This is a genomic window from Nocardia veterana NBRC 100344, assembly GCF_000308855.1.
GTDB classification, from domain to species: domain Bacteria; phylum Actinomycetota; class Actinomycetes; order Mycobacteriales; family Mycobacteriaceae; genus Nocardia; species Nocardia veterana.
On record NZ_BAGM01000073.1, the window covers coordinates 115344 to 168621 of the forward strand.

Sequence of the window (53278 nt, forward strand, 5' to 3'; positions counted from 1 at the left end):
CTGGCGGCCGGCAACGCGGTCGTCGTCAAACCCGACAGCCAGACGCCCTACTCGTCGCTGGCCTGTGTGGAGTTGTTGCTGCGCGCGGGAATGCCGCGGGATCTGCTGCAGGTGGTCCCGGGCCCGGGCACCGTGGTCGGCACCGCGATCGTCGACCGGTGCGACTACCTCATGTTCACCGGCTCCTCGGCGACCGGCAGCGCGCTGGCCCAGCAGTGCGGCAAGCGCCTCATCGGTTTCTCCGCCGAACTCGGTGGGAAGAACCCGATGATCGTGACCCGCGGGGCGAATCTGGACAAGGTCGCCAAGGCCGCCGTGCGCGCCTGCTTCTCCAATGCCGGTCAGCTCTGTATTTCGATCGAACGCATCTATGTCGAAGAGGCGGTCGCCGCGGAGTTCACGGAAAAGTTCGTCGCCGCGGTCGGCGCCGCGAAACTCGGTGCGGCCTACGACTTCTCCACCGATATCGGCAGTCTGATCTCACCGGCGCAGCTGGAGACGGTCACCAAACATGTCGCCGACGCGACCTCGAAGGGCGCGGAGATCCTCGCCGGCGGCAACGCCCGCCCCGATCTCGGACCGCTGTTCTTCGAACCGACCGTGCTGAGCAAGGTCACCGACGAGATGGAATGCGGACGAAACGAGACCTTCGGGCCGTTGGTGTCGATCTACCCGGTCGCCGATGTCGAGGAAGCGATCGCCCGCGCCAACGACACAGAGTACGGCCTGAACGCCAGCGTCTGGGCCGCCGGTCCCGCCGAGGGTGAGGCGATCGCCGCCCGGCTGCGGACCGGAACCGTGTGCGTCGACGAGGGTTACGCGCCGGCCTGGGGAACCACCGGTGCCCCGATGGGCGGTATGGGCATCTCCGGTGTCGGTCGCCGGCACGGGCCCGACGGGCTGTTGAAGTTCACCGAGCCGCAGACGGTGGTCGTCACCCGCGGCTTGAATCTCGATGCGCCACTGGGCATTCCGCAGTCGAAGTGGCAGGCCCTGCTGATGACCCTCGCCCGCAGCCTGCGTTACCTGCCGGGACGCTGAGCCGAGCCGACCGGTCACCGGGACTCCCGGTGACCGGTCCCGCTCACTGGTTGAAGAAGATTCCGGTCAGATTCGCGTTCTTGATCGGGGTGTCGGCGTTGCGTTGGTTGGCACACAGAAAATCGACGGCCGCCATGGTGGCGTCGACCTGGGTGCCGGGCGGCTCGTGATCGCTGTTCGTCTGCTGCTTCACGAATTTCGTGATCGTGACCCGCTTGGTGTCGGCGTCCTGCTTGACGTAATCACTGCAGGGCGTGTCACCGCCCTTGTTGATCGCACGCTGCACGTCCGAGCATCCGCTCAGCAGGCCCGCGGTCACCGCGGCCGCCGCGATCGTGCCGAACAGCGCGGCGAAGCTCCGGTGGGCCTTGGCTGTCATCTGGTCTCCTCATCGAGGCCGGGCGCCGGGACCGTCCCGGCAATTCGTCCGCAAGCCTAAGCGTTCACCGCTCGAATACCCCGCCGCACCGGGACGAATCGTGGCAGCCGCTACCCTACGGCGGTGCAGGTGTCTCAGGTGGCCGGCGACGTGTCGTCGGTGACGGATCGATTGACGACGATATCCCCGCAGCCACCGATCTGGGTGGTCCTGGCCACGGCCGCGGCCGCCGCGGTGGTGGTGCTCTACCGCCCGGTGTGGCGGGTGCTGCGCACCTGCGTGACCATCGCCCACGAGGTCGGGCACGCCGTCGTCGCGGTCTGCACCGGGCGCACGTTGAGCGGTATCCGCCTGCACTCGGACACCTCGGGGGTGACCGTATCGCGCGGTAAGCCACGGGGTTTCGGCATGGTGCTGACCACGCTGGCCGGATATCCCGCGCCCTCGGCCGTCGGGCTGGGTTTCGCGCTGCTGCTCGGCACCGGGCGGCAGACCCTGATGCTGTGGATCCTGATCGCGGCGTTGGTGGTGTTGATCCTGTGGATCCGCAACCTCTTCGGATTCCTGGCGGTGATCTGCGCCGGCGGCGCCGCCTTCGCGGTGTCCTGGTACGGAAATGCGATGTGGCAGGGCGTCTTCGGCTATGTCGTGACCTGGTTCCTGCTGTTCGGCGGACTCCGGGCGGTGCTCGAGTTGTGGCGGGTGTCGGTGCGCGGCGACGGCTCCGATGCCGATCAGCTGGCCTGGCTCACTCGGATTCCCGCCCGCTTATGGGTACTGCTGTTCGGTCTGCTTACGCTGGCGGCGCTGGTGGTGGGCGCGACGCAACTGCTGGGGGTGCGTTTCGGCGCGGCCGGCTGAGCCGCTCACCCGCCCTCGCGCGCCTGCCGCCGCCAGCGCTGTGCGGTCTCGGAATCGCCTCGGCGCTCCAGCACTTCGGCCAATCCGGCCATCGCGCGCCGATCGCCCTGCTCCGCGGCACGCTGCCACCAGTGGGCAGCTTCGACCAGGTCGCCGCCGCGGAAACCGAGCACGCCGAGATCGTAGGCCGCCCCGATGTGGCCGAGATCGGCCGCTCGGCGCCACAGGTGCTCGGCCTGCTCGAGTTCGCCGCGGGTATGGGACACCAGCCCGAGTTCGTAGAGCGCGGCCCGGTAACGTTCCTGTTCGCCGGTCTGCTCGTCGGTCGTCGTCACCGACACGACCAACTCCGCGAAATCCGGTGCGCCGACGCCACTGCTGCAGCGCAGCACCATCGCCGTGTCGTTTCCGCGTTCGATGACGACACCGTAATTGCCGGTCCACGATTCGACGACGCCGCTCGCGGTCATCCAGACCGGCGTGAGGGTGTACGCCGCCGCCGGGCCGGTGCGGGTCAGCCGGAGCTGCGTACCGGCGGCGATCGCATCGGTCCAGACGTCCACGCCCGGCAGCCGGCGGCCCTGCAGATCGACGTGGCCGTCGAGCACCGACAAACCGATTCCCAGGCCGAGCAGACCGGGCGGCGGGGCCGTGGACAGCAGTGACAGCCGCACCACGGTGTGGTCCGCACCGAGACGCTGTGAGTACATGGGATGAACGGTCACGCCGTTCCAGCCGACCGGTTCGGTGCCCGGATATCGGTCGGCCAGTGGACGATTCGCCGCACCGGTACCGCCCATCGTGTCGCCTTTCGCCGCCGCTGCAGGAGAGTCAGCTTCGTGGGAATCGATGCACTGCCGCGCACACCGTAGTCCCTGCGGCCGGAAAATGGCGCCGAACCGGCGGGTTCAGTCCTCGCTGCCGCCGCGCTCCCCGACGAACGCCCGCAACGCCGGATCGGCCGAGACGATCCGGTCGACCTCGCTGCCGCCGGTGCATTCGAACAGGCCGATGGTCAGCTGCGTGCCGCGCCGACCCAATACCCGCCAGACTCCGCCACTGTCCTGCCAGCGCATCAGCGTGGCGACCGGGGAGTCGGCGGGGAGGTTTCGTGAATCCGGCACGCCGCCATTATCTGCCGTCGTGGCTCCCTGCCGTTCGTGACTCTTTCGTTCGTGGCTCGTGGCTCGTGGCTCGCGGGTCGGGTCCCGGTCCGCGGGCCGTGCGGATTCGCAAAGGCGAATCGACCGCACGGCCGCGGCGGGCCCGGCGGCTACGGTGTGGAGTAGCCGATGAGGGCACCGATCCCGGCACCGATCGGAATGGTCACCAGGGCGCCGACGCCGCCGAGGAAGAATCCCAGGACCGCGCCGATACCGGCGCCGACCAGCGCGCCTACACCGGCGTTGTACTGCTTGCGTGCGATCGTGTCGGAGGCCTCGTCGATGGCCTGGGCGGTCTGCGCCGTGGCCGACTGCGGGGTGAGGGTGAGCGTGCGGCCCGCGTTCTCGATCCGCGGCGTGAGGCCCACGAGGCCGGATGCCGTCCGCAGACCCAGCGGCACGGCGGCGACGGTCCGGCCCGCGGCATCGGTGAGGGTGACCGTATCGCCGGTGACGGTGAAGGATCCGGCGTCCACCGTGGTGGTCACCCCGGTGTGGTCGGCGGTCGGTGCGGCGACGAAGCCGACACCCTGTTCGGTCCCGCGCACGGCGATCTCGCTCGCCGTGACCGGAGCGGCCTGCACCACACCGGCCGCGGCCGTGGTGGCGCCGACGGCGAGCAGCGCGGTGGCGGCGAATTTCTTGGCTCTCATGATCTTTCCCCACTATTCCGTCGGCCCGACTGCGGCCGACATGTCCCCGTGGCCGGATCTCGGCCGTCCTCATTCTTACCCAGATATCGCCGCGGTGTTCGGTTTCCGATCCGGGGTAGCCGAAAGCCGTTCGGGCGCAGGCTGTTTGCCGACAATTCACCGGACCGTTCCGGCGTCGAGGAGAATGTGATTGCCAAACATTAGCCGCGATGTCGTCACCGGGGTGCTGCCGCCGCGTCGATCTGTGCTGCACACCCGGGACAGGCCGGCGCTGGATCCATCGCAAACCATGCCGTCCGGTTACCCGGCACCCCCATCCAGCTGCGGTGATGTCGCGATTCGACGCGCCTGCCGACCGCGATACCGGCCACCGAATCCGGTCGGCACCGTATCGTCGGGAGGTGTGAGCGACGGCGACGGTTCGACGCGCGCGCGATTGCGGCAATCCGCGATCGGCGATCCGGTCGCGTTCGCCGAGCATGTGTGCGCGCGTTTGCAGCGCGAGATTCCCGCCTATCGGGGAATCGCTTCCACCGCCCTCGTCCCGTCGATCGCGCAGGCGATCGACCGGCTGATCGCGGCCACCGCGGCCGACCGTCCGCTCGACGAACAGGAGCTGGCGCTGTTCCGGGACTACGGGGCGTTGCGGGCGGAACTGGGTGTCCCACTCGAGGCCATGCTGCGCGGGTGGCAGATCGTGGTCGGGGAGGCGATCGAGCGCATCGGTGCCGCCGAGCAGTGGGCGACCCGGCCGGGTGCGGCGTTGATGTCGGTCCTCGCCGCACTGCTGCGTGCCTCGGACGCGGCCACCGTCGCCTACAGTTCCGGTCATCGCGACGCCGAGGCCCAGATCACCCGCCGGCTCGACTCCCGCCGCGACGAATTGGTCCGGGCGCTCGCCAACGCGACGCTGCCGGCCGGTGAGTTGCGCCGACGAGCGCAGTACCTCGGAATTCGGCTCGACGGCTCGTACGCCGCGTTCCGGGCGATCACCGCGGAACCGGAACAGACCGAATGGGAGCTGCGGCAGCTGCGAGGATTCCGGCCGCCGCACGGCGTGGTCGCGATTCTCGACGGCGACGTGGTGGGGATCTGCGACCCACGCGACGGGTCACATCCGCCGGTGGGGACCTATCTGGGAGTCGGCCCGGTATGTCCGTTGGAGCGGGTGCCGTATTCGCTGCGCGTCGCCGGGCGGGTCGCCGAGACCGCACGCCTGTTCGGCCGCCCGGGCCGCCACACGCTGGTCGACCTGGGCGTACTACCGGCAGTGGTCGGCGACAGCGATGTCGGTGAGGCACTGGTCCACCGCTACATCACGCCGATCGACGATGCCGAGGCCGGGACGATCCTGGCGACGGTCGACGCCTATCTGGCGTCGGGACTCAACGCCAGCGAGACCGGCCACCGCCTCTACATGCACCACAACACCGTGCGCTACCGCCTGTCCCGCTTCGAGGAGATCACCGGTGCCTCCCTCAAGGATCCGCACGTCGCCCAGCAGGTGTGGTGGGCACTGCGCTACTGGGAACTCGGCACCGGCACCGGCGATTCGTGACCGTCACTGACGGCGATCGACAACCGAACGCGCGGCGATTTTGTGAACTTTTACGAAACCACGCGGCCGCGCCCGAAGTTGATCGATTGGAGAGCTCGACGCGAACCCTTTCGCTCGATGCCGATCCCCGTGCGACGCTCGAAAGGCAGAACCGGCACCATGACAGTGGCCACCTCGTTCCCCGACGTATTCGCCGACGCCGTGGATCTGGCCGTCCGCGCCCCGTCGGTGCACAATACGCAACCGTGGCGATGGGCGTTGCGCGGTGAACACATCCATCTCTACGCCGATGCCGACCGGCATCTGACGGTCACCGATCCGGCGCAGCGCGCACTGCTGATGAGCTGCGGCGCCGCACTTCATCACATGCGGGTGGCCCTGGGCATGCTCGGCTGGTCCGCGGAGGTGACCTATCTGCCCGACGATGCCGAACCCGATCATCTGGCCGTGGTCGCGGCGCGCCCGCAGTCGGCGTCGGCGCGCGATATCGAACTGGCGGCCGCGATCGGGCACCGGCAGTCGGATCGGCGTCGCTACAGTTCCCGGCCGGTGCCGCAGGCATACGTGCGGGAGGTTTCCGGCGGGGCCCGACGGTTCGGCGCGGCGGCCCGTCAGGTGCCGCGCGAGTTGCGCCCGCAGCTGGCCGACGCCGCCCGAACCGCCTCGCTGCGCCACGGCGCCGACCCGGCCTATCTGCACGAATTGGCGGTGTGGAGTGGCCGGCACGGCACCGACGACGGCGTGCCGGCCGCCAATACGCCCGCGCCGCGGCCCGACGACGAGATCGCGCAGCGCCGCTTCGAATCTCCGGAGCTGGCCGATCTCGCCACCGGGCCGGAGGCCGCCGAATGGCTGGTGCTGTGCACGATCGGCGACGACCGGCTGGCCCGGCTGCGGGCCGGCGAGGCCGCCAGTGCCCTGCTGCTGTCGGCGACCGCGCTCGGCCTGGCCTCGAGCCTGCAGTCCGAGCCGCTGGCGATGCCGGACCTGCGCGCCGAGATCCGGCATCGGGTGTTGTCGGACTGCGCCTATCCGCAGACGATGGTGCGGCTGGGCTGGCGCGCACCCGGCGCCGCGCCGCTGCCGCACACCCCCCGCCGGCCCGCGACCGAGGTGATCGCCACCGCCGAGCCGTCGCGGGCGAGCTAGATACCCGCTGCCGCGGCTGCGAGCTAGATGCCCGCTGTCGCGGCTGTGAGCTAGATACCCGCTGCCGCGGCGAGGTCGCGAGCCATGGCGACGACGGCGTCGATCCGTTCGACCGTCGGCGTTCCGGCGGCCGCCTTGTTGCCCGGGGTATCGGCCGCGCGGCGCATTACACCCTCGGCGATGATGGCCAGCTTCCACAGACCCAGCACATGCCAGAACGTCAGCGCGTCGCGGTCGCGGCCGGTCGCGTCGAGATAGGCGGCCGCCATATCGGCCCGGTTCGGGAAGCCGGGTAACGCCGAGGCCGGGAAATCTCCTCCGATGTCCTCGCCGGGCTCGACCCAGTAGGCGAGCAGACTTCCCATGTCCGCCAACGGATCTCCCAGCGTGGACAGTTCCCAGTCCAGGGCGGCCACCACCGCGCCGGTTTGCCGGTCGGTGATCACGTTGCGCAGATGGAAGTCGCCGTGCACCAGGGTCGTCTCGTGCTGCGGCGGAATCGCTGCGGCGAGGCGGCGGGTGAGGTCGTCGAGTTCCGGCAGCTCCCGGGTTCTGGATTGTTCCCACTGCCGCGACCATCGCTTCAGCTGTCGCTGCGCATAGGGCTTGTGGCTGGCCAGATCCGCCAGGCCCACCGCGTCGAGGTCGACGGCGTGAATGCGGGCGAGGGTGGCGGTGAGCGATTCGGCGATGGCGTAGCGGCGCTGCGGGGTGAGGGAGTGCGCGACTTGCATGGTGTCGACGACCTCGCCGTCGACGAATTCCATCAGCACGACCGGCGCATCGCAGACCTCGGATTCGGTGGCGACCGACGGGATTCGGGGGACCGGCACATCGGTTCCGGCCAGCGCCGACATGATGCGCGCCTCCCGCACGACATCGTGAGCCGAGGCCAGCAACCGGCCCAGCGGCGGCCGGCGCAGCACCCAGCGATGTCCGGCGTCGTCACGCACCAGATAGGTGAGATTGGACTGTCCCAACCCGATCCGGCTGAAAACCAGATCGCCGCTGCGCTCCAGCCCGAGTCCGTCGATCCAGCGAGCCGCCGCGTCGGTGTCGATGCCGGTCACCACCACGTCGCCGACGGGCCCGGTCACCGGCCCGTCCGGAACGCCGCGGGGTGACCGAGCCGCTGCCCGCCGTCGATCACCATCACCTCACCGGTGATCCATCGCGCGGCATCGGAAGCCAGGAAGGCGACGGCCGCGGCGACATCCTCCGGTTCGCCGATCCGGTCCAGTGCGGTGGCGCCGGCCACCGCGCCCTCGTGTTCGCGCCACAGCGCCTCGGCCAATTTGGTGCGCACGACACCGGGCGCGACCGCGTTCACGCGCACGGTCGGCGACAACTCCAGCGCCATCTGTTTGGTCAGATGGATCAGTGCGGCCTTGGACGCATTGTAGAGACCCAGATTCGCCTCGAATCCCATTCCGCCGATCGATGCGGTGTTGACGATCGCGCCGCCGTGCGCGCCCATCCAGGCCTCGGTCGCCAGGGCGGACCACAGGATCGGCGCCCACAGGTTCACGTCGAAGATCTTCGCGAAGCGCGCATGGTCCTGTTTGATCACGGGGCCGAAGGCGGGATTGGTGCCGGCGTTGTTGACCAGGATGTCGACGCTGCCGAACCGCTCGAGCGTGCGGTCGATACACGCGCGGGCGGCCTGCTCGTCGACCGCATGGGCGGCGATACCCAGCGCATTGCCCTGCACCTGGGCCGCCGCCGCATCGGCCGAGCCCTGATCCCGCGAGGTCAGCACCACATTGGCTCCGGCCGCGGCCAGCGCCTGCGCGGTGGCGAGCCCGATGCCCCGCGAGGCGCCGGTCACGACGGCGGTGCGGCCGGTCAGATCGAAATGCGCCATATCAGTTGCCCGCCTTTTCGTCTCGATACCGGCGCAGTTCCTGGCGGGCGATGGTCCGCTTGTGTACCTCGTCGGGCCCGTCGGCCAATCGCAGGGTGCGCAGATGCGCCCACGCCATCGCCAGCGGGAAGTCGTCGGTGACACCGGCGCCGCCGTGCACCTGGATGGCGCGGTCGACGATCTTCAGCGCGATATTGGGCGCCGCCACCTTGATCGCCGCGATCTCGGTGCGCGCTTCCTTGTTGCCGACGGTGTCCATCAGATAGGCGGCCTTGAGCGTGAGCAGCCGGATCATCTCGATATCGATGCGCGCCTCGGCGATCCAATCCTGGATATTGGCGTTGGCGGCGACCGGCTTACCGAAGGTGATGCGCGAACTCGCCCGGCGGCACATCAATTCCAATGCGCGCTCGGCCATTCCGATGGCGCGCATGCAGTGATGGATGCGGCCGGGTCCGAGGCGGGCCTGGCTGATCGCGAATCCCTCACCCTCACCCTTCAGCACGTCCTTCACCGGCACCCGGACGTTGTCGAAGTCGATTTCGGCGTGGCCTTCGCGGTCCTGATAGCCGAATACCGGGAGTCCGCGCAGCACAGTGATGCCGGGAGCGTCGATCGGGACGACCATCATCGACTGTTGCCGGTGCGGCGCGGCCTCCGGATCGGTCTTACCCATCACGATCAGCACCTTGCAGTGCGGGTGCAGGGCGTTGGAGGCGAACCATTTCCGGCCGTTGAGAACGTATTCGTCGCCGTCGCGGACCATCGACAGTTCGATGTTGGTGGCGTCGGAGCTGGCGACCGCGGGTTCGGTCATCGCGAACGCGGACCGGATCGTGCCCGCCAGCAGCGGCTTCAGGTACTTCTCCTTGTGCTCGTCGGTGCCGAAGAGCGTGAGCACCTCCATGTTCCCGGTGTCGGGGGCGTTGCAGTTGCAGGCCTCCGGCGCGAGGTGGCTGCGGCCCATGATCTCGGCCAGCGGCGCGTATTCGAGGTTGGTCAGGCCCGGACCCCATTCCGGATAGGGGTGGAACAGATTCCACAGCCCGCGGCGCTGCGCCTCGGCCTTGAGTTCCTCGAGGATGGGGGGCTGGAAGTGCGGATCGCCGGCGGCGCGCATCTGCTCGTCGTAGACGGCCTCGGCCGGGTAGATATGGGAATCCATGAACTCGAGCAGCTGACCGCGGTATTTCTCGGCCCGCTCGGATAGGTCGAACATCGACATCTGCGATCTCCTGATCGTCGGTGAAATCTGGGGGTCAGTTCTGGTCGAACAGGCTGCGCTGGTACCGCCGCATGCCGGCCAGCCAGCGGTCGTAGTCGGAGCCCTTGCGCCGGTACATGTCGAGCACGTTCGGATGCGGCAGGATCAAGAACCGCTCGGCCTCGATGGCGTCGAGGACGATGTCGGCGACCTCGGCCGGTTCGAGTACCTCCCCGGCATCGGTCACCGCGCGGGTGGATGCTTCGCCCAGCCGGTCGCCGGAGTCGCGCCCGGCGTACAGCAGCGGGGTGTCGACGCCCATCGGGCACAGGCAGCTGACGCGAATTCCGCGGTCCCCGTAGGTGACCGACAGCCATTCGGCGAAGCCGACCGCGGCATGCTTGGTGACCGAATAGGTGGCCGATCCGATCTGGGTGAGCAGACCTGCCGCCGAGGCGGTACTCACGAAATAGCCTTCGCCCCGCTCGAGCCACGTGGGGATCAACTGCGTGGCGGCCCGGATATGGGCGCGCACATTGACGTCGAAGGAGCGGTCCCAGTCCGCCTCGGTCACGTCGAGGCCGACGGCGCCGGCGATTCCGGCATTGGCGAAGTACAGGTCGACCGGGCCGAAGGTGTTCTCGGCCAACGAAATCAGGCCCGCGATCGCGTCGGGATCGCTGACGTCGGCGCCGGCGCTCACGCAGGCGCCGGGATGGTCGGCGGCCACCGCGTCCGCGACGGTCTTCGCGGCGGACTCGTCGATATCGGCGACCACGACCCGTGCGCCGGCGGCGGTGAGCCGGGCGGCGAGCGCCCCGCCGATCCCGCCGCCGCCTCCGGTCACGATGGCCACTTTCTCCGCAACCTGCACTGCGTACCCCTGTCTGCGTCCGAGCTGTCACCTCACCGTAATTGAGGTTGACGTCAACTTCAATTCAGGGTGTGTGTTCGACGCCACCTCGCTGTTGTAGCAGTCCGAGGAGAGCCGCAGGGCGAAAACGGGGGAGGCGGTCAGGCCTTCGGCGGGATCCGCAAGGCGTTCACCCACAGCCGGGTCGCGGTGAAGGTCAGCGCGTCGATGTCGACGCCGTCGTCGTCACCGCCGACGAAATGCCCGAACGCCAGCCGGCTGACCATGCCCGAGAGCGCGCGCGACGCCAGCAGCGGGTCCAGCTCCGGATCGGCCAGCCCACGGCGTTGCAGCGACTCGATGCTGCGGGCATTCCGGTCGATGAAGGCCTCGGCGCGGCGCTGGCGCAGCACCCGGAACTCCGGGTCGATATTGGCGACCTGCTCGAGCAGGGCCATCAACTTGGCGTTGCGCTGATACGCCTCGAAGTAGGCGCGGTTGCTCGCGGCTACGACCGCGGCCGGATCGTCGGCTTCGGGAACATGCGGCATACCAGGATGCAGCATGTCCTCCTGGGCGATCTCGAGTACGGCGGCGAAGATCTCCTCCTTACTGGAGAAGTAGGTGTAGAAGGTGCCCGAGGAGCAGTTCGCGGCCGTGGTGATGTCGACCAGCCGGGTGTCCAGGTAACCGTTGGTTTCGAAGACCCGGCGGGCGGCCGCGATCAGGGCCGCCCGCGTGCGCAGGCCGCGTTCGGTGGTCGGCAGTTCGCGCAGCAGCGAGGTCCGCGCCATCGACGGCGCGCCATCCGTACCGCCGCGGTGCTCCTCGGACTGTGCCATGCAGAAAGTTATAGCTCACCGATTGCGCTGGACGACCACATGCGCCAGCGTGAGCAGATCCTCGCAGCCCAGTTCGTCGGGCAAGCTGTCGAGGGCGGCGCGCAGGGCCCGGTCGGCGCGCTGCTGGGTCTGCTCTCGACCACCGGCGGCCGCGACCAGTTCGGCGGCGTATTCCGCATCGGCCTGCGAGAGCGGCCGCGGATCCCGGTAGCGGCGGGCGAGTTCGGACCCGGCGGGGGTCCCGGAGGTCAGGGCGCAGACGACGGGAAACGACCGTTTCTTGGCGCGCAGGTCGCTCAGGCCCGGCTTGCCGGTGACGGTGGGATCGCCCCAGATGCCGATCGCGTCGTCGACCAGTTGGAAGGCCAGGCCCAGATTGCGGCCGAAGGTGTTGAAGGCGGCCACCGTGCGCGAGTCGGCGCCCGCGCACAGGGCGCCCAACGCGCACGAACAACCCAGTAGGACAGCGGTTTTGCCCGCCGCCATGGCCAGATAATCTTCGACACTCACCGCGGGGCGGGTCTCGAAATCGCAGTCCTGATATTGACCGTGACACAGGGTCGCGGTGGTGCGGGCCAGCCGGATCACCGCCGCGGCGCCCACCGGCTCCGGCACCCCACCGTCGGAGAGGACGGCGAAAGCCAACGCCTGCAACGCATCTCCGAGCAGGGTCGCGTTGGTGACGCCCCAGACCCGCCATACCGTCGGGCGGCCGTGGCGCAGTGGGTCGGCATCCATCACGTCGTCGTGCACCAGTGTGAAGTTGTGCAGCAGTTCGACCGCGGCGCCGGCGTGGACCGCGTCGGCGGGCGGTGCGCCGCAGGCGGCGGCCGCGGCCAAGGTCAGGGCCGGGCGCAATCCCTTTCCGTGAGCGCCGGCGCGCAGGTTGCCCTCGGTATCGCACCAACCGAAGTGGTAGCCCGCCATCCGGTCCAGCGGATGGCCCAGGGTCGCGACGGCCGCCCGCAGTACCGGGGTGATGGCCGTCCGCGCATCCGCGAGCAGGGCAGCTGCGGAGCGGCTGCCGGGTGACGCCTCCCCGGCCGGGCGACTGCGGCGAGCGGCATCGCGGGGGAGCCCGCAATCCTTGCGTTCGACGGCCGGAAGATATTGGGGCCGTTGATAAGTAGTGGGTTTCGAAGATCGCATTGCCGGCCCCGCTCGCTCGGACACCGCCGCCGCGGCCGCTCCGCGTCGCGGTCGACGGTGCGTGAACATTCATCGTCGCATCGGAACCCGCGCCCGGGGATGTCCGCCGGATTGCGTTTGCGCAACGGCCGCGGGTTCGGACCTCAGGTCAGCGGCGCACCGTGTTCGAGCGCCTCGCGCGGCGCACTGGTGTACCGCGCGGCCTGATAGTGATAGTCGAAATTGGCTCGGACGTATCGAGTGTAATTGGTTGCGGTGGTGAGGATATCGCTGCGCTCGCGTCCGGACAGGCCGGCGGCGTCGAGTTCGGCCGGAAGCTGGTCGATCGCCGTCAGCATCCGACGCACGCACCGGGTGAGCATGTCGTCGACCAGTTCGATCGCCTGCGCCCGGGTGCGACCCTGCCGCTCGGCGAGGAGCACCGAGTTGTACAGATAGTCGGAGGCTTCGTCGGAGTCGACGGACAGGATGTCGTTGAACAGACCCATATGCTCGACCGCCGCTTCCCGTAGTCGGCGCAGGGCCGGCAGTCCCCGTGCGGCCGAACCCGGATCGACTCCCTCGGCGATCTCGCTGATATCGAGAAATACATACAGCGCCACCGAATCTCGCCGGTGGGCGCGGTAGTCGTCCAGATCGGGGTAGTGGCCGGTGAGCCGGCCGATGCTCTCGGTGTAGTAGGTCCACAACCACGCCGAGATCTCGGTCCGCACCGCGTGCCGCCACTGGCTCGACCGCCCGGCGCACAGGTCGGTCCACAGATCGGCGAAGGCTACGGCGAGGACACCCGCCGGTGCGGCCTCGGGCTCGAACACCTCCTCCAGTGCGGTGATGGTGGCCAATGTGCGCGCCGGATCGGGTCTTTCGATATCGAACTGATCGTCGACGATGAAGGCCCACGCGGTGAATCGGCTCAGCAACCCCAGCGCGTTCACATCGGCATACGGACACCACAGCGCGTACATCCGAGCCGGCCGTGTGCGGTGCACCCGCCGCCGGGTCGGCCCCGAGGGAACGAGGTCGTAACGCTCGAGCCAGGCCCACATGGCCTGCTCGGCCGCCGATTCGGCGGGATTGACCCCCTCCGAATCGAACGGCATGTAGAACTCAGTGTCATCCATTCGAAACCGCCTATCTCCCAAGCAGTTTAGCGTGAAGGCGGCATTCCGGGCATTCGCTTTGCGATTACCGGGCAGTCCGGGACACCGCTCGGTGTCCTGTCGGCAACCGGCCCGACGGCGTTACTCCAGGCGTCGCCGGACCACCGCGCCGGTCGACGAATTGCCGTGCGGCGAAGCGTCTCACGACGTCGGAGCGGTGCCCGCCGGCCGTCTGCTCGTCGCCGGCACCCCGGAAAGCCGGTCACGAAGGCGGTCGACGAGCGATGCCCACCCGGAAGCGCCGAAGCAGGTGTACAATGCGGACCCGAGGCCCGCCTCTGCCCCGAGCGGTGCGGCGCAACTCGACGGCGAGCATCGGAGGGGTCGGCCCACCGCCCACGATGATCACGCGGGTCGGCATTGCCACGTTACCGCCTCAGGTGTAGTACTCTGCTCGAAGTGATCTGAACCGTAGTACTACAGATGGAGTGGCTCAAGTGGTGCGGACGAATCCGGAACGCCGGCAAGCCCTGCTGGATGCCTCGATCGAGGTCCTGGCCAGAGACGGCGCCCGAGGACTGACCTTCCGGGCAGTCGATCAGGAGGCGGGTGTGCCCGCCGGCACGGCCTCCAACTATTTCCCCAATCGGGACGCCCTGCTGGTGCAGGTCGGGAACCGCTATTACGAGCGACTGATCCCCAGCGAGGAGGCCATGGCCAAGTCACGGGGACCGCAAACCCGCGAGAGCATGACCGAGCTCATGACCGAGGTGGTCGACCGCGTCTTCCACTTCCGCACCGGCTATCTCGCGCTCCTCGAACTACGACTGGAAGCCACCCGCCGCCCGGAACTCCAGGCGCTGCTCACCGAGCGGGTGCGCGCGGACCTGGATTTCAATATCGCCAACTATCGCGAATCGCAGCTACCCGGCGACGCCGACGCCGTCGTCCTGCTCTACCTCGCCCTGAACTGGCTCATCCTCGAACGCCTCACGCTCCCAGGCATTTTCGACGAACAACGCGCCGCCGAGCTGGTGCGCACGATCGTCGAGCGAGCGATACCCGCGACCGACTGAGGCGACGGTCCAGGGGAGCTCATCCGCAGAGTTGGAAGCCTCGGCGCGACCTCCCCACCATCCAGCGTCACGTGATCGACCAAGTCTCAGCGACACCGGGCCGGCCCCCACCGGCGTACGTATGGACCTGGAGAGCCTTCTGGCGCAAGCCGGCTCCCTCGTTTCGGGTTCGACGAATGTGTCGTAGCGGTGCCATAGCATTCGCCGAGCCAAGCCGACAGAGTACGACGAACGAGACGGAACGATGCCAGAACATGAGCAAGACCGAGACCGACCCGATGTGGACCGGAGAATGAGCGAGGACCAGCCCGCCACTTCGGCCGATCTCACACGAGTGCTGTCTTGTTTCGGGCCCACGTGCGGGGACTTCATCGACTGGGGTGCAGCCGAGCAGGTCTACGGGACCTCTTTCCCCGCCGATTACCGGGCCTTCATCGCGGCCTTCGGCGGCGGCGGGATCGAAGATGTAGTCGGTGTCCTCACCCCCGCTGTCTCGCCGGCCGAGTCTCAGCTCTCGAAAGTCTCGAGGCTGTCGGGGAGCGCGCTCGGCGACGATGTGGTGAACCGGTTGGCCCTCGCCGACCGCGGCCGATATCGGTTGGAGGACCTGCTCATCTGGGGTGGAACAGCTGCATACGACGCGGGCCGCGACCCCTGGGAGTAGTGATCCGAGCGGCCTCCTCGCTCGCGGTCGCAGAACCTCCGGCCGCGAGCGCCGATCGCACGTCGGCAGGGTGCAGAGGAGAAGCGCCCGAGGCGCCGCGATGCGTCCCTGCCCCCGTCTAGGCGGCCCGGGCCTTCTGCAGACCCCACTGCGCAGCCAGCAGTTCGTGCGAGCGCAACCGGTCCTCGTGGCGGTGCGTGACGCTGGTGACGACCAATTCGTCCGCGCCGGTCAGTTGTTGCAGGGCGGACAACCGTTCGGCCACCGTGGCCGGGGAACCCACGAACTGGGTGGTGACCCGGTCGTGCACCAGCCGCTGCTGGGTTTCCGTCAGCGGGGGCGCGGTGTCGGGATCCAGATATTCGGCCGCGCCGGCGCCGCTGCGGATGCTGTAGACCCAGTGGCCGTAGGTGGAGGCCAGGTGAGCGGCGGTTGCGTCGTCGGCGGCGACCACCACATCGGCCGACACCACCAGATACGGCCGTGGATACCGAGCCGAGGGCCGGAACGCGGCGCGGTAGGCCTCGACGGTCTCCACGATGGTGCCGGGGGAGACGTGATAGTTGGCGGCGAACGGCAGGCCCAGCCGCCCGGCGAGCTGGGCGCTCTCACCGCCCGAACTACCGAAAAGCCACAGCTGCACATCGGCGCCCTCACCCGGAACCGCATGCAGCGCAATACCTTCCGAGCTGCGATAGGTGCCGGCCAGCAGATCACGGATCTCACCCACCTGCCGGGCGTAGTCCAGGGGCTGGGTACCCGGCAGTTGCAGCGCCTCGAAACTCGCCGCCAGCCGCGCGGTGTCGAGCAGACGCCCCGGAGTGAACGGCGGGGGAATGACCACCCCGTCGCGCACGCGGGTCGGCCGATCCGGCGCCGGCACCGGACGCACTCCGGCCGACCGCACCTCGGCGACGCGATGTGCCGATCGCCCCAGCCCGAGATCGAGCCGGCCCGGGTAGAGCGCGTCGATGGTGCCGAACGCCTCGACCACGGCCGCCGAGGTGTGGTGACCGACCTGCACGGCCGCCGAACCCACCCGGATGGTGTCGGTGGCGGCGGCGATCAGCGCGATCAGGGTCGTCGGCGCGGACGAGGCCACGGCGACGAAATGGTGTTCGGCCACCCAGAATCGGCGATATCCCCACGCTTCCGCGTGCCGGGCCAGATCGACCGTGTTGCGCAACGCCTGCTGCGCGGTGGAACCGGTGCTGATCGGTGACAGGTCCAGAACGGACAACGGCACGGTCATGCTGCGGTCCTCCCGCCCCGCGGATCCTGCTCGCCCGCCTCGACGGCGACCGGAAGGCGGTTCTCGGCCGGCGCCAGCGGGCAGGTCGCGTAATCGGTGAACGCGCAGGGCAGATTCTGCGCGCGGTTGAAGTCCAGCACGACGCTGCCGTCGGTGGCCGGGGTGCCCACCGGCAGCAGTCGCGCTCCCGGATAGGTCGTCACGCCGGCCGTGGCATCGGAGAAGAGCACGCGCAGACCGGATTCCGGATCGCCGAAGGCGATCAGCCGGTGCTCGGTGCCGCCGAGTCGGAAGGCGATCGTGCCCGGCGCACGATGGTGATGTTCGAGTCCGTCGACCACCGCGCCGGTGACGACGGTGCGGTCGGTGTCGAACGGTGTGAAGCGCCCGATGATCACCCATCGCGGCTGGGCGGGATAGGCTGGGATCCCGGCGAATGTGGCGAGGCCCGGTGCGGCCGGATCGTGGACCCGCACGGCGTAGCGGCCGCTGCGACGGATGACCTCCAGCAGCCGTTCGCCGTGCCGCACTTCGATACCCGCGGCGCCTTCGCCCGGCGTGAGGACCGTTCGGTCGCCCAGGGGGCGACCGTCGAGGGTCAACTCGGCGCCGTCGGACACCACGACCGTCTCGCCGGCGACGCGCCAGCGGCCCGGCACCGCCTCGAGTACGACGTCGTGGTCGGTGAGCCACTGCAGTCCCGTAAGGCTCAGCCACCCGAGCGGCGCCCGCGCCCACCGGTCCCGTTCGGCCCGCCAGGCCCGCCATTCGGTGTCGAATTCGGCGCCGGGGCCGGCTCCTTCGGTGCTGATCACGGTCATGACGCTCGCACTCCTTCGCTGCCGCGATGTGGGTGGCGCAGCCCCAGATGTTCACGCAGGGTCACACCGGTGTACTCGGTCCGGAAACTGCCCAGGTCCTGCAGTTCCGGAACGACCTTGTCGACGAATTCGTCGAGGCCGTGCGGGGTGAGATGCGGTACGAGGACGAAGCCGTCGGCGGCATCGGACTGCACGTACCGGTCGATCTCGGCGGCGACCTGCGCCGGAGTTCCCACGAACTGTTGGCGCGCGGTCACCTCGATGATCAGTTCGCGGATGCTCAGGTTCTCCGCGGCGGCCTTCTCCCGCCAGGCCTCGGCCACCGCCCTGGGGTCCTTGGCGTGGCGGACCCGGCCGCGGGTGATGTTCGCGTTGTCGACCGGATCGATCTCGGGCAGCGGGCCGTCGGGGTCGTAGCCGGAAAGGTCGCGGCCCCAGACCTGTTCGAGGAAGGCGATGGCCGTCTGCGGACCAACCTGCTGCAGCCGGATCTCGCGCGCTCGCTCCTCGGCGTCGGCGGCGCTGTCACCGAGGACGAAGGTCGCGGCGGGCAGGATCTTCAGATCGTCGCGGCTGCGGCCGTACTTCGCGAGCCGGGTTTTGATGTCGGTATAGAACCGGCGTCCGTCCTCGAGCTCGCCGTGGCGGCTGAAGATCGCATCGGCCTTGGCGGCGGCGAATTCCCGGCCCTCCTCGGAGTCACCGGCCTGGATCTGTACCGGATATCCCTGCGGGCTCGCCGGTAACCCGTAGCCGCCGTCGATATCGAATTGCGTTCCGCGATAACGGAATCGGGGCGCCGGGCCGCCGAACACCCCGCGTTCGCGGTCGACGACCGGCGCCCCGCCGGCGCGACTGTCCCAGATCGCGCGGGTCGCGTCGACCACTTCCGCCGCGCGCACATAGCGTTGCGAGTGGTCCAGGTAGCCGCCGCGCCGGAAATTCTCACCGGTGAACGCGTCGGACGAGGTGACCGCGTTCCAGGCGGCCCGCCCACCCGAGAGGTGGTCCAAACTCGCGAATTGCCGTGCGAGTTCGAAGGGCTCGTTGAACGTGGTGTTGATCGTGCCCGCCAGGCCCAGATGCGTCGTCACCCCGGCGAGCGCGTTGAGCACGGTGAAGGTGTCGGGGCGGCCGACCACGTCGAGGTCGAAGATCCGGCCGCGGTGTTCGCGCAGCCGCAGCCCCTCGGCGAGGAAGAAGAAGTCGAACAGCCCGCGCTCGGCGGTGCGGGCCAGGTGGACGAAGGAGTCGAACTCGATCTGGCTGCCCGATTCCGGCACGCTCCACACCGTGGTGTTGTTCACCCCCGGAAAATGCGCGGCCAGGTGAATCTGCTTGCGTACCTGTTGTTTCGGCATCCTCATCCTCGGGCGAGTGCGTAGCGGTTGGCGGGACGGGTCAGACCGATCCGAGCGCGCAGGCTGCGCGCCGGCCGGACCAGCGCGGCGCCGAACGCGGGCACCGCCAGCGGCCGCAACACCAGACCGTCGGCGGCGCACGCCCGCTGGGTCCGGTCGAGCAGCGCGCGCAGCCCGTCGGCGGTGCCGAGGTGGCGCACGGACGCGGGCGGGACCGCCGGGCCCCAGGCGTCCAACTGCTCGAGTTCGGCGTGGGCCCGGTCCTCGGTCGCGGCCAGATGCACCTCCACGTCGAGCAGGATCCGGACCTCGTCGGGCCTTCGCCCGGCCGCGGCGACCGCGGAGCGCAGCCGAGACCGCAGCGCGGCGGCCTCGTCGAGGTCGGCGGCACCGATCCGGATCAGATCGGCCCGGTGGACCGCGAGGCGGGTGCTCGCCGCCGACGCCGCGCGCACCGCGATCGGCGGCTGCCCCTGCGGCGGGCGGGGCGTGATCGAGGGGCCCTTGACGGAGAAGTTCTCGCCCTCGAAATCGATGTAGTGCAATCGGTCGCGGTCGATGAAGCGGCCGGTCGCGATGTCCCGGATCTCGGCGTCGTCCTCCCAGCTGTCCCACAGCCGGGTCACCACCTCGATCGCCTCGTCGGCCTCGTGCCACAACGAGGTGTCGTCCTGCGGTTGTTTGCGGCCGAACAGTTTCGTCTGGTCGGGGTCGGCCGAGACCGCGACCTCCCAGCCCGCCCGGCCGTCGGTGGCGTAATCGAGGGCGGCGATCGCCTTGGACACGTGGAACGGTTCGGTATGCGTGACCGTCGCCTGCGGGATCAGGCCGATGGCCCGCGTCGCGGCGGCCGCCCGGGCGGCGACCGCGACCGCGTCGAGCGGTCCGTACCCGCTCGCGTCCACGCCGAAGGTGTCCGGGAGGAAGACGAAGTCGAGGCCGGCCCGGTCGGCGGCGGTGATGGCGTCGAGCCAGTAGCCGGCGGTGAACAACTCTTCGGCGCGGGAGTCGGCCCGCCGCCACGACGCCGGGTGGATACCCGTGCCGGACAATTCCACCCCGAGCAGAGGCGGGAACGACGACATGCGAGGGCGTCCTTTCGATCGACAGGAAGACACCGCCGAATCGCGGTTCACGGGAAGCGGAGATCTCCCGCGATCGCCGGATGGGCGCAAGCTCAAACTATGAGAAATCGCCTGCGGCGTCAGCACTCTCGATCGCGGTGAATTCTATTCTTGCGGCCGCCGCGATCGCCGCGGAGCCGAAGCCTCCGGGACAGTCCCGATGCGCGGGACCGCCCGTACCCGGCCGCTTCCGGATTTCCTGGCCTGCGGGCTTCTAAGGTGGCGGCATGTCCGACAACGAGCGGAACACCCCGGCGGCGGCGCCGGTGGCCCCGACCGGATGGCGCGGCCGCTGGCATCGGTTCCGGCACTCGCCGTATCTGCCGGCAACGGTGCTGGTGTTCATTCTGGCTATCGCGGCCGGACTGTTCGCCGGCTCCTACACCTACATCCTCGCCAATCCGACACCGCACCGGATCCCCGTCGCGGTCGTCGACGCGGGTGCCGCGGTACCGGCAGCCGACCAGCGCTTCCTCGACACGATGAATCAGGCGCTGAACGGCTCGTTACATCCGCTGCACTACGACACCCCGGCGGCGGCGCGCGAAGCCGTCGAATCGCAGCGGGTGTTCGCGATCCTGGACCTGCGCACCGACGCGCGGATCCCGGTCGATGTGTCGGGTGCCTCCGGTTCGTCGGTGGCCCAGGTGGTCACCACCGCGGCCGGTGAGGCGAGCCGCCGGACCCGGATACCGATCGCGGTGACCGATATCAACCCGCTCCAGCCGGGTGATCCGCGCGGCTTGGCGATCTTCTACATCACCCTGGCGGCGGTGATCATCGGCTTCGTCGGCGCCATCCAGCTCGGCGTGCACGCCGGGGCGTTGAACGCGGCGCAGCGGATCGGGTTCACCGTCGCCTACGCGACCCTGGGCGGGTTCGCGATCTCCGCCGTGGTGGACTGGTGGCTGGGCGCGCTGACGCTGCCGTTCCCGCAGTCGTGGGGAATTCTGGCGTTCACGATGTTCACTTCGGGCATGATCTTCTCGATGTTCAACGCGCTGTTCGGGCGCTGGGCGATGATCCCGACCTGGGGTGTGATGGTGCTGCTGGGCAACCCGTCCTCCGGCGGCGCGGTATCGTGGCCGCTGCTGCCGTCCGTACTCGGCACGATCGGCCGCTGGCTACCTCCGGGCGCTTCGGTGAACGCCCAGCACACCGCGGTGTATTTCGCCGGCCACCAGCACATCTTCCCGTATCTGGTGCTCGCCGGGTGGGCGCTGGTCGCGTCCGCGGTGTTCTGGGTGTGGCGGGACCGGCGCGGCGATGCGGGCGACCCCGAGGACGCGCCCGACTCGGATCGATAGTTCAGGCGGACTGTTCGATCACCGGCCGCGCGAACCCGCCCGGCACCGCGGCCAGCAACTCCCGCGTGTATTCGTGCTGAGGATCATCGAACAGCGTTGCTGTGGGCGCCGTTTCGACGATCCGGCCCTGCCGCATCACCGCGACCCGGTCACTGATGCGACGCACCACGGCCAGATCGTGGGAGATGAACAGATAGCTCAGCTCGAGCTCGTCGCGCAGTCGCTCCAGCAGCGCCAGGATCTGCGCCTGCACCCCGACATCGAGCGCCGACACCGGTTCGTCCAGGACCAGCACCTCCGGCCGCAGCGCCAGCGCCCGCGCGATCGCGACACGCTGGCGCTGGCCGCCCGACAGCCGCTCCGGCCGCCGGTCCGCCACCTCGGCCGGCAGGGCGACCTGATCGAGCAGTTCGGCGACCCGGGCACGGCGTTCGCGGCGATCACCGATCCCGAAGGCTTGCAACGGTTCTCCCACGATCGTCGCGACACTCAATGTCGGATTCAGCGACGTGTACGGATTCTGGTACACCACCTGGACGCGTCGGCGGAATTCCCGCAGCCCGGCACCACGTAGACCCGCGACATCGCGGCCGTCGAAGCGAATGCTGCCCGCATCGGGCGCCGACAGCCGCGCCAGGATGCGAGCGGTGGTGGTCTTGCCGGACCCGGATTCGCCGACCAGGGCAAGCGTTTCGCCGCGATCGAGATCCAGCGACACGTCGTCGACCGCATCCGCGCGCACGCCCCGCGCGATCCGGAAACTCTTGCGCAGACCGGTCGCCACCAGCAGCGGGCGTTCGGCACGCGGGCGCGTTCGGCGCGCCGGTGTCTCGGCGCTGGGCGCGGCGGCGAGCAGCTCGGCGGTGTATTCGTGCTGCGGATCGGTGAGAACTGCTGTGGTGGTTCCGGTTTCGACGACCCGGCCGTGGCGCATCACCACGATCCGATCGGCCCGGTCCGCGGCCACCGCCAGATCGTGGGTGATCAGCAGGACCGCGGTGCCGAGTTGCGCGGTGCGCTCGGCGAGGTGATCGAGGATGCGACGCTGCACGGTGACGTCCAGGGCGCTGGTCGGTTCGTCGGCGATCACCAGTTCGGGTTCGCAAGCCAGCGCGATCGCGATCAGCACCCGCTGGCGCTGCCCGCCGGACAGATCCTGCGGATACTGCCGCGCCCGCACCTCCGGCCGGTCCAGGCCCGCCTCGGTGAGCAACCGCACCGCCTCCAGCCGAGCTGTCCGACGATCCGCGCGGCGGTGGATGCGCAACACCTCCGCCACCTGATCGCCGATGCGCTGCACCGGATTCAGCGACGTCCCGGGATCCTGCGGGACGAGCCCGATGCGCGCACCCCGAAGCCCACGCAGGGTGCGCTCGGATGCGGTGTCGAGCCGGCGGCCGTCGAAAACGATCCCGCCGCCGGATATCTCCGCTGTATCGGGCAGCAGGCCGATGACGGCATGGGCGAGGGTGGACTTTCCCGACCCCGACTCGCCGACCAGCGCCACGGTCTCCCCACGCCGGATCTCGAGCGTCGCACCGGAGACGGCGTCCACCGCCGTGCGGCCGTAGCGAACGTGCAGATCATCGACCCGCAACAAGGTCTCGTCGCTCATCGGTCCTCCTGTGTCCTGCGGGGCACCCGCACCCGGTCGGACCGACGAGAAGCTGCGCCAGTGTGTCTCATCGGTCCTCCTGTGTCTTGCGGGACACCCGCACCCGGTCGGACCGACGAGAAGCTGCGCGAGTGTGTCTCATCGGTCCTCCTGGTTCCCGATCGCGCGGCCGATGCGCTGGGCGGCGAGCACCACCGCGACGATCACCAGGCCGGGCAGGGTGGTCATCCACCAGGCGAGCACGAGATAGTTGCGGCCCTCCGAGATCAGCGAACCCCATTCCGGGGTGGGTGGCGCGGCCCCGTAGCCGAGGAAGCTCAGCGAGGAGATCGCCAGGACCGCGACACCGAATTCCACCGCGGCCAGCGCGGCGACCGGCGCGTAAGCGGTGCGCAGGATGTGGCGCAGCAGCACGGTGTGCCAGCGCACCCCGGACGCGAACGCCGCCTCCACATAGGGCGCGCGGCGGACCCGCAGCACCTCCGCGCGCATCACCCGGGCGAACCGGGCGATCAGCGCCACCCCGACCGCGATGGCCACATTCCGGGTACCCAGCCCGAGCACGGTGATGAGCACCAGTGCCGACAGTAGTTCCGGGATCGCCAGCAGCACATCGATTCCGCGCATGACGACGGCATCGACGGCGCCGCCGAGCGTGCCGGAGACGAGACCGATCGCCGAACCGACCACCAGCCCCAGCAGCACGGCACACACGGTCGCGGTCAATGTCAAAGCCGCCCCGTGCGCGACCCTGGTGTACAGGTCGCGACCGAGATTGTCGGTGCCGAACCAGTGGTGCAGGCCGGGCCCGCGGAATTTCTCCGCCGGCACTCCCGCTCGCGGATCGTCCCCGGCGAGCAGCGACGGTGCGACCGCCCAGCCGAGGACCACGATCAACACGAGGACCGACACCACCAGTCCGGCGGTGGCACGCAGGCGTTTCGGCGGCAGCGCCCGCCGCACTCCGGTAATCCGGACGGACGCGGGTGGCGCGATGAGCAGGGTGTCAGACATGAGCGCCCACTTTCTCGCGAGCGACGGCGACCCGCGGATCGAGCAGCGGGTAGACCAGATCCACCGCCAGATTCACCACCACGAAGGCCAGCGCGGCGATCAACACGATCCCCTGCACCACCGGAATGTCTTGATGCAACACCGCGTTCTGGGTGAGCCGGCCCAGTCCACCGCGCGAGAATACGGTTTCGACGACCACCGAACCGGCCAGCACCGTGCCGACCCACAGTCCCGCGACGGTCAGCGCGGGTCCGGCCGCCGCGCGCAGCACGTGCCGCCACTGCACCCACAGCCGCGAGGCACCCTTGGCGAAGGCCACATCCACGAACGGCTGCCGCCAGGTGGCAGCCAGACCGCTGTAGAACACCTGCGCGATGACCGCGCCGACCGGCACGGCCAGCGTGATCGCGGGCAGGATCGTGCCGCTGAATCCGGTGCCGCCGAAGGCCGGCACCAATCGCAACCGGAACGAGAACAGTTGCAGCAGAAGCAGTCCCACCCAGAACGTGGGCATCGCCGCGCCGATCGGCGGCAGCGCCGTCAGCAGATTCCGCAACCACGGCCGCCGGGTGTAGGACGCGGCCACGGCCAGTGCGGCGCCGACGACGATCGCCAGCAGCAGCGCCAGACCGGCCAGTGCCAGGGTCGAGGGAATCGACTGCGCCAGCGCGCCGGTGACGGTTTGCCCGGTGTTCAGGGAGCGGCCGAGATCACCGCGGACCGCGTGGGTGAGTGCGGTCCAATACTGTTCCGGCACCGAGCGGTCCAGCCCGTATCTGGCCTTCAGTTCCGCGATCGCGGCCGGATCGGGAGGCACGCCCGGATCCGCGTCGACGGCCAGCTGCACCGGATCCGACGGCAGCAGGAACAGCACGGCGAAGGAGATGGTGAACGCCGCCCACAGCACCCCGACGGCCTGCAGCACGCGCACGATCACATACCGGGTCATCGAATTCATCGCTTGCTCAACCAGGTGTCGTAGAACTGCAGGCGCGCCGAGGCCTCGAACTTCAGATCGTGCACCGCGCCGGACACCCCGATCGCCTGCGACAATTCGATGGTCGGCACCCACAGCCCGTTCTCGATCACCGATCGCTGCGCCTGCCCGATGATCCCCGCCCTGGCCGCCGGGTCGGTGGTCGACAGCTCGTCGGCGAGCGCCTGGTCCAGCGCCGGAATCGGTCCGCGCTGGTTGAGGTTTCGCTGACCGCGGCCGAACGTGGTGCGCAGGATGTCGCCGTCGGCGCGGGTGGTGTTGAAGTAGGTGGCGTCGAAGTCACCCGAGTTCTGCCGCGCGGTGTACTCGGCGACGGGCGTCAGTTCCAGCCGGATATCCACCCCGATCTTGCGCAATTGCTGCTGCACCAGCTCCAAGGTCGCCTGATTCGCGGCGAACTGCGCACCGAACAGCACACCGAACGACAGCCGCCGCCCGTCCTTGACCCGGATCCCGTCGCCACCGGGCACCCATCCGGCCTGGTCCAGTATGCGGCGCGCCTGGTCGGGGTCGTAGGCTATCGATTTCGAAAGGTCCACGTAGCCTGGGGTTTTCGAGGCCAGCGGCCCGGTGGCGGGCCGGAACTGCGGCCCCAGTACGGTGTCCACCAGCTGCCGGCGGTCGATTCCGTGCAGCAGGGCCTGGCGCACGGCGGAATCCGACAGCGGTGCGCGGCTCACATTCGGCTGCAGCCCGAACGGAACGCCGGGGTTCGAATCGAACTGCACCGTGGCGCCCGCGGCCTCGAGTTGCGGAACATCCTGGGGCAGCGCGTCACTGACGGCGTCGAGCTGATTCGACGACAGGCTGCCGGTCCGTACGCCGGCCTCGGGGACGACCGTGAATTCGATCCGATCCAGGTACGCCTCACCGGAATGCCCGAACACCGCCGAACCCCACCGATATCCGGGACGCTTGACCAGTGTGGCGGAGGCATCCTGGCGATATCCGGCGTAGACGAACGGTCCGCTGCCGATATTGTCGCCGAGGCAACGCTGCTCGGCCGGTTTCGCGGTGGTCGCGTCGGCGAGGATGCCCAGCTGCGGGGTCGAGGAAGCCTGCAGGAACTGGGCGTTCGGCGCGTCGAATCGAACCTCGGCGGTGAGTGGATCGACCACCGTGGTGCCCGCGTATCCGGACAGATAGCTCGCGCCCAGTGGGGCTTTCGCCGCGGTGAGGGTGTGCACGACGGCGTCGAAGTTCTTCTGCACCGAGGTGGCGGTCAGCGGCGTGCCGTCGCTGAACGTGACGTCGGGCCGCAGATGGAAGGTGAAGGTCTTCGCGTCCGGGCTCACCTGCCAGGACGTCGCCAGCCACGGCTTGATCTCCCCGCTCGCGGGGTCCTGGTCGGTGAGCGAATCCACGATCTGGCGTGTCACGTACAGGGTTTGGTTGGTGCCGGCCTGGGCCGGGTCCGAGCAGGTCGGCGCCTGCGACAGACCGTAGCGCAGGGTGCCGCCCGGCTGCGGAGGCCCGGCGTCGCCGCCACCACCGGAGGTGTTCGAGCAGGCGGCGATCGCCAGCGTCACGGTGACCGCGAGCGCCGGCGAGAGGATTCGTTTCATTCGGTGGCTCCGGGTGGATCGATACGGTAGCGGTCGGCGCCGATCGGACGGCTGGGAACGGTTCGGCGCAGCTCCGGCGCCACCTCGGCCTGGAACAACTCGAGGCTTTCCCGGTGCTGCTTATCGGTGAGCCCGTCGCCGTCGGCGCCGAGGTGGATGACCTCGTGGCCCAGCCGCGCGTGATAGCGCCCGAGCTTGTCGAGCACCTGCTGCGGGCTCCCGACGACCGCCGAACTGCGTTCGACGAAGTCCTCCACCGACGTGAAGACCTCCGGCACACCGAATTTCCGGGCGGCGGCACGGCGGGCCTCGAAGATCGGGCGATAGGTGTCGAGCGCGATGCGGGAATCACGGGCGACGTAGAACCCCGCCGTCCCGGCGCCGACCAGCGCGTCGGCGGGGTCGTGGCCGTGCGCCGCCCAGCGCTCGCGGTAGTGATCGACCAATTCGGCGTACGGGTCGATCGGATAGGTCACATTCGCCGAGAACAGTGGATCACCGTGGCGCGCGGCCAATTCCACGGACTCGCGGCTGGTGGCGCTGCCGTGCCAGATCCGCAGTTCCGGCTGCAGTGGCCGGGGCAGCGTCTTGGCGCCGGACAGCGACGGCCGGAACCGGCCGTTCCAGGTGACGTCGTCGCTGCGCCACAGCTGCCGGAACAGTTCGTAACCCTCGCGATTGCGGTCCCACTGGTCCTCGGTGGTGACGTGGAACAGCTTCGCCTGCGCCGCGCCGTTGCCCTTGCCGACGATGAGTTCGAGACGGCCGCCCGACAGATTGTCCAGCGTCGCATAGTCTTCCGCGGCCCGCACGGGATCGAGCAGGCTCAACGTGGTGACCCCCGTGAACAACGCGATCCGTGAGGTCAGCGCCGCGATATGGCTGAGCACGACCGGCGGCGCGGCCGACAGGAACGGGTCTTCGTGGCGTTCTCCGACCGCGAACCCGTCGTAGCCGAGCGTCTCGGCCAGCCGGGCACTGTCGACGACGCGCCCCAGACGTTGCGCGGGTGATTCGAGGACGCCGGTCACCGGGTCGGGCTGGTGGGTGATCAGCGTCAGCAGCAGGAATTTCATGCGGGCACAGCACCGATCTCGGGGCGCGCGCTGTAGCCGGACCGTAACGGGGTGTATCCGGCGGTGCGGCCGAACCGGTTACGGCGCCGCGTGACCTCGGCCGGGTAGGTCGGATACTTCTCGAACGGATGCGCGAGCAACCCGGACGGGTGCGCGATCGTCCGCTCCAGCGGGGTGTATCCCGCCGACAGGTAGAGCGCGACCGCCTCGGGCTGTCGCGGACCGGTGGTCAGGAAGATGCGCCGGTAGCCGCGCCGCAGCGCCTCGGCCTCGAGTTCACCGAGCACCACCGTCGCCAGGCCGCGGCGACGATGCTCGCGCGCGGTCCAGATGCGTTTCAGCTCCGCGGTGTGTTCGTCGTAGCGGCGGAAAGCGCCGCCGGCCACCGGTTCGCCGTCCTCGACGACCACCAGCAGATCACCGTGCGGCGGCGCGAATTCGTCGGCCGGGTGGTTCACCAGCTCCGCGTGCACCTCGCCGACGCTGCCGCCGTAGCGGCCGGCGTATTCGATGGCCAATTCGGCCAGCAGCGGCGCGGCCATCGGATCGGTCTGGCGAACGTGAAAGACGTTGCGCACCATGTATTCCTCCATCGGTCCCGGCGGTAGCACCCACATCCACGCGGGGGGTTGCTGCGATGTCGTCGAGCCGGGTCTCTCGATCGCTCTGGATGGGCGAAACGTCACGGTATGGGAATTCCGGTGCGCGGTCAGCACTCTCGATCGCGCTGAATCGAACCCTTGCCGGGGTGGCTGTCGAAGACTGTGATTACCGGTGTCGCACCGACCCGGCGATGCCACGTACCACCGGTTCCGGATCCCACACTCCCGGCCGCCCGAGGGTCAGCGGGTAACAGGCCAGCCCGAGCAGTACCGCACTGAAATGCCCTATGTCGGTGAAGGTTCGGCTCGTGAATACCGGAATCGCGTAGAAGACGAGCACCCCGAGCAGATACCCGTACCGCCACGGCGTCGCGATCCGGTACACCAGCACCGCGACAACCCCGGCCAACGCGTAGCTGACACCGTAGTCCAGGGTGTTCACCGCGGATTCGGGTGCGTGCCCGTGTCGAATGGCCCAATACAGCACGCCCTCGCTGAGGTAGGTCGCGCCGACGTGCGCGATCACCACCACCGCCAGCCAGCGCAGCGTTCCGAGCCAGCGTTCGGCCTGGGCGTGGAAGACGGTGTAGCTGACCGCGTACCCGAACCAGCCGCCGCCGGCGAGCCAGAAGGCGCTGGCGATCAGCACGTGCACCGGATCCTCGCGCAGATGATGCAGATTGGTCGAGCGGTTGCCCAGCAGGGTCTCGGCCTGATCGGGGGACAGGTGCCGGATGACGAGCGTCGACGCCAGCAGCACGGCCAGCCAGATGTAGGTGCCGGGCGCGCGCCGGATGTAGTCGGCGACCGCGGCCGCAGCGGTCCGCCACCGGGTGCGCTCTCGGCTGGGCATGGTCACCTTCCTCGACGGGTCGCGACGATCGCTTCACTATGAGCCCCCGCTGCCGCACCGCAATCACCCGTCGCGGGTGAGTCCTCCGCACTCGAACGCCGAATGCCGCGAATGCGGCAAAACACCTGGTCCGGCGGTGGGTGGGCGCGCGCCGGGCGGCCACGGCACGTACTCTGCTGCTGCGGTGCGACGTCGGTAGTCGGGGTGGGCACCGGAGGGTGCTGTGTCCCGGGTGGGCGCCGTGCATGCGAGTTCGAGACAGAGGCGGTGAGGACGTGCGCAGGCGTCGATCTCTCCTGGCAGTGGCGGTACTGACGGCGATCGTCGTCCTCGTCGGCGGATGCGGCGGCTCGGGTGGCGACACCTCCTCGGCCCCCGTGTCGAAGGGTCCCGACATCACCGCACCCGCGGCGATCGAGGTGCCCGCGGCCGAGCACGGACCGCTCAATCCGGCGACGCCCATCGTGGTGAATTCCGCCGACGGCATGCTCACCACGGTCACGGTCACCGATGGGGACGGTAGAACCGTCGCCGGCGATTTCGCTGCCGACCATCGCAGCTGGACCTCGAAGGATCCGCTGAACTACGGGATCACCTACCGGGTCGACGCTCGAGCGGTGAACCTCGCCCAGGTCGCGACCGGCAAGACCGTCACCGTCACGACGATCGACGCCGGCCACAAGGCGTACGCGAATGTGGTGCCGGCGCCGGATCTGGTCGCGCAGACCGGGATCGGCGTGGGGCAGCCGATGGTGTTCCAGTTCACCCAGCCCGTGGCGAACAAGGCGGAGGTGCAGAAGCATCTGAAGGTCACCGTCACCCCGCCGCAGCCGGGCGCCTGGTATTGGGTCGACGACAAGGACGTGCACTATCGCGCCGAGCAGTACTGGCAGCCGGGCACCAGGATCCATATCGAAGCCGACGTTTTCGGTCTCGACCTCGGCGACGGGGTGTTCGGCGCCGAGAACAACAGCGCCGACTACACCGTCCACGACGCCTGGGTCGCCAAGGCCGACGGCAGTACCGAACAGCTGACGATCTTCCACAACGGCGCGCAGGTGAACCGGATGCCGATGAGTCTCGGCTCGCCCGGATTCCCGTCCCACGAAGGGCCACACGTCATTTCGGAGAAGTCGCCGTCGATCATCATGGACTCCTGCAGTTACGGGGTCTGCGCCGGCCAGCCCGGGTACTACCGCGAGAAGGTGGACCTGGACGAACGCATCTCCAACGACGGCGAATTCGTGCACTCGGCGCCCTGGTCGGTGGGACAGCAGGGGGCCAGCAATGTGTCGCACGGCTGCGTGAACCTCTCACCCGACAACGCGCAGTGGTTCTTCGACCACTTCGGCGTCGGCGACGTCGTGGAGATCACCAATTCGGGTGGTCCGCCGTTGCCGGTGTGGGACACCTACGGCGACTGGGAGGTGCCGTGGAACGTGTGGCAGGCCGGTAACGCGAGCAGCTGATCCGGCGGGCGCGGCAGCTACCATCGGACCATGTGGGCAACCGATCTGCGAATCGTCCCGGTCCTGGCCGTATTGGCGACCGCCGTCGCCTGCGCATCCGGAAATTATTCCACCCCAACGGATTCCGCATCAGCCGCCCCCGTCGGCCACACCTACCTCTCCACCGATGTGCACGGCCCGCGAATCCCCGGCGACGGGCCGCTCCGCCTCACCTTCACCGAGGGCCGGCTCAGCGCCACGGCCGGCTGCAACACCCTCATGGGCTCCGCCGACCTGTCCGGCCACACCCTCCGCACCGGCCCCCTCGCCAGCACCCGCATGGCCTGTGTGGGTGACCGCGCCGGCGCCGACGAATGGGCCACCGCACTCCTGCAGGCAAGCCCGACCTGGAGTCTCGACGGAACGACACTGACGTTGAAGACCACCGACCGGACCGTGAGGTTGCAGGAGTCGCAGCCCGCGGGATGAGGGCCGCGGTCACGGCATGCTCGTAGCGAGCGTACGACCGTGAGCGGCTCGGCGGACCGGCCGCTGGTGAGCGTCCGATCCCGCCGTCCCGCACGTGCGCGAGCGCTCGCCGGACCAAGTTTCACCTGGCCCCACAAGTTCTCCGTGGTGGCCATCGGTAGGGCTGTGGCGGGCCGAGACGGCAGCGGGGCGAACGTTCGCCGGAACCTGCGGATAGCGGAAAGGGAACGGCGTGCGAGCATGCTCGACATGGCGATTGCTGTGGGATCTATTGCTCACCTCCGGCTCACCGTGTGTGATATCGGCCGGTCGCGGGCCTTCTACGAGAAGGTTTTCGGCTGGCCCGTCGCGCTGGAGGTTCCGGCCGATGCGGATCAGGAGACGCGCGAGCGGCTCGGCTTTCTCTACGGCGGAGTGATCTACCGGATGGAACAGGGCATGATCGGGCTGCGGCCTGTCGGTGCCGACCGGTTCGACGAGAATCGGGTCGGTCTGGACCATCTCGCGTTTCCTGTCGCATCCCTCACCGAATTGCAGGCCGCAGCGGAGCATTTGGACGCCTGCGGCGTCGAGCATGGGGACATCAAGGATATCGGTGTCAGCTACATCCTGGAGTTCCGAGATCCGGACAATATCGCGCTGGAACTCGTCGCACCCAAGTAGTAGCGAGTGGGTCGGACGGCCACGGCGCTGCCTGGCGGAGGTGAGTGAGGTGGTCATGACCAACCGCGCTGCGGATTCGATCGTCCCAGGGAGCTTCGCGACCGCTCCGGAGCCCTACGCGGCGCACTCGATCGGCGACATCGTTCGCATCTGGGCGCAGCGGATTCCGCACCGGGCCGCGTTCATCACCACCGACCGCTCGACCAGCTGGAGCGAATACGACCGGTCGGCGGACGTGATCGGTGAGATGCTGCGCTCGACTCCCGGCGGCCCGCGGTCGCGGGTGGCGCTGCTGCTGCCGGACACCGCGGCAGTCCACGCGGCGCTGTGCGGGTGCTACCGGGCGGGACGTATCGCCGCGGCCGTCGGGGTGCGGTCGGGCGTGCGTGAGATCGCGCACGTGATGCGCCGGACCGACGCGTCGACGCTGGTCACTGTTCCGGAGATTCGCGGCCGAACGTGGCAGGCACTGGTCCGGGAACTCGAGGCCGAAGATGTGATGCCGAGCGAGGTGGTCGTGGTCGACGAGCAGACCGGCGCCGTCACGCGGCACCGGACCGACGCGGCGCCGAAGGCCGAGAACTCTTCCGGCGGTGCGTTGTTCACCCCGTCGCAGGTGACCATCCTCAACTCGACCTCAGGGACCACCGGTACACCCAAGATCGTCGCGCACACCGAGCGACGATGGACGGCCTTCGCGCGGGAGGCGATGGTGGGCGCCCGGATCGGGCCGCAGGATGTCATCTGCTCGGTGGTCCCGGCGCCGTACGGATTCGGCCTGTGGTCGGCGCATTTCCTGCCGGCCCTGCTGGGCGTACCGGCCGTCGTCACCGCACGTTTCGATGCCGAAGAGACCGCGATGCTGATCGAACGTGAGCGCGTCAGCGTCTTGTGCTGTGTCAGTACGCAATTCAAGATGCTGTTGCGGTCCGGGGCGGTGGATCGGCACGACATGTCGAGCCTGCGGGTGCTCTACACCGGCGGCGAAGCGGTGCCCTATCGTGACGCCCGCGCGTTCGAGGACGCCACCGGCGCCAAGGTGCTGCAGTTCTACGGCTCCAACGAGAGCGGTGCGGTCAGCCGCACCACCGTCGACGACGACGCCGACACCAGGCTGCGCACCTGCGGCCGCACCCTCGCCTCGATGAACGTCCGGGTACTCGACGACACCGGCGCCGAGGTGACCGGGCCGGTCCGGCGCGGCCGGCCCGCGGTGCGTGGGCCGCTCGTCTCGGCCGGCTATTGGAACGATCCGGTGGCCGACGCCGAATTGCGCACGCCGGACGGGTGGACCTTGCTGGGCGATATCGTCGAGATCGACGAATCCGACCGGGTCCGGGTGGTCGGGCGCACCTCGGATTTCATCATCCGGGGCGGTAAGAACATCTCGGTTACCGAGATCGAGGATGTGGTTCGGGAGCACGACGCGGTGTCGGACGTCGCCGTCGTCGGTATTGCCGACGAGCTGTTCGGCGAACGGGTCTGCGCGGTGGTGGTTCTCGTCGACGGCGCGACCCTGGACACGGCCGCGCTGTCGGATCGGCTCGCCTCGCGCGGGGTGACCAAGGAGTACATCCCCGAATACGTCGTGGTGGTCGACCGCCTCACACTCGGTCCCGGCGGGAAAACCGACCGGGCGGCGGCGCGGGATACGGCGATGCGCAGGATCGGGTCGCGGTGATCGGGATCGAACTTCCCGATCTGCCGGTTCGGGCCGCACTCGATCGCGTCGTCGGCACCGTGGCCGCACACGGCACGGCGGTTCTGGTCGCGCCGCCGGGGACCGGGAAGACCACCCTGGTGCCCCTGGCGCTCGCGACCGAGACCACCGGGCGGGTCCTGGTGGCCGAGCCGCGGCGCTTGGCGGCGCGTGCCGCTGCCGCGCGGATGGCGGCACTGCTGGGCGAACAGGTGGGGGAGAGCGTCGGCTACTCGGTCCGGGGCGATCGCCGGGTGGGCAGGCGAACCCGGATCGAGGTGGTGACGTCCGGGTTGCTGGTGCGCCGCCTGCAGGACGATCCCGAACTGTCGGGGACGGATGTGGTGATGCTCGACGAATGCCATGAGCGGCACCTGGACGCGGATCTGCTGCTGACCCTGCTGCTGGATGCCCGGGCCGGCCTGCGCCCGGATCTGCGGATCCTCGCCACCTCGGCAACCGTTGCGGCCGAACGGCTGTCGGCGCTTCTCGGCGGCGACGAGCCGGCGCCGGTGCTGCGAGTCGAAGGACGCGCCTATCCCGTGGACACCACCTACGTCGCGCCGCTGCCCGGGGAACGGATCGAGGCGCAGGTCGCCCGCGCCACCCGGATCGCGCTCGCCGAATCCGACGGCGACATCCTGGTATTCCTCCCCGGCGCGGCCGAAATCCGAAGAACCACAGCACTTCTGGACGACCGGGACGGAGTCGACATCGTCGCGCTGCACGGGCGGTTGTCCGCGGCGAGACAGGACACCGCATTACAGCCCGGGCCGCGGCGCCGGGTGGTGCTGGCCACGGCGGTGGCGGAATCGAGTCTGACGGTGCCGGGTGTGCGCGCGGTGGTGGATTCCGGACTGGCGCGGATACCGCGCATCGACCGCGCTCGGGGGATGTCCGGGCTCGCCACGGTCCGCGTCTCGGCCGCGGTCGCCGACCAGCGGGCCGGGCGGGCCGGGCGGGAAGCTCCGGGCCGGGTGTGGCGATGCTGGCCGGAATACGAACACGCCACCCTGCCCGCCTATCCGGAACCGGAAATCCGCACGGCCGACCTGACTCGATTGACCTTGGAGCTCGCCTGCTGGGGGACTCCGGACGGCCACGGCCTCACCTGGTGGGATCCGCCGCCGCCCGGCGGATTGACCGTGGGCCGGCAGGTCTTGCACGCGCTTGGTGCCGTGACCAGCGACGGCACGGTAACCGACCGCGGCCGGCGGATTGCCCGCATCGGGCTGCACCCGCGCCTGGCGCGCGCACTACTCGACGGTGCGGCCGAGGCCGGGGCGCGAACCGCGGCGGAAGTGGTCGCCGTCCTCGACGACGACACCCTGATCTCGGGTGTCGACCTCACCACCGGTTTGCGGCAGCTTCGCCGCGAACAGCCGGTGCGCTGGCGACGTGAGGTCGAGCGTTTGGCTCGATCCGTGGCGGGGGCGGAAGGGGCCGGCGATCCCGCTTACGTTGTCGCGCTGGCCCACCCGGAACGGCTGGCGCGCCGGCGCGGCCCGGGCTCGGCGAGTTATCTGATGGCCGGTGGCACCGCCGTGACGCTGCCGCCGGGCTCCGGAACGGGTGATCCGGAGTGGCTGGCGGTGGGTGTGGCGACCCGCGAACCCGGCCGCTCCGAAGGTCGTATCCGGTTGGCCGCGGCCGCCGACGAAGCTCTGGCCCGCAGCGCGGCGTCCCACCTGCTGACCACCGTCGAGGAGGTCGATTGGATCGACGGCGACGTCGTCGCGCGCCGGATCGAACGCTTGGGCGCGATCACCTTGTCGGAGAAGACCATTCACGACCCCGACCCGGAACTGCTCGCCGCCGCGGTGCGGCGTGGGCTGGCCTCGGCCGGGCCGGGCCTGCTGACCTGGGACACCGAGGCGACCACGCTGCGGCACCGCCTCGCATTCCTGCACCGCGCCCTCGGCGCCCCGTGGCCGGCGATGGACGACGAATCCCTGCTCGCCACCAGCGACACCTGGCTGGGACCCGAACTCGCCGGCGCCCGCCGCCGCGCCGACCTCGAACGCATCGATACCGCACGGGCAGTGCGCCGGCTCCTTCCGTGGCCGGAGGCCGCCCGCATGGACGAACTGGCACCGGAGCGGGTGGAGGTCCCGTCCGGCAGCCGGGTACGCCTGGACTATTCCGCCGATCCGCCGGTGCTGGCGGTGAAGGTCCAGGAAGTCTTCGGCTGGACCGACACACCCCGCCTGGCCGACGGCCGGGTGCCGGTCCTGCTGCACCTGCTCTCACCGGCGCAGCGCCCGGTCGCGGTCACCGCGGATCTGGCGTCGTTCTGGCGCACCGGCTGGGCGGGCGTGCGCGCCGATCTGCGCGGCCGCTACCCCAAACACGCCTGGCCGGAAGACCCCACCACGGTCCCCGCCCACCGCGGCACCGCCCGCAACGCCGGCCGCGGCCGCTGACGCCGGCGGCGCGACCCGTCGGACGCGCGACCCGTCAGACGAGTGGTCGAAAACCGCGCTCGGGGCCCTCGTAGATCCATCGGGCACCGTCGCCGTCGAGGGATTCGTAGATCGCGCCGGGCGGTAGCTCGGTCACCTCACCGGCGGCCGCGGCCGTCCGTAGCAGGTCCCGCGCCAGCCAATACGCGTCGGCGTCGGCAGGGGAGCGCCACCGCACCGGTTCCGCCGCGGCAGCGTGATGAGCCGGACGGGGATCGGGCTCTCCCAATGCCGGCGGCCGCCCGATCATGCTGCCTTCCGGGGCGGTGCAGTGCCAGGTGAGGATTCGGCGGGTGGTGTCGTGGTGTCCGCAGGCGAACAACGCTCGCGGGGCGCCGCAGACCGGGCACGGTCCCGGATCTGCCGGCGCGTGCACATGCAGCATCCAGTGCAAATCGATCACGCTATGGGCGCGTCCGGCAATCCGGTAGCCGATACCTGGACCGCCGCAATCCGGGCAGATCCCACCCCAGGCCGGGGCCGGTGCGTCGGTCTGCGTTCCGGGCCACCCCTGCGGCCATTCGGCCCGGCAGCGCTGACAGTAGATCTGGCTGGTGGCGCGGCCGACCCGGTCGTCCTCACCTCCGACCGTCCGGAATTGCGGGGTATCGCGCAACGGCCCGAGGTAGCCCGGATACATGCCGAAGCTCTCGCGATCCCATGCCTTGTATCCCGAGTGCGGCCAGAGCCGCCGGATGAAGTCGGTGACCGCCGGGAAACTCCATTCACCGCCACCCGGGGTGCGCAATCCCTCTCGGTTGAGTTGCTCCGCGATTTTCGCCGGATCGGATCCGGGGTCGTCGGCGTTCAACTCCACCAGTCTGCGCACACCGGGCGAATTCGCGCCGGGCACCGAGAAGTCCGCGGCCGCCAACCGCGCCGCACGCGCTCGCTCGAACTGTTCCCGCTGGGCCTGTTGCGCGGCGTGCGCCCGTTGCTGATCCGCACTGCCTTGCCACGGCGGGACGGAGCGATCCCCCATTACTCGTCGCGTCACTTCTCCGATCCTAAAGGCCTGCAGCACAGCCAATTCCGTCGGGTGTCACGCGCGACGCGGCTGCGGATCCGGTCGGGACATGCCGCGTATTCAGCGGATCGGCAAGATTTTCACCGCCCTTGACGGCAGGATGGCAGGTATGCGCGCACTGGTTCAGCTTCGACCCTCCGCCGATGTGATTGCCGCAGTTGCCGATCCGGGCATACCGGTAACTGCCGCCGAGGTGGCCGGCGACCTTCCCGGCTTCGTTCTCGACCATGCCTATACGCCGCTGTCCATTCCCGAGCGAGGGACCGCCGCGCAGGCGGCGCCGGCGGGTTCGGTGGTGGTGCGGGGTGAGATCGCCGACGACGACCGCGAGACGGCGGTGACGCGGCTGTCGGAAACGCGGGAAGTGGCAGGTGTTTTCGCCGATCCACGTATCGAGAACACCCTCACCTGTGGTGGCGATCCGGCGGTCGGCACCTGGCACGATGTGCAGACTCTGCTGCGCGTCACCGATTTCGCGGCGGCGGGTATGGACGGCGCCTCCGTCGCCCTGGCCGTCGTCGACACCGGAATCAACGCCGCGAAGGTACGCGACGCGCTCGGCGCACCGGTCACGATCGACACCGCGCGCAGCTGGAATCCGCCCGGTGTGAACGGGACGGCCGGACAGTTCCCGGTGGCGCACGGGTCGATGTGCGCCTTCGACGCGCTGCTGTCCGCGCCGCGGGCGAGCGTGCTCGATATTCCGGTGTTGCAGAGCAAGGCCCACGGCGGCACGGTCATGGACGGACTGCTGTCGGACGCGCTGGCCGCCTACGCCCATCTGCGCACCGTGCTCACCGATCAGCCCGAGGCCACCCGCGCTCTGGTGGTCAGCAACAGCTGGGGGGCGTTCTCGCCGGAGTGGGATTTTCCGGTGGGGCAGCCGGGGAACTATTCCGACAACCCGTCGCATCCGTTCAATGTCATCGTCGGCTCGCTGGAGGCCGCGGGAGCCGACATCCTGTTCGCCGCCGGCAACTGTGGGCGGGACTGCCCGGATTCGCGCTGCGCCTACCGGGAACGGCCGATCACCGGCGCCAATTCGCATCCGGGTGTGCTGAGTATCGCGGGGGCCGACACCAAGGGGCAGCGGGTCGGCTATTCCTCCCAGGGCCCCGGCCGGCTGACCGATCGTAAACCGGATATCACCGCCTACACCCATTTCCTCGGCTCGACGGTCTTCGGCGCGAACGACCCCGATACCGGCACCTCGGCCGCCTGCCCGGTCGCGGCCGGCCTGGTGGCGGCGATCCGCACGGTGTATCCGGCGAGCAAGCTGCCGCCGGCGCGGTTGCGCGAGCTGTTGCAGCGCACCGCGACCGCACAGCCGGGTGGTTACAGCTACGACTACGGCTACGGGGTGATCGATGCGGCCGCTGTCCTCGCGGAGCTGAAGAAATCCGACGTGCGCGCGTAGCGTGTAATCATGCCGCTGCTCACCATCCGGCTGCCCGAGAACGCCACGCTGGCCGCGGCGCAGCGCGCACTGCAGTTGAGTGACGACGAGGTCGATCTCGGATACGGCCTCATCGCCGTCGATCCGGCCCAGCACCTGTATGCCCTGCGAGTGACCGATACGGCCGCCACCCGAGTGGCGGCCGTATCCGGTGGGGCCGCCGATGTGTTCGCCGATCCGCGGATCGGCACCGCCGATTTTCCCCAGCACGATCCGGGAGACCAACCCGAGCTGCCGTGACCGGGCTCGATCGCCGCCGTGCGGGCGCGGCTCGCCGGAGGCGGGACACACGGGCCTGGATCACAGCATTCCGAGCGACAGCGGGTAGCGTGTCGCCGCGCAACACTGCTTCCGATCGACCCTGTGTGTCTCGAGTACCGATGGTTGGATATTTCGAAAGGAATTGTATGCCAAGGGATTTGACGCAGTTGCAGTTGCTCACGGAACTCGAACCGGTCGTGGCGGACAATCTGGACCGGCATCTGGCCACGGCGAAGGACTGGAATCCGCACGACTACGTACCCTGGGACGAAGGCCGCAATTTCGCCGCTCTGGGCGGTGAGGACTGGGAACCCGGACAATCTCGGTTGTCCCAGGTCGCCAAGATCGCGATGATCACCAATCTGCTCACCGAGGACAATCTGCCCTCCTACCACCGGACGATTTCCGAGCATTTCTCCAGCGACGGCGCATGGGGTACCTGGGTGGGGCGGTGGACGGCCGAGGAGAACCGGCACGCCATCGCCATGCGCGACTACCTCATCGTCACCCGCGGAGTCGATCCGGTCGCGCTGGAAAACGACCGGATGGTGCATATGACCCGCGGCGTGCACGCACCGGACGATTTCCACGGAGTCCTCGATCAGGTGGCGTACGTGACCATCCAGGAGCTGGCGACCCGGATCAGCCATCGCGCCACGGGCCGGGTGTGCGGTGATCCGATCGCCGACAACATGCTCGCGCGGATCGCGACCGACGAGAACCTGCACATGATCTTCTATCGCAACGTCGCGGGCGCCGCGTTCGACCTGGCGCCGGACCAGATGATGGAATCGGTGACCAAGATCATCAAGAGTTTCGCCATGCCGGGCGCCGGTATGCCGAATTGGCGGCGCAACGGGGTGCTGATGGTCAAGCACGGCATCTACGATCTGCGCCAGCACCTCGACGAGGTCCTCAATCCGGTGCTGCGGAAGTGGAATGTGTTCGGCCGCAACGATTTCACCGCTCGCGGCGAACGCAGCCGCGAGGAGCTCGGCGTCTACATGGAAAAGCTGGGGCGGGATGTGGTCCGCTTCGAGGAACAGCGCGCGCGCATTCTGGCCCGGGAAGCGGCCAAGGCCGAGGGCCGGGACCCGGTCCAGGTCTGAAGGAATATCCGAAGCGACGGTCCGCCCCCGGTGCGCGGCCGGGGGTGCCGCGCGCGGGCGGGGGTCGGCCTCAATAGCGCCAGCGCGAGGCAGCGGTGATCTGTTCCGGCCCGGCGTCGGCGAACAGCGCGATCTCCCCGCGCCGCACACCCGCGATAGTGTCGACGAGCTCCGCGCCGAAGGCGGCCCGCAGCTCGTCGTCGGATTCGAAGGCCGTCACCGCCGCCGCCAGCGTCGTCGGCAGCGGGTCGATACCGCGCGCCGACCGGGTCGGCTCGTCCATGCGCCCGGGATCCTCGGCGACGGGTTCGGGCAGCACGGCGCCGGTCCGCAGTCCCGATCTCCCGGCCGCGAGCAGCCCCGCCAGCGCGAGGTAGGGATTGGCGGCGGCGTCGAAGGCCTTCACCTCCACATTGGCGGCTCGCTCCCGTTCCCCCTCACTTCCGGTGACGTAGCGCAGCGCCGCTTCCCGGTTCTCCAGGCCCCAGCAGCGGAAGGCGCCGGCCCAGCTGCGCGGTCGCAGGCGCAGATAGCTCGCCACCGTGGGGCAGCCGAGGGCGAGCAGGGCGGGTAGATGGTCCAGGATGCCGGCCGCGAACCCTTCGCCGGCAGCGGTGAGTCCGAACGGGCCTGTGCCGCCGTACATCTGATTGACTCCGTGCCGCCACAGGCTCAGGTGCACGTGTCCGCCGTTGCCGACGGCGTCGGCGGCCGGCATCGACCCGAAGGCGGCGCGCACACCGTGTGCGGGGCCGACGGCGCGGATCACCTCACGCACCAGCACCGCGGTATCGGCGGCGTACACCGGATCGCCGGCGGCGACCGACAGTTCGAACTGGCCGCGTTCGTACTCGGGATGGATCTGCTCCACCGTGACCTCGCTGTCCCGCAGTGCCGTCACCAGATCGCCCAGATATCCGGCCAGCTCACTCACCCGGGCCATACCGTATGCGGGGCCGGTGGTGGCCGGTTCGAAGCGATCGGGGTTGTGCGGGTCGGCGCGGGAGACGCTCCATTCGAATTCGATCGCGGTGCGCACCTGCCACCCCTCGGCCCGCACCTCGTCGACGAGCCGGCGGAGCAGCAACCGTGGATCGCGCGGATGCGGAGTGCCGTTCTGGGTGTAGCGGTCACCGGGCGCCCAGGCCCAGCCGGGCAGTGCGGCCAGGACGGTGACGCGGTCGAGGTCGGGGTACAGCCGCAGATCGCCTACCGGACCACCGGCGAAATGGTCGGTCAGGATCGAGTCGTCGACCAGGAAGGCGTCGAAGACCGGCGAGGCGCCGACTCCCCAGGCGGCCGCGTGGGAGAACCGCTGTATCGGTACTGCTTTCACGCGGGCGATGCCGCTGGTGTCGATCCAGGTGATCGCCACCGCGACGATGTCGCGGGCGCTGAGTTCCGCGGCGACGACGCTCGCCCGATCCGCTCGGTGGTGGCGTTCGTCCAGGGTCAGAGCTTCCATGCCGGCTCCCAGCGGTGGTGGATCGGCGGCCGCCGCGGCGACGGTCACCGATCAGGCAGGGCGGTCGAGTTCGCTCCAGTCGAAGGTACCGCTCGTGACCTCTCGGGAAATAGCCGCCACCGACAGATCACGAGCATCGGCATGCGCGCGCAGCAGCGTCGCCGCCCGGCCGGCGTCGATTCCGAGACGGCCGGCCACCATGCCGACCGCATGCTCGTAGCGCACTCGGTCATCGAAGGTCGACAGCGCCCGGAGCGCCAGCAATTCTGCTCGCGCCCTGTCGCTTTCCTGACACAGCGACAGCGTGACCAAGTCCGCGAGGGTCTGGACGACGGTGCGCTGCGCCGGGTCGAGCGCGAGGTCTTGCTCGGAGAACAGCACCAGGCTGCCTACCGCCTCGGTGCCGAGGACCATCGGAGCGGCACACACCCAGCGACAGCCGGTGGCGGCGAGATCGCGACCCAACTCCGGCCACCGCTCGTCGTCGATCCGGTCGACTTCGACGACATCCAGCGAGGCGGTGCTCGCGGTCCACGGCCCGTTGCCGGCGTACGTTTCGAGGAGGCGGATCAGATCCGGGCGGTCGTCGGTCATCGGCAGGACACGCTCGATTCCGTGCGGATCGCGAACCACGATCGCGGCCGCGTCGCCGGACAGCAGCCGAGTGCACAGTTCGTTGATCCGCGGCAGCGTGTTCACCGGAGCGGCATCACGCACGAGGTCGGCGGTGATCTGCGACAGCGGACGCACCAACTGCTCGAGCACGATGTACTCCTTCGACACGCCATCGATTTTACGATCGGGCTGAGGTGGAGTGGTATGTTCTTTCATTCGGCCGCTCCATCGAGGTCGACTCGGCGTTCGAGGACGGCTCGCGCCACCTCCGGTAGGGGACGTTCCGCGGCGAATGCGTAGGCCCGCAGGCGCACGAATGCCTCGTCGAGCGAGATTCCGAGCCGGCCCGCGATCATCCCGGTGGCGATGTTGACGTCGCGGTGCGTGGTCGCCAACGGATCCTCGCCCGGCTCACGCAGTGCGAAATCCTCTACCAACGTGTAGCCGATCAGATCGGCCAGCAGCGTCGCGTCGGCTTCCACCTGACCGGACACATTTCCCGGCTCCCGCCGATACAGATCCAGCGAACCGATCCGCAGACCCCCGACCCGCAGCGGAAGGGCGATCGCCGCACCGACACCCAGGCGAGAGGCCTCCTGAGCCAACATCGGCCACCGCTCGAACGCATAGGCTCCGGTCGTCGCTCTGACCACGTGCCCCGTGGCATAGGCCGTGGGTCCTGGGCCTTCCCCGACCACGATCTGCGCATCCGCGATTCCTTAGGCGAAGGCATCGCTGCAGCCCACCAGATCGATCAGGGACGCGCCGTGCAACACCAGGGCGACGGAATCGACTCCCGTCAGGCAGTCCCGGCACGCCGCACACACCGTCCGGCCCCAGTCGTCGGCATGCCGCGGCCGACCGATCGCGGCTACCGCCGCCTGCAGTCGGCCCCCGGATTGCTCGTTCACTGGCCCTTCTCTGCTCTCCGGCGGCGCGCCCGCTGCCGATTCGAGAGTCCCGGGCTTCGCGTCTTCGCCCGGGAAGCCCTTCGAGACAACCACACCATCGCATCGAGTCGGGCGATCGACCCGCAGGTTCGCCGATTCGCCGCATCCGCGGACAGCGCTCGCGACACCCGATATCTCCTACCGCGCCCGGCGACCACTTCGATCCTCCCGCGCCGCGCTCTCCGTCGCTGGGGGACAAGGTCACTCATCCGGCCCAGATTGCTCGGGTTACAGTTAACCCCCCGGCCGAAGCCGGGGGGTTAACTGTAACTCCGAGTTACACACAGTGTCCGGAGGGGGACTTGAACCCCCACGCCCTTAGTCGGGCACTAGCACCTCAAGCTAGCGCGTCTGCCATTCCGCCACCCGGACCGGTGGTGCTCAGCAAGGTTATCGGATCAATCCGCAAGGTCCAAATCACGGATGTCCGTGCAGGTCCCGGGCTCGGGCGTCCTGCTGAGCAACCGCCTTCACCGAGGATCAGTTCGGCAGCGCCTCCAGCAGTGCGGCGCGCTGACGCGAACCCAGGCCGCCGATGCGACGGTCGACCGGAATATCGGCCTCGTCCATCAGCTTTGCGGCCTTGACCGGTCCGATGCCCGGCAGGGCCTTGATGACCGCGGCGACCTTCGTCTTCTTGACCAGATCCTCTTTGTCGGCACGCTCGAGCACCTGGGCCAACGAGACCGAGCCCTTGCGGATCTGCTCGATCAGTTCCGACCGCGCCTTACGGACCGCGGCCGCCTTGGCCAGCGCTTCGGAGCGTTGCTCGGCGGTCATGGTGGGAAGTGCCATGTCTCTAACCTTTCACTCGTTCGCTGGAACCTCAACGGCACCGATTGAACATCACCGGCAGCCCGGTGATGGGTCGACACACCGCGAGGATAATCCCCGTTCGGCGGCGGTGGCGGGGGTTCGGGCGCCCGAGATGCGGGATATTTGCCAACGTCGGGGCCGGTGCTGGTGCACCGATCCGGACCGGTCGGTGCGCCGAGGTTTGCCCCGGTCGCGGAATCGGTCGCCGGGAACATCCCGGACGACGGCCTCGACGCGGCCGCGACGGTATCGCCGCCGGCGGCAGCGGGCGGGCCGGGCGTCGATCTACCGACGGGGATCCGGACGCACCAGGCCGTGCCGGTAGGCGTAGACGACGGCCTGAATCCGGTCGCGCACTTGCAATTTCGCGAGCACACGGGATACGTGGGTTTTCACCGTCTCTTCGCCGACACCGAGTTCGGCGGCGATCTCGCTGTTGCTGCGGGCATCGGCCAGCAGGACGAGGACCTGGTACTCCCGCGCGGTGAGCGAATGCGCCGGCGGTTCGGCCGGGACGAGGGAGTCGGCGAGGCGGGCAGCCAGACGGCGAGTCATCGACGGATCGATCACCGCGTCCCCGCGCACCGCCACGCGGATCGCGGCGATCAACTCCTCCGGCGGCAGCGTCTTCAGCAGGAATCCGCTCGCCCCGGCCTGCAGGGCCCGCGCGAGACTCTCCTCGCTGTCGTAGGTGGTCAGCACCAGTACCCGGGTGCCGCCGCCGGCGGCGACGATCGCGGCGGTGGCGGCCAGGCCGTCCAGCTTCGGCATCCGGACGTCGAGGATCGCCACGTCGGGGCGCAGGCGGGCGACCGCGTCGATCGCACTGCGGCCGTCGCCGACCTCGGCCACACAGTCGAGGTCCGCAACCGCGTCGAGAACCGCGCGCAGGCCGGACCGGAACACGGCGTGATCGTCGGCGATCAGGACCCGGACCGGGCCGGTCACGACCGCCCGCCCGGCAACCGGACCAGGACCCGCCACTGGTTGTCCGAGGTCGAGCCGTACTCCACGGAGCCGCCGAACAGCTCCGCGCGCCGGCGGATGCCGTCGAGCCCACGATGCAGTCCGGTGGCACTTGCGCCGCCGATACCCGATCGCGAGACCGCGGCGGGAGTCTGCCGGACCGCGGCGGACCGCCTCACAGGACCGGGCGCCGGCCCGCTCGGTGCGAGCAGGCGCTCGGCCGGCGGGCGTACCGCTGCCCGCGGCCCACCCCCGCACGGCGCGGGTTCCGCATCGCAGGCACCGGCATCCGGTAGTCGCACGCGGTCGGCGCCGGACGGATGCCGAGACGGCGTGGACCGGCCGCCGGATGCCGAAACATGCTGCGTCGCAACCGGATTGGACTGTTCGATCACCACCCCTGAGCGCTCGTCGCGCACCGCGAGCCGCGCGCTCCCGGCGCCGTGCCGTAACGCGTTGGTGAGCAATTCCTGCACGATCCGATAGACGGTGATGTCCAGCGACCGGGGCAGTTCGACACCGGAGGTGGTGACCGTCAGCTCGAGCCCGGCACCGCGGGCGCGCTCGACCAGGTCGTCGATATCGGCCATGCCGGGCTGGCGGGCGGCATCGTCGCGCCCGTGCAGCAGATCGAGCTGGCGGCGCAGGTCCACCATCGCGGCGCGGCTCTCGGATTCCACCGCCGCCAGTGAGCGGGTGGCGGCCGCCTCGTCGATACCGTGCAGGGCGAGCCGGGCCGCGCCCGCGTGGATGCCGATCGCACTGACGTGATGGGAGATGACGTCGTGCAGATCGCGGGCGATAGCCTCCCGTTCGTCGGCCAGGGCGCGTTCGAGCGCGGCCCGCTGCTGCTGGTGGGCGAGCCGTTCGCGCTGCTCCAGTTCGGCGATGTAGGCGCCGCGGCCGGCCGTGTAGCGGCCGACCAGCCACGGCACGATCCCACCGGAGACCGAGGCGGTGAGCAGCAGCCGCCAGTCGGCGGCCGTCGATCCGCCCGCGATCAACGGAGCTCCGCACGCACCGAGCACCAGCACCGGCACCGTGTACGACGAGGCGCGACCGGACAGCCAGGCACCGGCGCGGTATCCGGCGACGAGGAATCCGACATCGGCCGCGCGGACCGGCAGGCCGTGCCGATGCAACAGCGCCGCCACACCCAGCCGCAGCGCCACCTGCACAACCGCCACCACCGCCGCTGTCGCCGGTGGTGCGGCGAAGGCCAGATCCGCGGCGATCACGACCGACAAGACCAGGGCCGCGGGAGCGGGCGCGGCGGTGCAGATGCCCGACAGCGCGAACGTCACCCCGTCCACCGCCGCGGCAACCACCGCCACTGCGACCGACTGGCGAGCCAGCGATCGCCGCACGGCCGCCAGTTCCCGGCCCGTGGCCGGTCGCGGCGCGATATCCCGCCCGCGTTCCCAGGCCCGCCGCAGCAGCGTCGCCGGCCTCGATCGCACCGCTCGCTCCCACCACACCACCGCGACGATACCGGCGCCGAGCGGGACCGCGAGTCCCTCGGCCGGGGGATCGCCGATCCCTCGCAGGCCCGATGTTTCGACTGGTCGGCGCGATTATCGTCGGCGGTCATCCGCGCCGCCGCGGCACCCGTGGGCGGGCCGGAGGGACAGGATCGGGACAGGAGCTCGAATGAACAATGCGGATCTGGCGCTGTACGCGGTGCCGGCCTTCCTGGTGTTGATGGCGGTGGAGTGGTGGGACGGCCGCCGTGATCCGGACCCTGCCCCCAGCGGCCGGTACGGCCGCGAAGCCGCGACCAACTGGGCCACCTATGCGCTGGGCCAGTTGAGCAAACCGCTGCTGCAGTACGTGCTGCCGTTCTCCACCATCGTGGTGGCCGCCTCGCTGACACCGCTGCGGCTCTCGCCACGCGAGTGGTGGGTGTGGGTGCTGGGGCTGATCGTCACCGATTTCTGCTACTACTGGGCGCATCGGGCCGATCACCGCATCCGGCTGCTGTGGACCGCGCATTCGGTCCACCACTCCAGTACGCATTTCAACCTGTCGACCGCGATCCGGTTACCGTGGCTGAACCCGATCGCGTCGATGCTGCGCAGCCTGGCGTGGGTGCCCGCGGCGCTGCTCGGGTTCCCGGCGTGGATGATCTTCCTGCTCAACACGCTCGGCCTGCTGTACCAGTTCCCGATCCACACCCAGCGCATCCGAACGCTCTGGCGGCCGGTCGAATTCGTGTTCAACACCCCGGCCCACCACCGGGTGCACCACGGCGCCAACCAGCCCTACATCGACACCAACTACGGCGGGGTCTTCATCGTGTGGGACCGGATGTTCGGTAGCTTCGCCGCCGAATCCGAGCCGATCCGCTACGGGTTGACCCACGACATCGGCACCGGCAATCCCCTGAAGGTGAACTATCACGAATTCGCCGCCCTGCTGCGCGATGTGCGCCACGCCCGGAGCTGGCGGGGACGGCTGGGCTATGTCTTCGGCCCACCGGGCTGGCGCGAGCAGACCGGCGACGCGCCCGCGCCGGCCGAGAAATCGGCCGCGCCGGCCTGAACATCGCTGCTGCCCGGCCGGTTCCGCACTCCCACGGCCGGCATCGACCGGACCCTCCGGTGTGGCCTGCCCTCGAGTGTGCGGCGCGACCACACGGGCCGGAATGGCCGGTGTCGTCAAAGGGCCTTCGCTCGCGCGCCCCGGGCCGAGAAATCGATCAGGCTGATCCGAAGGCGAGCCGCGCCGGAGAGCAACGGATGCGGCGACCGCTCGCTACCCGACCTCGCCGGACGTGCCGGCCGGCGTGCGGTGTCGCCGGGCTCGGTGGGTCCGGCCGCGATCGCCGGCGCGGCGCGCGTGGTAGGAAAGGGGCGTGACAGGTGTACAGCGCGAGTCCCGCTCCCGGGCGGAAGCCGAAGTGGTCGAACTGGTCAGCACGCTGATCCGCTTCGACACCTCCAACACCGGGGTGTTGGAGACCACCAAGGGCGAACGCGAATGTGCGCAGTGGGTGGCCGATCAACTGCAGCAGGCCGGGTACACCACCGAGTACGTGGAGTCGGGGGCGCCGGGGCGCGGAAATGTGTTCGCGCGCTTGCCCGGAACGGATCCGAACCGCGGCGCGTTGATGATCCACGGTCATCTGGACGTGGTGCCGGCCGAGGCCGCGGACTGGAGTGTGCACCCGTTCTCGGGCGCGGTCCGCGACGGCTATGTGTGGGGTCGCGGCGCGATCGATATGAAGGATATGGTCGGCATGATGCTGGCGGTGGCCCGCCAGTTCAAGATCGAGGGCACCGTTCCGCCGCGCGATCTGGTGTTCGCCTTCCTCGCCGACGAGGAGAACGGCGGCAAGTGGGGGTCACAGTGGCTGGCCGACAATCGCCCGGATCTGTTCGAGGGCGTGACCGAGGCGGTCGGCGAGGTCGGCGGCTTCTCCCTGACCGTGCCGCGCCGCGACGGCACCGAGCGGCGGCTGTATCTGGTGGAGACCGCCGAAAAAGGCCTGGGCTGGATGCGGTTGCGCGCCAAGGCCCGTGCCGGTCACGGTTCGTTCCTGCACGACGACAACGCGGTGACGATCCTCGCCGAGGCGGTGGCGCGACTGGGCAAGCACACATTCCCGCTGGTGCTGTCGGATTCGGTGGCGGAATTCCTGGCCGCGGTGAGCGAGGAGACCGGCATCGAGTTCGATCCGAACAGCCCGGATATCGAGGGGCAGCTCGCCAAACTGGGCACTATCTCGCGCATCATCGGCGCGACCCTGCGCGATACCGCCAATCCGACCATGCTGCGGGCCGGGTACAAGGCGAACGTCATCCCGCAGACCGCCGAGGCCACCGTCGACTGCCGGGTGGTGCCCGGCCGGCAGGCCGCCTTCGAACGCGAGGTGGACGAGCTCATCGGGCCCGATGTGGAACGGGAGTGGATCACCAAACTCGACTCCTACGAGACCACTTTCGACGGGCATCTGGTCGACGCGATGAACGACGCGATCCTGGCCCACGATCCGAACGGCCGCACCGTGCCCTACATGTTGTCCGGTGGGACGGATGCGAAAGCGTTCGCGCGCTTGGGGATTCGCTGCTTCGGCTTCGCGCCGCTGCAGCTGCCGCCGGAGCTGGACTTCTCCGCCCTGTTCCACGGCGTGGACGAGCGGGTGCCGGTATCGGCGCTCGAGTTCGGCGCCCGCGTCATGGAGCATTTCCTGTTGCACAGCTGACGATCCGCCGACAAGCAGAAAGGACGGTCCTCGTGCCCGACTATTCCTACAATCCCTATGCGGCGTTGCCGCAGCTGCCGGAGTTCACCCTCACCTCCACCGACGTCACCGACGGGCAGCCGCTGGCCAACGAACAGGTCAGCGGGGTGTTCGGAGCGGGCGGCAAGGATATTTCGCCGCAGCTGTCCTGGAGCGGCTTCCCGGCCGAGACCAAGAGTTTCGCCGTCACCGTCTACGACCCGGACGCGCCGACCGGCTCCGGCTTCTGGCACTGGGCCGTCGCCGACATCCCGGCGTCGGTGACCTCCCTGGAATCCGGGGCGGGCAGCGCCGGTGAGGGCAGTGAGGGCGGCGCGCTGCCCAGCGGCGCGGTGCAATTGCGCAACGACGGCGGCTTCCCCGGATTCGTCGGCGCCGGCCCGCCGCCCGGGCACGGCTACCACCGCTACTTCATCGTCGTGCATGCCGTGGACGTCGAATCCCTGGGCATCGGCCCCGACGCCACCCCGGCCTACCTGGGTTTCAACCTGTTCTCCCATGCGATCGCCCGCGCCACCCTGGTCGGCACCTACGAACAGAAGTAGCGACCGCCGCATCGATCGGCACGGGTGGCCTCCGTCCGGGAGGCCACCCGTGCTGTATCGGATGGGCTTGCGCCACAGCGGGTTTCGCTACAGGTTGTGCACGCCCTCGGGTGCCGGGTCGGTGTAGAGTTCGGCGATCTCGGCGGCGTATTCGGCCGCGATGGGGGAGCGCTTGAGTTTCAGGGTCGGAGTGAGTTCCACGCCGCCCGGCTCCCAGGCGCGCGCGAGAACACGGAATCGCTTGATCTGTTCGACCCGGGCGAGTTTCGCGTTGCCGGCGACGATCGCCGTGCGCACCTCGTCGACAACGGCCGGGTGGGCGGCCAGGGTGGCCAGGTCGGCGTCGGGAATGCCGAGCGCCTTCGCGCGCACCGCCGCGGTGTCGGGGTCGAGGACCACCAGCGCCGCGATGTAGGGTCGGCCCTCACCGATGGCGACGACCTGACCGATCAGCGACGAGGCGGCCTTCACCGAATTCTCGATATTGGTGGGGGAGATGTTCTTTCCCGCCTCGGTGATGATCAGTTCCTTCTTGCGGTCGACGATGGTGACGACGCCGGTCGTTTCCGACATGCCCCACACCTCACTCACCGTGAAGCCCAGGCCCAACAGGAATTCCAGCGTTTCGGGCGGGATCGCGGCCGCGCCGGAGGAGGCCACCTTCAATTCGTCGAGGCCGAGGGTGACGCGCAGTTTCGACAACACCAGCGCATCGGCGATTTTGTGCTGCACGGCCAGCAGCGGGCCGCCGTTGCCGCCGGCGAGCCGCGCCCGAGCGGCGGCGAGCCCGACGCCGATCGCCCACTGCGCCAGCGCCTTCTTCACCGGGCTGGGCTCGGTGGCGACGGCCGCGTCGACGCCGGCCTTGATCTTCTGCCACACCCGCGGCACTCCGAAGAACAGGGTCGGCCGGGCATCGGGCAGGGCGGCGGCGATCTCGCGGGGGTCGGGCACACAGGTCAAGGTGACGCCGGTGAACAGATTGAGGCAGTGCGCGGAGATGCGGTCGGCGACATGGGCGGCGGGCAGATACGACACCGCGCGGGCGTCGATGTCGGCGACCAGGGCGCCGCTGGTGAGCGCGACGATCTGCGCGACGATGTTGGCGTGGGTGATCTCGACGCCCTTGGACGGCCCGGTGGTGCCGGAGGTGTAGATGAGGGTGGCCAGATCGTCGGGCCGCACGGCTCGCCAGGCGGCGTCGAAATCGAAGTCCTCGGCCGGATCGTTCTCGACCTGGTCCAGGGTCCGCCCGCCCTCGGGGGCGGCGCCGTCCACGACGATCACGTGCTCGAGCTCGGTCCCGGATGCGGCGATCGGCGCCAGGAACGCCTGTTCGGTGATGACCACTCCGTTCTCGGCATTGCCGAACACGTGCGCGATCTGCTCGGGAGAGCTGGTGTTGTACACCGAGAACGGGGTGGCCCCCAGATGCAGGATCGCGGTGTCGACCAGATTGAATTCCGGACGGTTGGTGAGCATTATCCCGACCGCATCACCGTGGGCGACACCGAGTTTGGCGAGACCGGCGGCGATCGCGCGCACCCGGCGCGCATAGTCGGCCCAGGTGATCTGCTGGGTGCCGCCGACGGTCCGCAGCGCGACCTGATTCGGGCGCAGCGTCGCCGTCTGCTGGAACGCCTCGGGCACGGTGCGGACCGTGGCGCCGGTGTGGTGGGTGAAGCCGATCTCTGCTGTGGTCATATCCCTTGTTCCCGGTCGGTGCACGAACATCACGTCCGCAGACGTGATGCGGATCACCCATCCTAAACGTCGAATCGGACATTCGGGGGGTGCTTCCGGCCGGGAGCGACCGGCTTCGTGCACCGCGACGGCGCGGCGGCGGGGAACCTTTTGCGGGAACAGCGGCAGCGGCGGTTCGGCTCAGGCGCGGGCGGCGTGGGCGGCGCCGACCGCCTCGGCCAAGCTGGTGTATCCGTCCGCACGCAGGCGCGCGGCGAGGCCGCGGTGCAGCCGCCGCGTCCAGAACGGGCCACCGTAGATGAACCCGGTGTAGCCCTGCAGCAGCGACGCACCGGCGAGGATCCGCTCGTAGGCCTGGTCGGCGGTCTCGATTCCGCCGACCGAAATCAGCACCAGCCGATCACCGACGCGGGCATACAGCCGGCGCAGCACCTCGAGCGAGCGTTCGGCCACCGGCGGCCCGGACAGCCCGCCGGCACCCATCGCCTCGACCTCGGCGGCCGGGGTGGCCAGCCCGTCGCGGCGAATCGTGGTGTTGGTGGCCACGATTCCGGCCAACCCGAGTTCGACGGCCAGATCGGCGACGGCGTCGATATCGTCGTCGGACAGATCGGGCGCGATCTTGACCAGCACCGGTTTGGGCTCGGCGGCGGCCGCGACACTGTCGAGGACGGCCTGCAGCAGCGGGCGCAGCGACTGCACCGCCTGCAGATCCCGCAGCCCGGGCGTATTCGGCGAACTGACGTTGACGACGACGAAATCGGCGAGCGGACCCAGCAGCCGCGCGCTGACCGCGTAGTCCTCGGCGGCGTGTTCGGGTTCGACGACCTTGGTCTTTCCGATGTTCGCGCCGATCGGCACCCCGCCCGCGCGGCGGGTGGCCAGCCGCTGCGCGGCCGCGGCCGCACCGTGGTTGTTGAACCCCATCCGGTTGATCAGCGCATGGTCGGCGGGCAGCCGGAACAGCCGCGGCGACGGGTTACCCGGCTGCGCTTGCGCGGTGACGGTACCGATCTCGGCGAAGCCGAAACCCAATGCGCCCCAAGCGTTCACACCAGCGGCATCCTTGTCGAATCCGGCGGCCAGGCCGAGCGGCGCGGGAAAGTCGACACCGAAGACGGTGGTGGCCAGGATCGGATCGGACGCCGCGGTGAGCTTGCGGGCCAGCCATCGGGTCGGGGGGAAGGCGGTCGCGAACCGGATGACCGTGAACACCAGATGATGAATGCGCTCGGGCGGCACCAGGAACAGCAACCGCAGGAATAAGGAATACATCCCTCACATCCCCGTTTCGGTCACGGGGAAGCTGGTCTTGCGCCGCCGCAACAACACTCGCCGGCTGCCGTCGGTGTAGGCCCGCACGCGGGACAGTTCCCAACCGCCGAATTCGGCTTGAATCGCCAGGCGCATGGACGCGGTGACCCGATTCACGTCCGGGGGTAGTCGTAGCGGCACGTACTCGTATTCTCCTTCTTCGCTGGTCTCCTCCCATCCGGCGGGAATCGACCTTCTGCCCCGGTCGCGGTGAGCGGCACCGGTCGCGGACTCGTATCGAGGCGCTCGAGCCATCACTGACCTCTCTTCCTCTGGTCCGCACCGATGCGTTGCAGACCGTCTCCGGTGGCCGATCCGACGAACATGTCGCCGGTCCGGCTGTCGATCGTCAGCGAATTGGGCTGGCGCACCGTCGCGAAGCGACCCACTTCTTCCGGTATACCGGTCGACAGATCGAATCCGACGACCTCGTTGCTCCCGCTCAGGGTCAGCCACACGGTCTCGGACCGTTCATCGTAGGCCAGCGCGTACGGCGCGGGCCCCACCGGGAAGCGCTGGCGCAGCAGCAGCGGATCGGCGGTGTAGACCAGCAGCGCTCCGCCGGAGGTGTCGGTGGCGAGCAGGCGGCCGAAATGATCGCTGATCAGATGCGTCGCCCCCAGGCCCGCTCGCAGGGCGAGTCCGGGGCGGTCGCGACCGAGGTCGAGTTCGGTGAGCGTGGTCTGCGCCAGATCCAGGGTGGCGACCGCGTCGGAGGTCGCGGCCACCACATCCACGGTGCCGAGGCCGCCGACGGTGCGCTGCACCCGGCCGTCGACATCGAGGATCTGCACCCGGCCACCGTCGAGGCCGACGGCCAGCGTGCCGTCCGCGCGCCGGGCGACCGTCCGCACCACACCGTCGACCGGCACGGGACGCAGGCCGGCGGTGGCGAGATCGACG

At 69.4% G+C, this 53278-nt stretch carries 52 protein-coding genes, 1 tRNA gene and 1 riboswitch (1 of these 54 running past the window's edge); of the genes, 18 read left to right on the forward strand and 35 right to left on the reverse strand.

The window, feature by feature from the left end; genetic code table 11:
- Positions 1–1041, forward strand: the 3' portion of a protein-coding gene (locus tag ON37_RS12865; RefSeq protein ID WP_040719322.1) for a succinic semialdehyde dehydrogenase. 507 nt of this gene lie to the left of the window's left edge; the window shows 1041 of its 1548 coding nt (coding positions 508–1548); its start codon lies off the left edge, out of view; its stop codon occupies positions 1039–1041.
- Between the two features lie 43 nt (positions 1042–1084).
- Here the strand turns inward: ON37_RS12865 and ON37_RS12870 are convergent, their stop codons facing one another.
- Complete coding sequence (locus tag ON37_RS12870; RefSeq protein ID WP_051031527.1) at positions 1085–1420, reverse strand: hypothetical protein; 336 nt, start codon at positions 1418–1420, stop codon at positions 1085–1087.
- A gap of 123 nt (positions 1421–1543) precedes the next feature.
- On the opposite strand from ON37_RS12870, the gene ON37_RS12875 reads away from it, so the two are divergent.
- Positions 1544–2281 (forward strand): M50 family metallopeptidase, encoded by a 738-nt coding sequence (locus ON37_RS12875; protein WP_085997280.1) that lies wholly within the window; start codon positions 1544–1546, stop codon positions 2279–2281.
- Between the two features lie 5 nt (positions 2282–2286).
- Here the strand turns inward: ON37_RS12875 and ON37_RS12880 are convergent, their stop codons facing one another.
- The 3 genes from ON37_RS12880 to ON37_RS12890 form a co-directional block, all read right to left on the reverse strand.
- The gene (locus ON37_RS12880; RefSeq protein WP_040719324.1) at positions 2287–3081 is read right to left on the reverse strand and encodes a tetratricopeptide repeat protein; all 795 of its coding nucleotides are present in this window, start codon (positions 3079–3081) and stop codon (positions 2287–2289) included.
- A 108-nt stretch (positions 3082–3189) separates the two neighbouring features.
- Positions 3190–3405: a hypothetical protein gene (locus ON37_RS12885; protein ID WP_040719326.1), complete on the reverse strand. Its 216-nt coding sequence runs from the start codon at positions 3403–3405 to the stop codon at positions 3190–3192.
- Between the two features lie 149 nt (positions 3406–3554).
- Complete coding sequence (locus ON37_RS12890; protein ID WP_040719327.1) at positions 3555–4097, reverse strand: DUF8020 domain-containing protein; 543 nt, start codon at positions 4095–4097, stop codon at positions 3555–3557.
- Positions 4098–4500: 403 nt separating this feature from the next.
- On the opposite strand from ON37_RS12890, the gene ON37_RS12895 reads away from it, so the two are divergent.
- On the forward strand, positions 4501–5655 hold the full coding sequence (locus ON37_RS12895; protein WP_040719328.1) for a PucR family transcriptional regulator: 1155 nt from the start codon (positions 4501–4503) through the stop codon (positions 5653–5655).
- Between the two features lie 159 nt (positions 5656–5814).
- On the forward strand, positions 5815–6804 hold the full coding sequence (locus ON37_RS12900; protein WP_040719436.1) for an Acg family FMN-binding oxidoreductase: 990 nt from the start codon (positions 5815–5817) through the stop codon (positions 6802–6804).
- A 50-nt stretch (positions 6805–6854) separates the two neighbouring features.
- Here ON37_RS12900 and ON37_RS12905 read toward each other — a convergent pair whose 3' ends face one another.
- The 7 genes from ON37_RS12905 to ON37_RS12935 all read right to left on the reverse strand — a co-directional run bounded on the left by ON37_RS12905 (position 6855) and on the right by ON37_RS12935 (position 13837).
- The gene (locus ON37_RS12905) at positions 6855–7880 is read right to left on the reverse strand and encodes a phosphotransferase family protein (protein ID WP_174362100.1); all 1026 of its coding nucleotides are present in this window, start codon (positions 7878–7880) and stop codon (positions 6855–6857) included.
- Between the two features lie 17 nt (positions 7881–7897).
- Positions 7898–8668, reverse strand: a complete 771-nt coding sequence (locus tag ON37_RS12910) for an SDR family oxidoreductase (RefSeq protein WP_040719330.1) — start codon at positions 8666–8668, stop codon at positions 7898–7900.
- 1 nt (position 8669) lies between these two features.
- Positions 8670–9893: an acyl-CoA dehydrogenase family protein gene (locus ON37_RS12915; RefSeq protein ID WP_040719331.1), complete on the reverse strand. Its 1224-nt coding sequence runs from the start codon at positions 9891–9893 to the stop codon at positions 8670–8672.
- Positions 9894–9927: 34 nt separating this feature from the next.
- Positions 9928–10746 carry an SDR family oxidoreductase gene (locus ON37_RS12920; protein ID WP_040719333.1) on the reverse strand — a complete coding sequence of 273 codons (819 nt, stop codon included), beginning with the start codon at positions 10744–10746 and terminating at the stop codon, positions 9928–9930.
- 140 nt (positions 10747–10886) lie between these two features.
- A complete protein-coding gene (locus tag ON37_RS12925; RefSeq protein ID WP_040719334.1) occupies positions 10887–11567 on the reverse strand; it encodes a TetR/AcrR family transcriptional regulator in 681 nt (226 codons plus the stop codon).
- A 15-nt stretch (positions 11568–11582) separates the two neighbouring features.
- The gene (locus ON37_RS12930) at positions 11583–12716 is read right to left on the reverse strand and encodes a polyprenyl synthetase family protein (RefSeq protein ID WP_083892946.1); all 1134 of its coding nucleotides are present in this window, start codon (positions 12714–12716) and stop codon (positions 11583–11585) included.
- 143 nt (positions 12717–12859) lie between these two features.
- Complete coding sequence (locus ON37_RS12935; protein WP_157171447.1) at positions 12860–13837, reverse strand: terpene synthase family protein; 978 nt, start codon at positions 13835–13837, stop codon at positions 12860–12862.
- Positions 13838–14313: 476 nt separating this feature from the next.
- Between ON37_RS12935 and ON37_RS12940 the strand changes: the two genes are divergently transcribed.
- Both ON37_RS12940 and ON37_RS12945 read left to right on the forward strand, forming a co-directional pair.
- Positions 14314–14892 (forward strand): TetR/AcrR family transcriptional regulator, encoded by a 579-nt coding sequence (locus tag ON37_RS12940; RefSeq protein WP_040719335.1) that lies wholly within the window; start codon positions 14314–14316, stop codon positions 14890–14892.
- A 292-nt stretch (positions 14893–15184) separates the two neighbouring features.
- Positions 15185–15556, forward strand: coding sequence for an SMI1/KNR4 family protein (locus ON37_RS12945; RefSeq protein ID WP_051031529.1), 372 nt, complete (start codon positions 15185–15187; stop codon positions 15554–15556).
- A 118-nt stretch (positions 15557–15674) separates the two neighbouring features.
- Here the strand turns inward: ON37_RS12945 and ON37_RS12950 are convergent, their stop codons facing one another.
- Genes ON37_RS12950 through ON37_RS12965 form a run of 4 tightly spaced genes read right to left on the reverse strand, consistent with a single transcriptional unit; the run spans position 15675 to position 20075 of the window.
- The gene (locus ON37_RS12950) at positions 15675–16808 is read right to left on the reverse strand and encodes an LLM class flavin-dependent oxidoreductase (protein ID WP_040719336.1); all 1134 of its coding nucleotides are present in this window, start codon (positions 16806–16808) and stop codon (positions 15675–15677) included.
- Positions 16805–17629: a DUF1684 domain-containing protein gene (locus ON37_RS12955; protein WP_040719338.1), complete on the reverse strand. Its 825-nt coding sequence runs from the start codon at positions 17627–17629 to the stop codon at positions 16805–16807. The genes ON37_RS12950 and ON37_RS12955 overlap by 4 nt, the downstream gene beginning before the upstream one ends.
- Complete coding sequence (locus tag ON37_RS12960) at positions 17626–18990, reverse strand: NtaA/DmoA family FMN-dependent monooxygenase (protein WP_040719339.1); 1365 nt, start codon at positions 18988–18990, stop codon at positions 17626–17628. The genes ON37_RS12955 and ON37_RS12960 overlap by 4 nt, the downstream gene beginning before the upstream one ends.
- A gap of 2 nt (positions 18991–18992) precedes the next feature.
- Entirely contained in the window at positions 18993–20075 is a 1083-nt protein-coding gene (locus ON37_RS12965) for an LLM class flavin-dependent oxidoreductase (protein WP_040719340.1), read from the reverse strand.
- Positions 20076–20341: 266 nt separating this feature from the next.
- Here ON37_RS12965 and ON37_RS12970 point away from each other — a divergent pair, with 266 nt between their 5' ends.
- Entirely contained in the window at positions 20342–21421 is a 1080-nt protein-coding gene (locus ON37_RS12970) for an ABC-2 transporter permease (RefSeq protein ID WP_051031530.1), read from the forward strand.
- A 1-nt stretch (position 21422) separates the two neighbouring features.
- Here the strand turns inward: ON37_RS12970 and ON37_RS12975 are convergent, their stop codons facing one another.
- The 7 genes from ON37_RS12975 to ON37_RS13005 all read right to left on the reverse strand — a co-directional run bounded on the left by ON37_RS12975 (position 21423) and on the right by ON37_RS13005 (position 29143).
- Positions 21423–23036: a dipeptide ABC transporter ATP-binding protein gene (locus tag ON37_RS12975; RefSeq protein ID WP_040719342.1), complete on the reverse strand. Its 1614-nt coding sequence runs from the start codon at positions 23034–23036 to the stop codon at positions 21423–21425.
- A 138-nt stretch (positions 23037–23174) separates the two neighbouring features.
- Positions 23175–24050: an ABC transporter permease gene (locus ON37_RS12980; RefSeq protein ID WP_083892947.1), complete on the reverse strand. Its 876-nt coding sequence runs from the start codon at positions 24048–24050 to the stop codon at positions 23175–23177.
- Positions 24043–24999: an ABC transporter permease gene (locus ON37_RS12985; RefSeq protein WP_040719444.1), complete on the reverse strand. Its 957-nt coding sequence runs from the start codon at positions 24997–24999 to the stop codon at positions 24043–24045. Before ON37_RS12985 ends, ON37_RS12980 begins: the two co-directional genes overlap by 8 nt.
- A 5-nt stretch (positions 25000–25004) precedes the next feature.
- Positions 25005–26612, reverse strand: coding sequence for an ABC transporter substrate-binding protein (locus tag ON37_RS12990; RefSeq protein WP_040719344.1), 1608 nt, complete (start codon positions 26610–26612; stop codon positions 25005–25007).
- Positions 26609–27688, reverse strand: a complete 1080-nt coding sequence (locus ON37_RS12995; RefSeq protein ID WP_040719345.1) for an LLM class flavin-dependent oxidoreductase — start codon at positions 27686–27688, stop codon at positions 26609–26611. The genes ON37_RS12990 and ON37_RS12995 overlap by 4 nt, the downstream gene beginning before the upstream one ends.
- Positions 27685–28281, reverse strand: coding sequence for a GNAT family N-acetyltransferase (locus tag ON37_RS13000; protein ID WP_083892956.1), 597 nt, complete (start codon positions 28279–28281; stop codon positions 27685–27687). Before ON37_RS13000 ends, ON37_RS12995 begins: the two co-directional genes overlap by 4 nt.
- Positions 28275–28365, reverse strand: a riboswitch (SAM riboswitch). Its footprint overlaps the gene before it by 7 nt.
- 91 nt (positions 28366–28456) lie before the next feature.
- Positions 28457–29143, reverse strand: coding sequence for a rhomboid-like protein (locus ON37_RS13005; protein WP_040719347.1), 687 nt, complete (start codon positions 29141–29143; stop codon positions 28457–28459).
- Between the two features lie 245 nt (positions 29144–29388).
- Here ON37_RS13005 and ON37_RS13010 point away from each other — a divergent pair, with 245 nt between their 5' ends.
- The 5 genes from ON37_RS13010 to hrpB all read left to right on the forward strand — a co-directional run bounded on the left by ON37_RS13010 (position 29389) and on the right by hrpB (position 35865).
- Positions 29389–30612, forward strand: a complete 1224-nt coding sequence (locus ON37_RS13010) for a L,D-transpeptidase (RefSeq protein WP_083892948.1) — start codon at positions 29389–29391, stop codon at positions 30610–30612.
- Between the two features lie 30 nt (positions 30613–30642).
- Entirely contained in the window at positions 30643–31080 is a 438-nt protein-coding gene (locus ON37_RS13015; protein ID WP_051031531.1) for an META domain-containing protein, read from the forward strand.
- Between the two features lie 249 nt (positions 31081–31329).
- Entirely contained in the window at positions 31330–31743 is a 414-nt protein-coding gene (locus ON37_RS13020) for a VOC family protein (protein ID WP_040719350.1), read from the forward strand.
- A gap of 55 nt (positions 31744–31798) precedes the next feature.
- Positions 31799–33424, forward strand: coding sequence for a class I adenylate-forming enzyme family protein (locus tag ON37_RS13025; protein ID WP_040719449.1), 1626 nt, complete (start codon positions 31799–31801; stop codon positions 33422–33424).
- Entirely contained in the window at positions 33421–35865 is a 2445-nt protein-coding gene (hrpB, locus tag ON37_RS13030; RefSeq protein WP_085997283.1) for an ATP-dependent helicase HrpB, read from the forward strand. The genes ON37_RS13025 and hrpB overlap by 4 nt, the downstream gene beginning before the upstream one ends.
- A gap of 34 nt (positions 35866–35899) precedes the next feature.
- Here the strand turns inward: hrpB and ON37_RS13035 are convergent, their stop codons facing one another.
- The gene (locus ON37_RS13035; RefSeq protein WP_157171448.1) at positions 35900–36901 is read right to left on the reverse strand and encodes a hypothetical protein; all 1002 of its coding nucleotides are present in this window, start codon (positions 36899–36901) and stop codon (positions 35900–35902) included.
- Between the two features lie 139 nt (positions 36902–37040).
- Here ON37_RS13035 and ON37_RS13040 point away from each other — a divergent pair, with 139 nt between their 5' ends.
- From ON37_RS13040 to ON37_RS13050, 3 genes are all read left to right on the forward strand, one after another.
- Complete coding sequence (locus ON37_RS13040; protein WP_040719453.1) at positions 37041–38348, forward strand: S8 family serine peptidase; 1308 nt, start codon at positions 37041–37043, stop codon at positions 38346–38348.
- A 9-nt stretch (positions 38349–38357) separates the two neighbouring features.
- Complete coding sequence (locus ON37_RS13045) at positions 38358–38627, forward strand: hypothetical protein (RefSeq protein ID WP_051031532.1); 270 nt, start codon at positions 38358–38360, stop codon at positions 38625–38627.
- A 167-nt stretch (positions 38628–38794) separates the two neighbouring features.
- Positions 38795–39757 (forward strand): acyl-ACP desaturase, encoded by a 963-nt coding sequence (locus ON37_RS13050; RefSeq protein ID WP_040719354.1) that lies wholly within the window; start codon positions 38795–38797, stop codon positions 39755–39757.
- Between the two features lie 70 nt (positions 39758–39827).
- On the opposite strand, the gene ON37_RS13055 is transcribed toward ON37_RS13050, so the two are convergent.
- The 8 genes from ON37_RS13055 to ON37_RS13090 form a co-directional block, all read right to left on the reverse strand.
- Positions 39828–41222 (reverse strand): type I glutamate--ammonia ligase, encoded by a 1395-nt coding sequence (locus ON37_RS13055; RefSeq protein WP_040719456.1) that lies wholly within the window; start codon positions 41220–41222, stop codon positions 39828–39830.
- A 51-nt stretch (positions 41223–41273) separates the two neighbouring features.
- Positions 41274–42005 (reverse strand): GAF and ANTAR domain-containing protein, encoded by a 732-nt coding sequence (locus tag ON37_RS13060; protein WP_040719356.1) that lies wholly within the window; start codon positions 42003–42005, stop codon positions 41274–41276.
- 44 nt (positions 42006–42049) lie between these two features.
- Positions 42050–42445 carry an ANTAR domain-containing protein gene (locus ON37_RS13065; protein ID WP_051031533.1) on the reverse strand — a complete coding sequence of 132 codons (396 nt, stop codon included), beginning with the start codon at positions 42443–42445 and terminating at the stop codon, positions 42050–42052.
- 111 nt (positions 42446–42556) lie between these two features.
- Positions 42557–42748 carry a hypothetical protein gene (locus ON37_RS13070; protein WP_040719358.1) on the reverse strand — a complete coding sequence of 64 codons (192 nt, stop codon included), beginning with the start codon at positions 42746–42748 and terminating at the stop codon, positions 42557–42559.
- Between the two features lie 326 nt (positions 42749–43074).
- Positions 43075–43159, reverse strand: a tRNA-Leu gene (locus ON37_RS13075).
- Positions 43160–43267: 108 nt separating this feature from the next.
- A complete protein-coding gene (gene mihF, locus ON37_RS13080; protein ID WP_040719360.1) occupies positions 43268–43582 on the reverse strand; it encodes an integration host factor, actinobacterial type in 315 nt (104 codons plus the stop codon).
- 306 nt (positions 43583–43888) lie between these two features.
- On the reverse strand, positions 43889–44551 hold the full coding sequence (locus tag ON37_RS13085) for a response regulator (protein ID WP_040719362.1): 663 nt from the start codon (positions 44549–44551) through the stop codon (positions 43889–43891).
- Complete coding sequence (locus ON37_RS13090) at positions 44548–46029, reverse strand: histidine kinase (RefSeq protein WP_245553183.1); 1482 nt, start codon at positions 46027–46029, stop codon at positions 44548–44550. Before ON37_RS13090 ends, ON37_RS13085 begins: the two co-directional genes overlap by 4 nt.
- Positions 46030–46219: 190 nt before the next feature.
- Between ON37_RS13090 and ON37_RS13095 the strand changes: the two genes are divergently transcribed.
- The 3 genes from ON37_RS13095 (at position 46220) to ON37_RS13105 (ending at position 49357) form a co-directional block, all read left to right on the forward strand.
- The gene (locus tag ON37_RS13095; protein WP_040719364.1) at positions 46220–47110 is read left to right on the forward strand and encodes a sterol desaturase family protein; all 891 of its coding nucleotides are present in this window, start codon (positions 46220–46222) and stop codon (positions 47108–47110) included.
- 313 nt (positions 47111–47423) lie between these two features.
- Positions 47424–48773: a M20/M25/M40 family metallo-hydrolase gene (locus tag ON37_RS13100; RefSeq protein ID WP_051031535.1), complete on the forward strand. Its 1350-nt coding sequence runs from the start codon at positions 47424–47426 to the stop codon at positions 48771–48773.
- 32 nt (positions 48774–48805) lie between these two features.
- Complete coding sequence (locus tag ON37_RS13105) at positions 48806–49357, forward strand: YbhB/YbcL family Raf kinase inhibitor-like protein (protein ID WP_040719368.1); 552 nt, start codon at positions 48806–48808, stop codon at positions 49355–49357.
- An 87-nt stretch (positions 49358–49444) separates the two neighbouring features.
- Here ON37_RS13105 and ON37_RS13110 read toward each other — a convergent pair whose 3' ends face one another.
- The 4 genes from ON37_RS13110 to ON37_RS13125 form a co-directional block, all read right to left on the reverse strand.
- Positions 49445–51061, reverse strand: coding sequence for an AMP-dependent synthetase/ligase (locus tag ON37_RS13110; protein ID WP_040719369.1), 1617 nt, complete (start codon positions 51059–51061; stop codon positions 49445–49447).
- 180 nt (positions 51062–51241) lie between these two features.
- Positions 51242–52336: a quinone-dependent dihydroorotate dehydrogenase gene (locus tag ON37_RS13115; RefSeq protein ID WP_040719370.1), complete on the reverse strand. Its 1095-nt coding sequence runs from the start codon at positions 52334–52336 to the stop codon at positions 51242–51244.
- Positions 52337–52339: 3 nt separating this feature from the next.
- Positions 52340–52630, reverse strand: a complete 291-nt coding sequence (locus tag ON37_RS13120) for a DUF5703 family protein (RefSeq protein ID WP_083892949.1) — start codon at positions 52628–52630, stop codon at positions 52340–52342.
- On the reverse strand, positions 52630–53278 hold a 649-nt coding region (locus ON37_RS13125), incomplete at its 5' end, for a YncE family protein (protein WP_040719371.1). The genes ON37_RS13120 and ON37_RS13125, both read right to left, overlap by 1 nt.

Excerpts from the sequence above, each read along its gene's own strand:
- ON37_RS12870 (WP_051031527.1), bottom strand. The coding sequence starts at position 1,420 with ATGACAGCCAAGGCCCACCGGAGCTTCGCCGCGCTGTTCGGCACGATC.
- ON37_RS12880 (WP_040719324.1), bottom strand. The coding sequence starts at position 3,081 with ATGGGCGGTACCGGTGCGGCGAATCGTCCACTGGCCGACCGATATCCG.
- ON37_RS12890 (WP_040719327.1), bottom strand. The coding sequence starts at position 4,097 with ATGAGAGCCAAGAAATTCGCCGCCACCGCGCTGCTCGCCGTCGGCGCC.
- ON37_RS12900 (WP_040719436.1), top strand. The coding sequence starts at position 5,815 with ATGACAGTGGCCACCTCGTTCCCCGACGTATTCGCCGACGCCGTGGAT.
- ON37_RS12910 (WP_040719330.1), bottom strand. The coding sequence starts at position 8,668 with ATGGCGCATTTCGATCTGACCGGCCGCACCGCCGTCGTGACCGGCGCC.
- ON37_RS12915 (WP_040719331.1), bottom strand. The coding sequence starts at position 9,893 with ATGTCGATGTTCGACCTATCCGAGCGGGCCGAGAAATACCGCGGTCAG.
- ON37_RS12925 (WP_040719334.1), bottom strand. The coding sequence starts at position 11,567 with ATGGCACAGTCCGAGGAGCACCGCGGCGGTACGGATGGCGCGCCGTCG.
- ON37_RS12930 (WP_083892946.1), bottom strand. The coding sequence starts at position 12,716 with ATGCGATCTTCGAAACCCACTACTTATCAACGGCCCCAATATCTTCCG.
- ON37_RS12935 (WP_157171447.1), bottom strand. The coding sequence starts at position 13,837 with ATGGATGACACTGAGTTCTACATGCCGTTCGATTCGGAGGGGGTCAAT.
- ON37_RS12945 (WP_051031529.1), top strand. The coding sequence starts at position 15,185 with ATGAGCGAGGACCAGCCCGCCACTTCGGCCGATCTCACACGAGTGCTG.
- ON37_RS12950 (WP_040719336.1), bottom strand. The coding sequence starts at position 16,808 with ATGACCGTGCCGTTGTCCGTTCTGGACCTGTCACCGATCAGCACCGGT.
- ON37_RS12955 (WP_040719338.1), bottom strand. The coding sequence starts at position 17,629 with ATGACCGTGATCAGCACCGAAGGAGCCGGCCCCGGCGCCGAATTCGAC.
- ON37_RS12960 (WP_040719339.1), bottom strand. The coding sequence starts at position 18,990 with ATGCCGAAACAACAGGTACGCAAGCAGATTCACCTGGCCGCGCATTTT.
- ON37_RS12965 (WP_040719340.1), bottom strand. The coding sequence starts at position 20,075 with ATGTCGTCGTTCCCGCCTCTGCTCGGGGTGGAATTGTCCGGCACGGGT.
- ON37_RS12970 (WP_051031530.1), top strand. The coding sequence starts at position 20,342 with ATGTCCGACAACGAGCGGAACACCCCGGCGGCGGCGCCGGTGGCCCCG.
- ON37_RS12975 (WP_040719342.1), bottom strand. The coding sequence starts at position 23,036 with ATGAGCGACGAGACCTTGTTGCGGGTCGATGATCTGCACGTTCGCTAC.
- ON37_RS12980 (WP_083892947.1), bottom strand. The coding sequence starts at position 24,050 with ATGTCTGACACCCTGCTCATCGCGCCACCCGCGTCCGTCCGGATTACC.
- ON37_RS12985 (WP_040719444.1), bottom strand. The coding sequence starts at position 24,999 with ATGACCCGGTATGTGATCGTGCGCGTGCTGCAGGCCGTCGGGGTGCTG.
- ON37_RS12990 (WP_040719344.1), bottom strand. The coding sequence starts at position 26,612 with ATGAAACGAATCCTCTCGCCGGCGCTCGCGGTCACCGTGACGCTGGCG.
- ON37_RS12995 (WP_040719345.1), bottom strand. The coding sequence starts at position 27,688 with ATGAAATTCCTGCTGCTGACGCTGATCACCCACCAGCCCGACCCGGTG.
- ON37_RS13000 (WP_083892956.1), bottom strand. The coding sequence starts at position 28,281 with ATGGAGGAATACATGGTGCGCAACGTCTTTCACGTTCGCCAGACCGAT.
- ON37_RS13005 (WP_040719347.1), bottom strand. The coding sequence starts at position 29,143 with ATGCCCAGCCGAGAGCGCACCCGGTGGCGGACCGCTGCGGCCGCGGTC.
- ON37_RS13010 (WP_083892948.1), top strand. The coding sequence starts at position 29,389 with ATGCGAGTTCGAGACAGAGGCGGTGAGGACGTGCGCAGGCGTCGATCT.
- ON37_RS13015 (WP_051031531.1), top strand. The coding sequence starts at position 30,643 with ATGTGGGCAACCGATCTGCGAATCGTCCCGGTCCTGGCCGTATTGGCG.
- ON37_RS13020 (WP_040719350.1), top strand. The coding sequence starts at position 31,330 with ATGGCGATTGCTGTGGGATCTATTGCTCACCTCCGGCTCACCGTGTGT.
- ON37_RS13025 (WP_040719449.1), top strand. The coding sequence starts at position 31,799 with ATGACCAACCGCGCTGCGGATTCGATCGTCCCAGGGAGCTTCGCGACC.
- ON37_RS13040 (WP_040719453.1), top strand. The coding sequence starts at position 37,041 with ATGCGCGCACTGGTTCAGCTTCGACCCTCCGCCGATGTGATTGCCGCA.
- ON37_RS13045 (WP_051031532.1), top strand. The coding sequence starts at position 38,358 with ATGCCGCTGCTCACCATCCGGCTGCCCGAGAACGCCACGCTGGCCGCG.
- ON37_RS13050 (WP_040719354.1), top strand. The coding sequence starts at position 38,795 with ATGCCAAGGGATTTGACGCAGTTGCAGTTGCTCACGGAACTCGAACCG.
- ON37_RS13055 (WP_040719456.1), bottom strand. The coding sequence starts at position 41,222 with ATGGAAGCTCTGACCCTGGACGAACGCCACCACCGAGCGGATCGGGCG.
- ON37_RS13065 (WP_051031533.1), bottom strand. The coding sequence starts at position 42,445 with ATGTTGGCTCAGGAGGCCTCTCGCCTGGGTGTCGGTGCGGCGATCGCC.
- mihF (WP_040719360.1), bottom strand. The coding sequence starts at position 43,582 with ATGGCACTTCCCACCATGACCGCCGAGCAACGCTCCGAAGCGCTGGCC.
- ON37_RS13095 (WP_040719364.1), top strand. The coding sequence starts at position 46,220 with ATGAACAATGCGGATCTGGCGCTGTACGCGGTGCCGGCCTTCCTGGTG.
- ON37_RS13110 (WP_040719369.1), bottom strand. The coding sequence starts at position 51,061 with ATGACCACAGCAGAGATCGGCTTCACCCACCACACCGGCGCCACGGTC.
- ON37_RS13115 (WP_040719370.1), bottom strand. The coding sequence starts at position 52,336 with ATGTATTCCTTATTCCTGCGGTTGCTGTTCCTGGTGCCGCCCGAGCGC.
- ON37_RS13120 (WP_083892949.1), bottom strand. The coding sequence starts at position 52,630 with ATGGCTCGAGCGCCTCGATACGAGTCCGCGACCGGTGCCGCTCACCGC.